This is a genomic window from Micromonospora sp. NPDC005161 (assembly GCF_053599855.1).
Genome location: NZ_JBSFYQ010000027.1, coordinates 57,023 through 101,384, shown reverse-complemented (window position 1 = coordinate 101,384; position 44,362 = coordinate 57,023). Strand labels below are relative to the sequence as shown.

Here is a 44,362-nt window from a genome sequence, read left to right as displayed (position 1 = left end):
CCCACAGCCACCGGCCGGCCCGCGGCCCACAGCCACCGGCCGGCCCGCGGCCCACAGCCACCGGCCGGCCCGCGGCCCACAGCCACCGGCCGACCCGCGGCCCACAGCCACCGGCCGACCCGCGCTCCACAGCCGCTGCGTTCACGCGACGCGCGTCCGCCGCCGGACGCGACCCGCCGCCGGCCGATCCGCACCCGTTCGGACCGCGCCGGCTGCCACAATGCGGACAGCTCCGGTGGACGGTGGCGCCGGGTGAACCCCGATCAGGAGGACGGCACCATGCCGGACAGCGAACGCGAGGCGGAACTGCTCGATGCCGAGCGCACCCTGCAGGCGGCGCAGCGGGCCGGCGACGTGGCGGCCCTCGACCAGTTGCTCGTCGACGAGCTGATCGCCATCGGCCCGGAGGGCGGCAGGCACACCAAACGGGACGACCTGACCGCGCACCGGGACCGGACCTCGGTCATCGAGGAACTCGTCGAGGAGGAGCTGGAGCTGCTCGTCGCCGGGACGACCGGCGTGACGTTCTTCCTCGGCCGGGTGGCTGGAGTGTTCGACGGCACGCCGTTCGCGGCTCGCCTGCGGTACACCCGTACCTGGATCCATGACGACGCGCACGGCTGGCGGGTGCTCGCCGCGCACATCAGCCCGGTCTGACCCGCAGGCCGGGTGACCGCTGGCGCGACCAGCTCAGGTGGTGGACTCCAGCTCGTCGAACGCCAGGGTCCACCAGGACTCCGGCTCGGCGAACGCCGCCGGGTCGACCTCCCGCAGGCCGGCGCGAATCCGTGCGGCACGGGCTGCCCGCTCCCGCCCGCCCGGGTCGGTGGCGATGAGCTGGCCCAGCCGGTACAGGAACTCCACGAACGCGGCGAAGCTGCTGTTGACCGTCTCCAGGTTCGGCGTCTGGAGATCCAGCAGCAGCACCTCGCCGGTCGCCGCGTGCAGGCAGAACAGCAGCATCGGGTCCTCGGGCGAACTGCCCAGCACGATGTACGCCCGCGGCGCCTCGTCGCCCACCTCGATGCGCAGGGTGGAGAAGAGCTCCACGTCGGGCGCCGACACGTCGACCGTGAACAGGATCGGCACCTCGACCGGCAGGGCGCCGTACGGCGGGAACACCTCCGGCCCCAACGGGCCGAGGATCGCCTCGAAGCGCTGGTCCGGGAAGTAGATGACGCCCCGCTCGCCCCACAGCGCGACCAACTCCTCGCGGGTGACGGTCACCGCCCGTCCCTCGCGTCGGCGTCGTCGTCCGGCTCGTCGTCGTCCGGCTCGTCGTCGTCCTCGTCGTCGAGCAGGCCCTGCTGGTCGAGGAAGGCGTGCCACTGGTCGTCGGCGGGGGTCAGGTCGGCGTAGCCCGGGCCGAGCAGGTAGTAGTGCACGAAGGAATCCAGGTCGGGCGCGAGCTCCTCGAAGGCGTCCGCCATGAACCACTCGGTGCCGGTCGGCGGGAAGTACCAGATGGCGCCGGTGCCCCGGTCCATGAAGATCGGCTCGTCGCTGCGGGTGCCGATCACCAGCCAGCCCGCCCGGTCCTCCGGGATGGCGGAGAAGTCCGGCGCGTAGTCCAGGTGGTACTGGATGCCGGTGAGGGTGGACGCGGACGCCAGCTCGATCCGGCCGGCGCGCAGCCCGTCGGCCACCAGCAGGAGATCCCGCAGGTCGGCCGGGAGGTCCGCCGGCACGGCGTCGGTGGCCGCGCCGTCGCCGAACTGGGCGTACCCCAGGCTCGCCGGCTGGTCCTCGGCCAGGTCGGCCCGCAGCTCCTCGATGAGCTGGTGCAGCTCGGGGGTCAATCCACCACCTCTATTCGGATCGGGGTCCCGTCCGGCAAGGTCTGGATCTGCCCCCAGATCTGCGAACCGATGTCCGTGTTGGTTCTACCATGCAGCAACTTGAGGTTGTCGACGGTGTCCGGGCCGCCGAGCTGGAGTTCCCATACGTGGTCCGGGTGGTAGCTGCTGAGGCGTTGGCTGAGCCGGTTGGCCAGATCCTTGTCGTGCGGCCAGTACTTGTCCCAGATCTTCTGGCGGATCCGCTCCTTGTAGCCGTCGGTGAGGCTCTTGTCCCGCTCGACGGGGTTGGTGGCCTTGTAGAGCTTGCCCTCGTCGCTGAGCTTCTTCAGCGCCGCCATCTTGCGCCGGAACTGCGAGGTCGCGTGGAAGTCCTTGCGCTGGACCCGGATCACCTTCGTCGGCAGGCTGTGATCCGGCCCGGTGACCCGGACGATGGGCTTCTCCAGCTTCTCGACCGCCTTGCGGACGATCTTGCCGGCCGCCGGCTTCGCGGCGACGCCGCGCGCCTTCCTCGGCTTGCTAGGCATCGAGCAGCTGCCCGATGACCTGGTCGATCAGCAGACCCACGATCTCCCGGGTGATCATCTGGAAGATCGGGATCTCGGCCAGCGAGGCGCCGAAAGTGGCCACCGCGGTCACGATCGCCTGCGCCACCTGGAACGCGAGGATGGCCAGCTGCACGATCAGCTGGATCTTCAACGCCAGGACGATCACCGCACAGACGATCAGGCCGGCGCCGAGGATCACGGCCGCCTGGGCGCCGTCCCGGAGCACCAGCGGCCCGTGCTGCTCACCGGTCCACCAGCCCTGGAACGCCTGCACCGCCGGGCCGACGTTCTGCGACCACACCTGGGCCGCGCCGGCGTCCGCCTCGCCGGCCGTGGCGCCGATCCGACCGGCGAACTCGATCCAGGCCTGGCCCATCTCGAAGAGCTTCTCCTCGTCGCCCTCCGGCCAGGTGTAGCCGATCCAGCCGAGCGCGGTGACCAGCTCACCAGGCAGCTGCAGACCCATCGCGCTACCCCAGCCCGCCGGCCAGCGAGCGCATCGTGCCCGCGCCGTCCTCGTCGACCCGGTCGTACGCGTCGGCCATGGAGCTCAGGTCGCCACCGGCCGAACCGATCTCCTCCACCGCGAGCCCGAGGCAGTCGAAGACGTACGCGGCGACCTCGGTGTAGGCCACCCCGATCAGCGAGCCGATGTCGTCGGCGCCCCAGGGCTGGCCGTGACCGGCCATCTGCGCCTCGAAGCCGTCCAACTCGTCGAGGAAGCGGCCCGCGAGGTCGGAGACCGTCGTGCCGGCGTCGCGCAGCGTCTGCGGCTCCACCTCGAACCCGTTGCCGCTCATCGCGGGCCACCTCGGGCCAGCCGGTCCTGCGCCTCGGTCAGTGCCGCCAGGAACGACCCGAGCCGCGGCACCGCGGTGTCCCGGACCTCCGCCAACTGCTCCCGCAGCTGCGACAGGTCACCGGCCTGCGGCGGGGTCGTGGCGCCCCGCATGGCGTCGATCGCCGCGTTGACGGCCGTGGTGATGTGCTCGGTCAGCTCCTCCGAACCGAGCCGCATCAGCCGGGGCTCCACCCAGAGCGACCGCAACCGCCCGTCCGGGCCCAGCTCGGCGCGGACCTGACCGTCCGCGGCCTCGCCGGCCGGCGACTCGGCCGGCTCCCCGTCGGCGCCGGCGGCCGGTGCGCTGACCGCCCCCAACGCCTGCATCGTCGCGTCCAACATGCGGGTGAAATCGCCACTGACCGGATCCGCCGCCATCTGCCCTCCCCAAGGCCGAACGGGCCGAGCCTAACGGACGGGTACCACGACTTCACCACGCCCAGCCGGCGTTCGAACACCGTCCCGCGTGGACGGCAGTCGGGCCGCGACCACGAGGTCGTTGAGCTCAACCGACCCGGCGGGCTGATCGGGCAGCCTACTGTCGTGCTGTGCCTGGTCGAGCCGGGCGGCCAACTCGGCCAGGTCGCGGTCGAGGGTCGCGCCCGGGACGAAGTCGTCCAGTGCGCCGTGCTCGGCGGCCCGCTTCTCGGCGATCAGGTCGGGCAGGTAGGCCGGCGCGGGTTCGGTGTCGAGCAAGGCCGGCAGGTTCGCCTGCATCCGGCCGGTACGCAGCAGGTGAACGCCGGTGAGCAGCGACCGGAAGGTGTACAGCAGCGGCTTGAGTTCACCGGTGGCATCGAACAGCCGCCGCTGGCTCGCGGCGAAGCCACGGTAGTGATGACCGTGGTGCCGGGTCACCGTGAGCGGCGCCAGCTCGATCAGCGCCGCGTGCACCGCCGTGGTGTGCACCACCAGGGGTGACAGCAACTGTTCGAGCACGTAGCCGTTCCGACGCAGCATCAGCCGTACGAACTTGCGCAGGTCGTGCGTGACCAGGTCCAGCTCCACCCCGTCGCGGTCGGTCATGACCGTGCGGGTCTCCGCCGGCTCCGCCAGCCCGATCACCTGCTCGACGGGCAGCAGGTGCGCGCCGCGCAGGTCGACGTCGGAGTCGGTGGACGGGAACCCGTACAGGTGGGCGCCGGAGACGGTGGCGAAGACCAGCGGGTACGGCTGCTCGGCGACGATGCCCGCCAGGTCGACGCCGGCCGGCAGGCCAGCGCCCTCCCACGCGGTCACGACGGCCACCGCACGGAGCGGTCGCGGACCGAGATCAGCCACTGCTCGACCCGCGCCTCGTCGGGCCGGTCGGGCAACGGACTGGTGGCCAGGTCCGCCGTCAACCGGGCGACCAGCCGGTCCCGCCAGGCGACGATGTCCTCCCAGGGCACCTCACCGGCCTTCACCGCCAGCAGTCGGTCCCGGTCGGCGCCGACGTCCAGCACCAACCGCCCGGTGCGGACCAGGTGACCGCCGGCGGCCAGCAGCCGGATCAGATGCATCACGTGCCGCCAGGTCGGGGTGCCGGAGCGGGCGATACCGCGCTCGGCCTTGCCGAACTGTGCGGTGGCGTAGCGCTGGTAGGTGTCCGCCACCCGCCGGGACAGGAACGCCGGCGCGAGCGCCCGCAGTTCCTCGCCCACCGGGGTGCACGTCTCGACCAGCGGGGAGTGCAGCACCTCCAGGACGGTGGGGTTCGCCGCCAGCCCGAGCACGCAGACCCGCTCCACCTCCCAGCGCATCTGCTCCGGCAGCGGGCCGTCGTGGTGCCACGCTGGCTTGCGTAGACCCCAGAACGCCGAGGCGGGCAGGGCGTACACCCCGCGTCGGTCGGTGTCCGAGGCGGCGCCGGACAGGCCGAACGCGCGGGAGCCGACGACCACCTGCAGGATCGTCCGGTCGTCGACCAGTTGATCCGTCAGCGCGTGCTCCATCGCCGCCTCCCCCGAGCGTCGGGTCGGCGGCTCCGGCCGGTCGACATCCGGTGCACACCATGCCTGTTTCGCGGCGCGCCGTCGAGCCCGTTTCGTCAACTCACGGTGGCCTCGACCGGGCCGACGCGCAGCACGCCGTCGTTGAGCGGGGTGCAGCGGATGCCTCCGGTGGTGCGCAGCGCCTTCCACGCACCCGGGCCGACCGTGACGTCCATCCAGGCGCAGGGGCGGGCGGCCCGGTTCACCCGCAGGCTGACCGGGCCGTCGCCGGAGTCCAGCACCAGCACCTTGCCGATCAGCTCGTCCACCGCGATGCCGGTGGTGAGGACGTTGCGGCGGACCTCCGCCAACCCGATGCCGGCTGGCAGTGACTCCTGGGCGATCACCGTCACGCTGGCGTCGCGGTGTGCGGGCTGGCCGAAGTACCGGTCGCCGACGATGCCGAGACCGGCCCGGATACGCACCACGTCGACCAGCTCACCGGGCGGGGCCGGAACCGGGCCGTCGGCGGGCCGGCCCAGGAAGCGGTGCACGGGCGAGGCCAGCAACTCGACGATCTGCGGCATGGCACGGATTCTACGAACCGGATGACCCCCTCCGGGCCGGCTCTGCGTTCCCGGCCGGCGGGCGATTCGCGCATCCGGCAGCCGGTGGGGACGGCGATGATCGTGCCGCCGTCCCCACCGGTGCTCAGGCCGGCGTGCCGGTGACGGTCAGGTTGCGCAGTCGGCCCACGTTGTCGAACGAGCCGAAGCCCACCCGCCCGGAGCCGAACGTGCTGTCCTTCGCGGTCATCAGCGGGTCCCGTCGCCCGTCGACGTAGACCGCGATCTCGCCGGTCGCCGGCAGGTGCACGACCCGTACGCGGTGCCAGTCGGCGTCGGTGATCGCCGGGTTGGCGCCGCGCGACCGGCCGTTCCACTGGTGGTCGATGCGTTCCCGGTCGGCGTTGTCGACCTTGAAGATGCCGTTGTGCGGGTAGATCGTGTTGTCGGTGGAGAGGTGGGCGTAGTAGAACTCCGTGTCCGAGCGCCAGCCGAAGACGATGATCACGTCCCGGTTGGTGACCTCCACCGGCGTGTCGAGCCGTACCCGCGCCTCGACCTCGACCGACGACCAGGCCGGTCCGGCGGTCAGGACGGCGTACTCGAACGGCCGGCGCGGGCCCGGCCGGCTGACCCCGGCCTCGGCGAGGATGACCTGGTCGTGGGTGAACTGCCACTTGGCCGGGGTCACCGGCGCCCAGTTCGAAGCTCCCGCGGTGCGGCGCAGGGTGGTGTTCCCGACGTCTCCGCTGGCGAAGACCCGGGTGCCGGTGACCTTCCAGATCTTCCCGTTGGCCTTGGCGAGCACGTAGAGCTCACCGGCGGCGTCGGTCCCGAAGCGCAGGTCGACGCGGTTGGGATCGCCGGGCGCGCCGGGCCCGGAGAGGTCCCGCATACGGACCGGGGTTCCCTCGGCGTCGAAGAGGGCGAGCTGGTGGATCGGGGCCAGGCCCCGCCCGCGGCGCATCTCGTTCGCCTCGGTGTAGAGCACCCGACCGTCGACCAGGTCACCGAACACGTACTTGCCAAGCAGCGCCGGCACCGCGCGTCCCCGGTAGACGAACCCGCCGGCCACCGCGACGCCGACGTCCGCGGTGCAGTTCCAGTCCGCGGCGGGGTCGTGGTCGTACGCGGCGACGGGGTACGTGTATCCGTACCGGTCGTCGTCGGCGGGCAGTGGGAAGAGCCGGACGCAGGGATTGGTGGCCGCCTTGTCGAAGACGAAGGATCCTTCGCGCTCGCTCCAGCCGAAGTTGTCGCCGGCGCGGACCTCGTAGATCGCCTCGATGGCGTGTTCACCGATGTGCCCGAGGTACATGCGGCCGGTCGCGCGGTCCCAGCTGAAGCGGTGCGGGTCGCGGAAGCCCAGGGCGTAGATCTCGCCGAGCGCGCCGGCGCGGCCGACGAACGGGTTCCTGGGTGGGATGCCGTAGCGCCCGTTGGCGGCGTTGGTGCCCCGGGGGTCGATCCGCAGCAGCTTGCCGTGCGGCATGCCCAGGTTCTGCGGGTCGGTGTTGCGCACGCCCAGACCGCCGTCGCCGACCGCCAGGTACAGCAGGCCGTAGTCGGGATCGTGGCGCTTCGCGGTGGGATTGAAGTTGATTTCCTGGATGCCGTGCACCTGGCCGCCGAACCCGATGCGCAGGACCTCCCGGCGGGTGCCGGCGAACGTGTCGGCGCTCGGGTCGGTCGCCGTCCACTCGGTGATGACACCGTGGTAGATCGTGCCGGCCTGGGCGTAGTCCGGCGTGGTGGTCGTCGCCGACGCCTGCTCGGTGTGGATGGTGTAGAACCGGCCGTTGGCGCCGAACTCGGGGTGGAAGGCGACGTACCCGAAGCCCTGGCCCAGGCCGCGGCCGGAGAAGAACTGCGGCGCGAAGGTCGCCGCCACGTCGAGGTAGACGTGCGGCACGCCATCTTCGACCAGGTAGAGGCTGCCGTTCAGGTCGGGCACCGCGCGCCGGCCGGAGCCGTCGGGCACCTCCATGATGGTGTTGATCCGGGCGGTACGCATGAGCCGCTGATCGGTCGGTGCCGGGCTCGGCTGCGACTGCGGGAAGCTGGCGTACTCGCTGAGGACCAGCCCGAGCCGGGACTGGATCGGCATCTCGGGGACCGGGTCGTACACCGCGTCGGCCGCGGCCCGGGCGGGCGTCGCGAGCACGGTGGACAGGATCAGCACCACGGCGGTGAGGCCGGCCGTCAACACGGACCTGCGGATACCGTGGGCGCTGTCGTGGAGGATGAGCACGCGTGTCTCCTTCTCGGTGGGACGGTGCCGAGGGTGGTCAGCGGGCCAGGTGGCGGTACTGCCTCCGCACATCGCTCGCGGAGACCACGCTGTCGAGGAACATCAGGCCGTCCATGCGGCAGTCACACGGGTTCCGCTCCACCGTGTCCTGGGGGAAGCTTCCGCCGATCTTGATGCCCCGGGGGTCGGACGCGGTGGTCACGTGCGGGCCCGGCCCGGACACGAGCCACGGGTCGTCGGTGCGGGTGTAGAAGCCGCTGACCGGTTCGCCGTTGCGGTAGAGGGCAAGGGCGCCGGTACCGAAGTCGAAGGTGGCGGCGAGGTGCACCCACTCCCCCGCCGGCAGCAGGTCACGCCAGTCCTGGCTCGCCGCGAACGTCTGCGAGTTGCCGCCGTCGAGGCGCCGGCCGAGCGCGACGAGGCGCAGCTCACCGTCGACGTCGATCAGCTCGAGCAGGGCCCGGACGCCGTGGCCGTCGGAGTCGCCGGTCAGCACCCCGGCCAGGCCGATGGCGTTGTACCGGTCGTTCGGGTCGGCGGTGGTGGAGTTGGGCAGGGGGTTGTCCATCTCCAGCTTGAACCAGCCCATCACGGTGGTGCCCGCGGTCGCGCTGAAGGCGCGGAGGGTGCGCACCCCGCTGGCTGACCAGGTGCCGGCCTTCCAGTCGTCGTTGCCGGCCACCGCCGGGTCGACCTGCCGGGTCCGCACCGCGTTGCCGCTGCCCCGGTAGGCGTGGTCCCGTACCCGCATGGCGGCGCCGCCGTTGACCAGCTCGATCTCGGTGCCGGAGCGGCCCTGGTCGCGCTCCAGCGCGGCGTCGCCCGGCACCGGGTGGTCGAAGTCGTAGGCGGCGACCAGGTGCGCTCGCAGGGCGGGGTGGACGTCGGACGGGCGATGCCGGTCCGCCTGCGCCGGGGGCGCCCCCGCTCCGGTGAGCGCGCCGATCGCCAGGAGGGAGACGGTGGCGACGGCCGCTCGTCTGGCCCTGGACATCGGTTCACCTCATTTCACGGCACGCCGGTGCCGGGTACGTAAGCGCTTACGTAAGCGCTTACGTACCCTAGGCTTCGATCAGCGTCACTGGCAATAGATCGGGTGACATGGATGTTTCCGGGGAGTCGCGGATGCCCAGGGCTGGCCAGCGGCCGCGCCTCGTCGACGTGGCCGATCGCGCCGACGTCTCGCTGGCGACCGCCTCCCGGGCCCTCGCCGGCCGCGACGGCGTCAGCGCCGAGGTGGCCGACCGGGTCCGTCGGGTCGCCCGCGAGCTGGGGTACGTCGCCAACCCGTACGCCCGCACGCTCGCCGGCGGCGCCAGCTCCACCGTGGGCCTGATCGTCCACCAGGTCGACGACCCCTACTTCTCCGAGATCGCCGGCGGGGTCATCCACCTCGCCGCCGAGCAGGGGCTGCTGGTGCAGATCTGTCAGTCCGGCCGGGACCCCGACTACGAGCTGCAACAACTCCGCCACCTCATCGCCCAGCGGGTCGGCATCATCCTGATCAGCGGTTCGGGGTACGACGACCCCCGGGTGGAGGCCGAGGCCAGGGCCGAGCTGGCGGCGTTCCAGGACCACGGCGGCCGGGTGGCCGCGATCGGGCGGCACGCGCTCGGCGTCGACGCCGTCCTGCCCGACAACGAGGCCGGCGGCAACGCGCTCGCCCACCACCTGATAGATCTCGGCCACCGGCGGATCACGGTCGCCGCGGGCAGCGCCGGTCTCACCACGGTCGCCGACCGGCTCGCCGGCGTCTCGTCGGCACTGCGGCAGCGCGGGCTGACCCCGGCCGACCTCGCCGTCGTGCACGGCGACTTCACCCGGGGCGGCGGGCGGGCGGTCACCGAGCAGATCCTGAACGAACACCCGGAGACGACCGCGATCATCGCGCTCAACGACGCGATGGCGATGGGGGTGCTGTCGGCGCTGCGGTCCCGCCGCGTCCCGGTCCCCGGGCGGATGTCGGTCGTCGGCTTCGACGACGTCTCCGTGGCGGCCGACCTCGCGCCCAGCCTCACCACCATCCGGCTGCCGATGACCGAGATGGGTCGTACCGCGCTCAGCCTGGCGCTCAAGCCCCGCTCGACGCGTCCCCGGCGGCGCTCCACCGGGCACCTGCTGGTCGTCCGCGACTCGACCGGTCCCGCCCCGACGCTGTGAGGCGGCGGGGCACGCTCGGTCGGAGTCTGTTCGAACCGCGCCACCGCAGGGGATGATCTCCGGATGACAGCGACGAGGGGTACACACCCACTGCGCGGGGCTCTGTTCCTGGCGGCGGCCACGGTCGGGGTGTGGTTGCTCTGGCTGGGCTGGGACACCGAGTACGACGTCGACCCGCAGACCGGTTCGCGCAGCGGCCCGTACGAGGCGTGGCAGGTGATCGGCTGCGTGCTGACGCTCGCGCTGCTCGCCGTGCTCGCCGGCACGCGGCTGAGCCCGTGGCTGGTGGCGCCGGTGATGACGGTGGCCTTCACGGCGGCCTGGTCGTGGGGGGCGTTGTCGTCCGACGACAGCGGGTTGTGGGCCGTCGGGGCGGTCCTGGTGCTGGTCGGGATGGCGATCGGCAGCACGGCGGTGAGCCTCGGCGCACGCTGGGCCAGTCGGCGGCTGGCCCGCCGACCCAGCTAGCCGGCGCCGACGTGCGCTGGCCGCGACCGCCTCGCTCGGCCTGCTGGAGAAGGCCGGCGACGGCTACCGCAACTCGGCGCTGGCCGAGCAGTTCCTGGTCAAGGGTGGCCCGTACTACTTCGGAGCCCAGGTCCGCTACTCCGACCTGCGTACCTACCTGCCCTGGCACCGCATCGGGGAGGCGCTGCGCACCGACCGGCCACTGACCTGGGACCCGCAGGCCCAGCAGTCGATGTTCGACACCACCGACCCGGAGATGCTGGCGCAGTTCTGGGACGCCATGTACTCCACGTCCAGCTTCACCGCCGGTGCGCTGGCCGACGCGTACGACTTCTCCGCGCACCGCCGGCTGCTCGACGTCGGCGGCGGTGCCGGAGCGTTCCCGATCGAGTTCTGCCGCCGCCTGCCGGGACTGCGGGCGACCATCCTGGACCTGCCGCACGTCTGCGCGCGGGCCGAGGAGCGGATCGCCGCGGCCGGCCTGACCGGGCGGATCGACACGCTGCCCGGCGACTTCCTCGCCGACCCGGCGCTGCCGGGCGGGCACGACGTCATCCTGCTCAGCATGATCCTGCACGACTGGGACGAACCGACGAATCGCGCGTTGCTGGCCCGGTGCCACGCGGCGCTCCCGCCCGGTGGGACGGTCGTCATCTGCGAGCTGCTGCTCAACGATGAGCGCACCGGGCCGCCGGAAGCCGCTCTGATGGGCATGAACATGCTGGTCGAGACCGAGGGCGGCCGGAACTACTCGGGCGCCGAGTACGTCGCCTGGCTCGCCGACGCCGGCTTCGTGGACGTCCACACGGTGCCGTTCGACGCCCCGGGCGCCAACGGCGCGGTGGTGGCCCGCCGGCCCTGACCGTCGACGCCACCCGGCCCACGCGAGCCCGAGGGCCTGCGTGGGCCGGGTGTGGCGGCGGGACCGCCGCGCTGGCGTCCGATCAGATGCCGGTACGGATCAGGCCCGAGCCTTGGCCGGCTGCTTGATGAAGTTCAACACCGCCTTGTTGATGTCGTCGGCGTGTGTCCACGGGATGCCGTGCGGCGCGCCCTTGAGCGTGATGAGCTGACCGGTCGGCAGCATCGGCCCGAGCCGCTGGCCGGTCACCGGGAAGGGCAGCACGTTGTCCTTGTCGCCCTGGATGATCAGGACCGGCACGTCGATCTTCGGCAGGTCGGGCCGGAAGTCCTCCTGCCAGGCGGTTACGGAGTCGTGGGTGGCCTTGCCGGAGGCCATCGTGCCGATCTGCCAGTGCGCGTGGTACGCCTCCTCGCTGACCAGCTTGCCCTTGTTCTCGCTGTAGTTGAAGAACGCGTCGCAAAACTGGGTCAGGTAGGCGAAGCGGTCCTTGATGATGGCCTGCTGGAAACCCTGGAAGAGGCTCCTCTCGACGCCCTCCGGGTTGTCCTGGGCCTTGGCCAGCATCGGTTGCAGCGGGCTGAGCAGCACCGCCTTGCTCACCCGCTGCGAGCCGTAGTTGCCCAGGTAGCGGACCACCTCACCGGTGCCCATCGAGTGACCCACCAGGATCGCGTCGCGCAGGTCCAGTTCGTTCATCAGGATGTCGAGGTCCGCGGCGAACGTGTTGTAGTCGTACCCGAACGCCGGCTGGGCGGAGTTGCCGTTGCCGCGACGGTCGTAGGTGATCGTCCGGTATCCGGCGTTGAGCAGCGCCGTGGTCTCCTTCTCCCAGGTCGCCCCGTTGAACGGGAAGCCGTGGATCAGGACCACCGGCTGACCGGATCCGTGGTCCTCGTAGTACAGGTCGATGGGCGCGGAGTTCTCCGTACCCACGGTGATGAAAGGCATGTTCTTCTCCTGCTCCGGTTCGGGCTGTCGGACGTCAGCGCTTTCCCGCCGGATCGCCGGATATGCCGGCCCACCTGCCAGCCGCGTCCCCAACCTCTCTGGACAGAACACCTAGTCTCGGGGCGTGAGCCTTCCGCCCCGGCTGCGGGCCGTCAGCGACCTGCACATCGGCTATCCCGAGAACCGCTCGTTCGTGCGGGAGTTGCGCCCGGGCAACGACGGTGACTGGCTGCTCGTCGCCGGCGACGTGGCCGAGCGGTACGCCGACATCGAGTGGGCGCTCGGGCTGCTCAGCAGCCGGTTCGCGCGGGTGGTCTGGGCGCCGGGCAACCACGAACTGTGGACACCGCCCGACGACCCGGTGCGGCTGCGCGGCGAGGAGCGCTACCGCGAGCTGGTGCGGCTGTGTCGGCGGCTGGGGGTCGTCACGCCGGAGGATCCGTACCCGGTGTGGGAAGGCGAGGGTGGTCCGGCCACGATCGCCCCGCTCTTCGTGCTGTACGACTACACGTTCCGGGTGCCCGAGGCGAGCACCAAGCAGCAGTCGCTGGACCTGGCGTACGAGGCCGGGGTGGTGTGCACCGACGAGGCCCTGCTGCACCCCGACCCCTACCCGAGCCGGGAGGCGTGGTGCGAGGCCCGGGTCACCGAGACCGAGCGCCGGCTGGCCGAGCGCGACCCGGACCTGCCGACCGTGCTGGTCAACCACTATCCACTGGTGCGCGCACCCACCGACGTCCTGTGGTATCCGCAGTTCGCCCAGTGGTGTGGCACCGTGCGGACCCGGGACTGGCACCTGCGCTTCGGTGCGGCCACCGTGGTCTACGGGCACCTGCACATTCCTCGTACGACGTTCCACGACGGGGTGCGCTTCGAGGAAGTCTCCCTCGGTTACCCGCGCGAGTGGCGACGGCGCGGGCCGGTGCCGGACCCGGTACGCACCATCCATCCGGCGGACGACCTGCGCCGGATGCAGCAGCCGACGGGCTGACACGGGGGCGGCCACCCGTCCTCTCCGATGGCCGCCCGCTCGCGGTCAGCTCGCGTACACCTCCAGCGCCGCCAGTTGCCCCGCCGGCCAGCCGGTGTTGCCGGTGACGGTGACCCGCAGGTAGCGGGTCTGCGCGGCGGCGAACGTGAGGGTCACCTGGTTGCCGGTGGCCGGGTTGAAGGTGCGCCCGGCGGCCGCGACCAGCGTGCCGAAGCTGGCCCCGTCGGCGCTGCCCTGCACCGCGAGGGTCTGCGTCCGGGTCGCCCAGACCGCCGCCGGCGGCAGTTTGAGCACCACCCGCCCGACGGTGCGCGATGCGCCCAGGTCGACCTGCACCCACTGTGGAAAGGCGCTGTTGACGCTCTCCCAGTAGCTGTTCGGGTCGCCGTCGACCACGTTGCCTGACCCGTAGCTCTGGGTGTGGCTGCTCTCGGCGGTGGGTCGGCCACGGGCGAGGTCCGCGTTGGCCGGCGCGTCCGTGGTGACCGTGACGGCGTTCGACGGCGCGGAGGTGTTGCCCGCGGTGTCCCGCGCCGTGACGGTGAAGCTGTAACCGGTGGTCGGGCTGAGCCCGTTCACGGTCGCCGTGGTGCCCGTGACGGTGGCGACGACCGTGCCGCCCTGGCGCACCTGGTAACCGCTGACCCCGGCGTCGTCGGTGGACGCCGTCCAGGCCAGCGACACGCTGGTCGCCGTCCGGCCGGTCACGGTGAGCCCGGTCGGCGCGGTGGGCGGGGTGTCCGGCGTGCCGGTCGCGGCGTACACCTCGACCTGGGCGAGCTGCCCGGCCGACCAGCCGGTGTTGCCGCCGATGCTGAGCCGGACGTACCGGGCGGCGGTGGCCGGCAGCGTACGGGTGACGCTGTTGCCGGTCGCCGGGTCGAAGGTGAAGCCGGCGGCCGGGGCGATGGTGCCGAAGGAGTTGCCGTCGACACTGCCCAGCACGGTGATGGTCTGGGTACGCGCCCCCCAGCCGGCGGGCAGCCGCACCACGAGCCGTCCGACCTGGTGACTGGCGCCGAGGTCGACCTGCCACCACTGCGGGAAGGCGCCGTTGCCGCTCTCCCAGTAGCTGCCGGCGTCGGAGTCCACCGCGTTCGACGCCGGGTACGGGCCGTTCTGGCTGCTCGCCGAGGTGGGTCGGCCGGCGGCCAGGTTGCCACCGGTCGGCGGCGGTGGCCCACCGACCGTCGGTGGCGTGGGACGCACCGGGGTGAGGGCGAGCTGCCCCTTGAGCATCCGACCGCCGTCGGCGGTGATCCGCAGGTAGTAGTCGGAGGAGCAGGCCACTCCGTCCTCGTCCAGCGCCCGGATGTTCGCGCCGGCCGGGGTGGTGGCCTGGGTCTCGGACGTCTTGGCGATCTGGTTGCCCTCGTTATATTCGTCGAACATGGACACGTAGAGCCCCTGCGAGCCGAGTCGGACCATGTTGTAGATGTGCCGCCAGTAGAAGTCGCCGTGGCGGCGATGCCCTCCGGCGAGGTCACCGGGCATCACGCAGGGCTGGTAGTCGATGCCGCGCGCCGCGCAGTCGGCCAGGTCCGGAATGTTGACGTTGTTGTAGTACGAGTCGAGGCCCTCCAGGGTGGTGGTCCGGTAGACCATCCACGGCGAGATCATGTTGAACGCGTGGTAGACGTCGAGGAAGCCGGGGCGGGAGTCCTCGATCCCCTGTCGCCACCAGGTCGGCACCCCACCGATGACGTAACAGCCCTGCGCCTTGAACCAGTTGACGACCTCGAGGCAGGGCGCCGGCGCGAAGGGCCGGCTGGGTTCGCTGAAGCCGAAGCCCCAGATGCAGACGACCGGCTTGCCGTTCTGCCGGGCGTACGCGCTGGACGCGGTGTGCGCGGACATCTTCGTCGTCCAGTCGGTCTTCAGCTCCGACTGCATGTTCAGCCAGTCGGTGACGTCGTACATGATGTAGAACTTGCGGCCGTGGCGCTCGGCGGCGGAACGCACCTTCTGCGTCATCGCGTCGCGGGTCGGCCCCTCGTCGCCGAACGGGTTGAACCGCTGCAACGCGGCGGTGTCACAGCCGTACTCCTGCATCCAGCGGAAGTGGGTGTCCACGGTCTGCTGGTCGTACGAGGAGAAGAGGGTGGCCGGCGACCCGTTGCCGAGGTTGGGGTAGGCGGTGGGGTATGTGTGCGTGTACTCGCGGGTGTCCGGCCAGGACACGATGGTGGTGTTGCCGGGCGAGGGCGGCTGGAACCGGTCGCGGCTCCAGTGCCACCAGCCGCCGATCGGCGCCGAGTCGCCGGGGCAGCTGAACCAGCCCTGGTAGCCGACCGTCACCTTGCCGACCACGTCCCCGGGGGGACTCGCGGCGCGGGCCGGGCCGGTGCCGGTGGCGAGCAGTTCGGTGGTGGAGGCGGCGGCGAGGGCGGACCCTGCCAGCACCGATGTGACGAACCTGCGGCGGGAGACCGCCATGACGACCACTCCTTCGGGACGGAAGGCATTGACGGTCATCGTGGCAGTAGCGGTCGCCAGCCCGCAAGACTTGGACTGATCGATGAAATTGTTCGCCAAAGAATCGCAAGTAACTGAGTGCCGAGAGTTGCGGAACACCAGGAGACGGCGGGGGCCGGAGCCGCGCTGGCTCCGGCCCCCGTTCGGTACGCCCGGGATACCTACGGAGTCGGGTACTGCGTGACGTAGACCGGTGCGCCGACCTTGGTCATGTCGGCCGCGTCACCGACGCCGTTGACCACGTGGTCGATCGTGCCGGCGCTGAGGTTGACGGTCATGATGTGGTGCAGCCGTACCCCCGGAGTGACCGGGACCTCGAAGCCGTTCTCGGTGTGGATCGACGGATTGTTCTGGTTGAAGACGTAGACCCCGCCGCCGTACAGGGTGTGGTGCCGCACCCGGTCACCGACCTTGTAGCCGGCCCAACCCTCGACGGCACCGTGCATCCAGTCGGCCTGCGTCGGCGGGTCGTACGGCAGCTCGTTCTGGTAGAGGATCGTCGTGCCGTGCTCGCCGTTCCAGACGGTGTTGTACCGCTGGAAGTGCTCGACGAACAGGCCGGTCGCGGTCACGTGGTCGCCGTTGATGACCGCGCCGTAGCGACCGGTGTTGGTCCGCCAGCGGTCCGTGTCGCCGTTGACGCCCTCGGTGAAGCCCTCGACGCCGTGGTCGCCGCGCCACACCCAGGTGTGGTCGATGAGCACGTTGTCGCTGTTGACCTCCAGCGCCGTGTTCGTCCGGCCGATGTGCGGGCCGCCGACCCGGAAGTACACGTCGGACAGCGTGGTCGGGTTGCCCGGCGTGCTGACGTTGCGGCCGTGCTGCTGACCCACCCGTAGCAGGACCGGCGACTCGACCCGGCCGGCGTCGATCGTGACGCCGGCGACGACGACACCGGGGACACCGGCGACGTCCAGCGGGATGGCGCCGTTCACCGCGATGAGCGTGGCGTGCCCGATGCCGAGCACCACCGTGTTGGCGCGCCGGACCTCGATGCTGCGCGCGATGTCGTACGTGCCCGGGGTGAGCAGCAGGTGCTTGCCGCGCGCGAGCTGGCTGTTGATGACGTGCACCGGGTCGGACGGCTTGGCGATGAAGAAGTCACCGATTCCGATGGTCCGCCCCGGCGTCAGGCCGTCGGCCCAGGAGACCCCCCGGCTGTCGTGCTGCGCGGCGGGCACGCGGACGTTGTAGCGGCCCTTGCCGTCGACAAAGAGGTAGGGCTTCTCCCGGCTCAGCGGGGTGGTCTCCAGCGTCGTGTAGGGCGGGTCCGGGAAGGAGGCGTCGTCCGGCGCGCCCTCGACGCCCGCGAAGACCTGGTTCCACACCGCGTTGGACCAGCTGCCGACCTCGCTGTTGCGGGTCAGCCACTGCTGCTGCGAGCCGTTGGTGGTGGCCGGCAGCCGGGAGTCGGCGATGAACCCGCCGCTGGCGTACTGCGGGCCCGCGGTGCAGTAGTCCATCAGGGACAGGCCACCGCCGCTGATGTTCAGGCGGCGCATCGACACCGCCTGGGACACCGCCCAGAAGTTCGCCGAGGACCGGCAGCCGTCCTGGCCGGCCGCGTTGATGGTGAGCGAGAGGTTGGACAGGGTGCGCCAGAAGTTGACCAACGCGAGGCAGTTGCCGGCGCCGCCGTCGGCCAGGCAACGGTTGTACACCTCGATCTTGCCGTTGACGGTGACGTCGGTGGGCGAGGCGCCCAGGCCGGACACCTCGGTGTAGTAGCCGACCTTGGCCTGCAACGGCTGCTCGGCCGTCCCGTACGTGCCCGGTTTGAACAGGTAGGCGTGCCGCGCGGCGCCCATCTCATTGTCGACCTGCCGGGCGTGCGCCGCGTCCAGCGTCTGCTGGATCTCGCTGACCGGCATGCTGGGGTCGAAGATCGTGACGTTGGGCCCGAAGTCCGGGGCGCCGTGCGTCGGCCGGCCGGCGGCAGCGGCGGTGCTGGTCGCCGTGACCGCGGTGATCAGCACGACCGCGAGAAAGAGGGTGCGACCAATTCGCCGGCGCACCCGTCGGGGCTGGGTTGTCATGCGGTTCGTCCTCTCCGTGGCCGGACCGTACCTCCGGCACAGCTGGGGGCGGTGAGAGCGCTCTCTGGGCCCTCCGACCGAAGGTTGAGCCGAGTCGAAGGGATAGGCATGTTTCTACCTGGTAAATCGGCCGCACGCTATGACCACGGACGGCGAACTTCGGTCTGGGCGGGCGAGAATGGACGGTGCAGCGGGGGAGGTGCTGATGCGGATCGACTCATTGCCCTACGTGGACGAGCACGCCACGGTCATCGCGGCGGAGACCGTCGAGGTCTGGCCCCACCTGGCGGACATCGTCGAAGGGTCCTTCTCCCGGCCCGGCATGGCCGGCTACGCGCGCCTGGTGGGTGCCGCCGACCCGGACACATCCGGGCCACGGCCGCTCGCCAAAGGCTCGACGTTCCCCGGCTTCCGGGTGGTCACCGCGATCCCCGGTCGGGAACTGGCTCTGCGCGGCAGCCATCGGTTCTCAACCTACGCGCTGATCTTCCGCCTCGAGCCCATCGGTCGGGGCCGGTCACAGCTGCGGGCCGAGACGCGAGCCGCCTTCCCCGGCCTGGCCGGCGGCCTGTACCGACAACTCCTCCTGAGATCGGGCGGCCATGTGATCGGCATGCGGCGCATGCTCGCGGCGGTCCGCCGCAGAGCCGAATAGGGGGCATCGGCTAGACGTCGTCCAGGAACTCGTCGATCATCGGGGCCAGCCAGCAGGCGCGCTGCGGGATCGACGTGTGGGTGGTGCCGGGCAGGATGGCCAACCGGCAGGCCGGCAGACCGGTCAGGTCGCCGGGCACCGCGCCGCCGAGCAGTCGGAACATCCGCACCGCGTGCTCGGGCTGGACGATGTCCGCGTCGGCCAGCACGATCATGGTCGGCGCGGCCAGCTCGGCGATCCGCTCCGGGGCCCACTGCGGCAGGTTCGCGTCCAGCACCGTCATCTTCGTGACCAGATTGGCCCAGCCCGCCGGGTCCGGCGCAGTCCGCAGGTACTCCTCGTGGAACTCCGAGCCGTGCAGGTGCTCCGGTCGCAGGTCCTGGATCCCGTCGAGCAGCCCGGGATGCAGGCCCGCGTCGTCGAAACTCACCGAGGCGAGCACCAACCGGCCGACCCGGGCCGCGTGGTCGGTGCCCAGGCGCAGGGCCACCGCCGCGCCCATGCTCCAGCCGAACACGTCCGCCCGCGCGATGCCGAGCCGGTCCAGCAACTCGACCACGTCGGCGGCGAAGTGCTCCACGGTCAGCGGACGGTCGACATCCGGCGTGTGACCGTGTGCCTGCAACTCGACCGCGATCACCCGCCGGGTCTTCGCCAGGAGCGGCAGGATCGCGCCGAACGAGGTGCCGATGCCGGAGAGCGCACCGTGGATCAGCACCAGCGGGCGGCCATCGCCGCTGCCGTGCTCTTCGTGGTGGATGTCCATGCCCACACGATGCGCCGGAGCGCTTACGGTCGGCTTCAGGTGGCCTTACCGCGGCTAGGGCCTAGGATGACCGCCGTGCAGTTCGGGGTGCTCGGACCACTCGCCGTCACCACGGACGCCGGCGAGCCGGTGGTGGTGCCCGGCACCAAGGTCCGGGCGCTGCTGGCCGACCTGCTGACCAACCGCAACCAGGTGGTTTCGGCGGACCGCCTCATCGACGACCTGTGGGGCGACGACGCGCCCGCCAATCCCGCTGGCGCCCTCCAGGTGCGGGTGTCGCAGTTGCGCAAGGCGCTCAACGACGCCGAGCCGGGTGCCCGCGAGATGATCGAGTCCCGGCCGCCCGGGTACCTGCTGCGGGCCGGCGCGGTCGACGCCGACCGGTTCGCCGAACTGGCCCGGTGCACCGACGTCGAGCGGCTGACCGAGGCCCTCGCGCTCTGGCGCGGCGAGGCGTACGCCGACATGGCCGACGCCGGGTTCGTCCACGCGGAGGCGACCCGGCTCGCGGAGCAGCGCCTCACCGTGCACGAGCGGCTGGCCGAGGCTCGGGTGCTCCGGGGCGAGCACGACCTCGTCGCGGCCGATCTGGCGGAGCTGGTCGCCCGGCACCCGCTGCGCGAGGGCCTGCGAGCGGTGCAGCTCCGCGCCCTGTACGCGGCCGGCCGCCAGTCCGAAGCGCTGGACAGCTACGCCGAGCTGCGCGACCGGCTCGCCGACGAGCTGGGCCTCGACCCCGGGCCGGAGCTGGTCGCCCTGCACCGCAGGATCCTCGAACAGGACGCCGGTCTCAGCCCGCCACCGAAGGCCGCGATCATCCGCAACAGCCTGCCGGCGCAGCTGGACGAGCTGGTCGGGCGGGCCGAGGCGCTGGCCGAGCTGCGGGCCCTGCTGCCGCGGCAGCGGCTGGTCACGCTGGTCGGCCCGGGCGGCGTCGGCAAGACCCGGCTGGCCACCGAGGCGGCCCGTACACAGGCCCTTCCGGACGGTGTGCACCTGGTCGAGCTGGCGCCGCTGCCCGCCGGTGACCCACGCATCGCCGAGCAGATACTGGGCGCGCTGGACACCCGCGAGACCGCCGGTACGAGCCTGTCCCCCGCCGACCGGCTCACCGCCGCGCTGCGACACCGACACCTGCTGCTGGTGCTGGACAACTGCGAACACGTGATCGAGCCGGTCGCCGACCTGGTGGCCCGGGTCCTGCGCGACGCGCCCGAGGTGAGCGTGCTCGCCACCAGCCGGGAGCCGCTCGGCCTCACCGGGGAACTGCTCTGGGAGGTACCTCCGCTGTCCGTGCCGGAGGACGGCGACCTGGATGCGGTCCGGCGCTCGGCGGCGGCCCGGTTGTTCGCCGCCCGCGCCACCGCGCAGCAGCGCGGCTTCCGCCTCGACGACCGGACCGCTCCCGCGGTGGCCCAGCTCTGCCGCCGCCTTGACGGCCTGCCACTGGCGCTGGAATTGGCGGCGACCCGGGTCCGCGCGCTCGGTGTGCACGGCGTGGTGGACCGGCTGGACGACCGGTTCCGGCTGCTCACCACCCAGCAACGGGACGTGCCGCCGCGACAGCGGACGCTCACCGCGGTGATCGGCTGGAGCTGGGACCTGCTCGACGAGGGCGAACGGGCGGTGCTCGCCGGGCTCGCGGTGTTCAATGACGGCTGCACCCCGGAGGCCGCCGAGCGGGTCTGCCACACCGATCTGGACACGCTGGCCCGGCTGGTGGACCGGTCGCTGGTGGTGCTCGACGACGCCGGCGTCGTGCCGCGCTACCGGCTGCTCGAATCGGTCGCCGCGTTCTGCCTGGACCGCCTGACCGACGCCGACAAGGTACGCGCGCGGCACGCCGCGTACTACACCGAGCTGGCCGAACGCGCCGACCCGCAGCTGCGCGGCGCCGACCAGCAACGGTGGCTGGCGCTGCTCGACGCGGAGGCGGCGAACCTGCGATCGGCGCTGGCCCACGGCGGCGGGCTGCGACTGGCGATCGCGTTGAGCTGGTACTGGTATCTGCGCGGCCGGCTCACCGAGGCGCGGCGGGCGCTGGCGGTGCCGGGTGACCCGACGCAGGAGTCCCGCGCCGCGCCCTGGCGCGTCGGTTTCGCGCTGGTGCAGGGCGACCCGATCGACCCGGCCGGTGTCCGCGCCGCGCTGGCCGGTGACCCGGACGGCCGCGGTGCCTGGTTCGCGGCCCACGCGGTGCTCGGCCACAGCGACCTGGCCCTGGCGTCGGAGCTGCTACCCGCCGCCTCCGCCGATCCGTGGACCGAGGCCGCGGTGCTCAGCTCCCGGGCGATGATCGCGCACGCCAACGGGGACCAGGTCACGCTGGAGTACACCGCAACCCGTAGCGCCGCGCTGTTCGCGGACCTCGGTGACCGGTGGGGCCGGCTCCAGGCGACCGAGTGGGTGGGTGGGCTGGCTGACATGCGCGGTGAGCACGAGCGCGCCGCCACCCTGCACCAGGAGGGGCTGCGCTGGGCCGAGGAGCTGGCGCTGTGGCCGCAGGTGTGCGCCGAGCTGTCGTGGCTGGCCTGGCTCGCGGTGCAGACCCGCGACTACGCGCAGGGCCGGGAGCTGGCCGAGCGCGCGTACCAGCTGGCGGTGGAGCAGGCCATGCCCAGTGCGCTGGTCTTCGCGGAGATGAGCCTCGGGCTGGCCGCCCGCCGCGACGGCAAGCTCGACGTGGCCGTCGCCCACCTCACGCACCTCGCCGAGCAGGGTCGCGCGGAGATCCAGCCCGCGCTCTACCTGCCGATGATCCTGGTCGAGCTGGGCTACGCGGTCGAGCAGGCCGGTGACCCGGATGCGGCGCTGGCCCTGCACATCGAGGCGTTCGAGGCCGCCGAGGCGATAGGGACCTCACGGGACGCGGTCACCCCGCTGGAGGGGATGGCGTCGGCGGTGCGCTCCCCCGAGGTCGCCGCCCGACTCCTGGGCGCGGCGGCGGCCGCCCGGGTCGCCGCGCAGGCCCCGGCCGCCCCGGCGGAACGCGACGACACCGACCGGGTGAGCGTCCGCGTTCTGGCCGCCCTGGGGCGGGAACGCTTCGACGCGCTGGTCGCCGAGGGCGCGAAGCTGAGCCCGGGCCAGGCCCGGGCTCAGCTCTGATCAGTGGTCAGCTGGCCGTCTTCGGCCGGTACGAGGCGATGATCACGCCGTTCTTGTGCACCCGGGTGTCGATCAGCTCGAACGACGCCTTGACGTCCGTCAGCGGCGTCGTCAGGCTCGGGCCGCCCTCCAGCACGGGGTGGATCCAGAACCGGACCTCGTCCACCAGGCCCGCCCGGACCAGCTGCGCGGTGACCGAGCCGTACCCGTACTGGATGATGTCCTTGCCCTCCTGGGCCTTGAGCTTGGTGACCGCCTCGACCAGGTCGCCCTGGAGCACCTCCGTGTTGTTCCAGGTGGGGTTGGTCAGGGTGGTCGAGGCGACGTACTTCTTGACGTTGTTGAAGTACGCCGCGCCGGTGCTCGGGTCGTTCTCGTCCATGCTCGGCCAGGCGACGGACATGCCGTCGTAGGTGGCCCGGCCCATCAGCATCGCGTCCGCGGCGTTGGTCTGTTCGCCGGCGAGGCTGGCGGCCTCCTCTTCGAAGTACGGCGAGGTCCACATGGGGTTCTCGATGACGCCGTCGAGGGTGATGTAGGTCGAGTTGATGAGCTTGCGCATCGGGGGTCTCCTGGTTGTCGGCGGTGCTCTCGGTGACACCCAGAACTCTGTCGGGTCCCGCTTACGATTCGCTTCAGGTGCCCTTACCCGCGTCCGTAACCGTGTCGGTCCAGGAAGCGCGTCGGTCAGATCGGCTGCTCCGGGTCGGTCAGCGGGATGGGCAGCGCCTGCGCGTCCGCCGTGCCGCCACCGATGGAGTGCGCCGGCGGGGGGCGGTCGCCGGTCCGGCTGTGCAGCCGACCCCGCCCCGCCGGCCCGGCGCGCCGGGTCACCTCGCAGGTCACCATCCGCACCGGCGGTGGCGGCGCGGTGAAACGGCCGACGCCCCAGCGCACCCAGATCGGGATGCGGCCGGCGGCCGCCTCCGCCCGCAGCTTCTGCACCGTCCGCGCCCGGTCGGTGTGGTCGACCTCCACGACCACCGGCGGGCCGCCGGGGCGGGCGCACGCCACGTCGAGGACCGAGTGTCGCTGCTCCAGCGGCGGTGGCAACGGCAGGACACTGGGTGCCCGCCGGTAGACCCGCCAGCCCTGAGCCTCGGCCCACCCCACCACCGAGTCGATCACCCGTGCGGTGACCTCGTCGGCGTCCAGGTCGACGAAGGTCAGGTCGTCCAGCCAGCGGCCCAGGTCGGCGGCCAGCCGCTCACCCTCCGCCGTGACCTCCACCGGCGCAGGATAACGCCTTCGCCGCCGCTGGTCGCAGTCGCGGCACTGGCCCGCGCGGGCCCAGCTCCCGGTCGGAGCTGGGCCCGAACGTCGTCATCTCATGTTGGCGACCACGAACGGCGCGTGGCCGTGCAGGTAGTTGTTCCACCCGCCGGTCACCGGCGCGCCGGCGCTGAGCAGGTTGGTGGTGTCGGTGCCGACGTCGAGCTTCCACGCGGTCCAGGAGATGCCGTTCGCCTTCATCCAGTCCACCCAGGTCTGCGCCTCGGGAAGGCAGGCCCGGCCGTCGAGGCCTCCGTCGGCGTGACTGGCACCCCACTCGGTGACGAACAGCGCCAGACCGGCCCGGATCGCCGCGTCGCCCTTCGCGCGCAGCGACGCGCCGTGGGTGCACGAGTAGAAGTGCAGCGTGTACATCAGGTTGGTGCCGGCGACCGGGCTGGCCGCTGCCGCATCCACATCCTGCGACCACGTCGGGGTGCCCAGCACGACGATGTTGTCCGGGTCGGCGGCGCGGATCGCGGCCACCACAGCCTGGTGGTACGGCTTGATGACGCCCGTCCAGCTCACCTGGAGCGGCTCGTTCCACGGCTCCCAGATGACGTTGGGCAGGTTGCCGTAGCGGCGCGCCAGGTCGGCGAAGAACGCGACCGCCTCGGACTGATTGTGCTGCGCCTCGTGCGCGTGCCAGTCGACAATCACGTACACGCCGGCGCTGACGGCGTTGTTGATGATCGTCTCGACCTGCGTACGGGCCTTGACCGGGTCACTCAGGTACGCGCCCGCCGGCTCCACGCCCATCGCCGCGCGGATCACCTGGAGGTTCCAGTTGTCCCGCATCCAGGTCAGCGCGGACAGGTTCTCGGCGTAGGGGGCCGTCTCCCAGTTGAGCCACATGCTGCTGATGCCGCGCAGCTGCACCCGCGCGCCGTTCCTGTCGCACATTCCGGTGCCGCAGACCCGCAGCTGCCCGTACCGCTCGACGGGGGTGCCGGGGGTCGGCGGCGGAACGGTCGGGGTGGGCGTCGGTGTGGGCGTCGGGGTCGTCGGGGTGGGCGTCGGGGCCGGCCCGCCCGCGCAGGACGCGCCGTTCACCGTGCAGTTGACCGGGGTGCCGGAGCCGGCGACGAGGAAGCCGAACGAGGTCGAGGCGCCGGCGGCGAGGGTCCCGTTCCAGGAGAGGTTGATGAACGTGTAGTGGCCACCGGCGGTGGCCTGCTGCGCGTTCCACGACTGGCTGATGCTCGACCCGGACGGCAGGTCGAACTCGACCCGCCAACTGGTGATCTGTGCGGAGGTGTTGTTGGTGACGGTGACCTGGCCCTGATAGCCGCTGCCCCAGTTGTTCGTCACGGAGAACACGGCGGTCGCCGCGCTGGCCGGTGTGGCGGTGATCGCCACCGCACCGGCGAGCAGGCCGGCGACGGCCAGGGCCGTGACAAGTCTCAGTGTGCGCATGCTGAACCCGCTTCGGTCGATCGACTGTGATGGCCTGAGGCGGGGCGGCGCCTGGGCGCACAGTATCGATCAATGACGATGCATGGCAAGGCGGGGCGAGCGGATTCCCGCTGGCCGGGAGGTCAGCGCCGCCGCCATCCCCAGCGGCGCGAGGCGGTCGCGCCCGACGCCGACCTCTCCCGGGCCACCATCTCGGCCGCCACACGCAGGGCCTGGGCGGGCTGCGCGCCGGCCGGCCCCAGCAGCTCCACCAGCCGATTGCCGAGGCCCAGCACCATCGCGGCGCGGTCGAAATCCCGGATCAGCGCCAGGCACTGCGCGTACACCCCGTACGTGTTGGCCATCTCCCACAGGCTCAGCGGGCGGAGCGGATCGAGCAGCCCCTGACGCAGCTCGCAGGCCCGGGACGCGGCCAGCGCCGCCTCCCGGACGGAGTCGTCCGAGGCGGGTCGTGTGACCGACCGGTGCAGCAGGGCGACGGCCTGGTTGTGGTAGGCGGTGCCCATCGCCTCCCTGGTCCGGGGGCCGGCGGCCGGCGGCGATGCGACGGTGCGCAGACCCACGGACACGGCCCGCTCCACCAGCTCCAGCCGGGTGACGGGCTGACCGGCGGCGAACGCGACCTCCGCCAGGTCGACCAGTGCGGTGATCAGCTCCGCGAGCGCCTCGTCCCGCGCCGGAGCGGTCACGTCGCCACCCTCGGCCGTCACCGCGTCATGCACCCGCTCGAAGAGGGCGACCGCCGCACCGCCGGGCGCCATCCCGTCCGCGGCCCTGCCATGAGCGGACAGCAGCATCCCACGCCGCCACAGCGCCCGGGCCAGCTGCTGCTGGTCGCGACGGTCGACCCGGCCCGAGCCCTGCGCGGCCTGCCGGTAGGCGTCGATCACCCGCACCCAGAGTCGGTCCGCCTCCGCCCAGGTGTCCTGCCGCGTCGACGCCTCCCGCGCCCCTTCGAACAGCCGTTCCCGCTCGTCCGGTCCCATCTCCCGCACCGCCCTCCGCGCTGGCCACCAGCGACACCGCCGACAAAGGCAGTGAACACCATCGATTCTATGGTGGTCGCGGCGCGGAGCCGCCGGCACAGCTCACTGGGTCGCGGTGACGATGCAGCGGCGCATCGGCGTCAACGCCTCGACCGGACCCTCGACGGTGACGCCGCCCGGCTCACCGGTCAGGTTCCGGCCCCACGCCCAGCGCAGCATCGCCGCCGGCGGGCCGGTCACCGTCACGTCGGCGGCGTCGGCCACGCCGTCGGTCACGCGGAACAGCCCCGGCTCGGTACGCACCGTCCACGCCGCGCCATCGGTACGGATCGCGCACGTCCAGCTCGGCGAATCGGCCAGGATCTTGTTGAAGTCGTCGGCCCACTCGGCCGCCGAATACTCCACGAACACCTTGAGCAGCTCGTCGACGCCGTCGACGGCGAGGTCGTCCGGGACGGGCGCGACCGGGACACCGACGCCCAACTCGGCGTCGATGCGGTGGATGACGGTCTCCTGCGCCATCCGCCGTATCCAGAAGCCCACGGTCTGGCCCGGCGCGTACCAGGAGCCGGCCGGGTCCTTCGGGTCGTGGGCCGCGAACTCGGCCAGCAACCCGGCGTACGTCCGGTCGAGCAACGCCAGCGGCTCCTCGCTCGCCAGCTCCGCCGGCGGCCAGGGCTCGGGCTCGGCGCCGTCGCGGATGGCCAGGGTCTTGTGGAGATAGACCTCGCCAACGTGGCGGGTCAGGTCGGCGACACTCCAGCCGGGGCAGCTGGGCACCGCTGCCCTGAGGTTGGTCGGTGCGACAGCCCGCAACCGGGCGAAGTCGTCCCCGAGGCAGTCGAGGAATCGGGAGAGCTCCATGCGGACAGTCGACCACAGGTCGACGGTCGCCGGGGGTGCCGCAACGCGTTCGCCGAACGCCGGAGCCCGCCGTAGCGTGGGGCGCATGAGAACCACCACGCTGGGCAGTACGGGTCCCGAGGTCGGCGTCATCGGGCTCGGGTGCATGGGCATGAGCCACGGATACGACATCACCGGCCCCCGCGACGACGAGACGTCGATCTCGGTCATCCATCAGGCGCTCGACCTGGGAGCCACCCTGATCGACACGTCGGACGTGTACGGGCCGTACACCAATGAGGAGCTGGTCGGCCGGGCCCTGGCCGGCGGCCACCGGGAGCAGGCGGTCCTGGCGACCAAGGTGGGGCTGGTGGTCACGTCCCCGACCGGCGGCCCCGGCAACTCGCCGGTCCTCGGCAACAACGGGCGCCCCGAGCACATCCGCGCGGCGATCGACGACAGCCTGCGCCGGCTCGGCACCGACCACGTCGACCTCTACCAGCTGCACCGGGTCGACCCCGAGGTGCCCATCGAGGAGTCCTGGGGCGCGATGGCGGAGGTCATCGCGGCGGGCAAGGCGCGGCAGATCGGTCTGTCCGAGGTGACGGTGGCCCAGATCGTGCGGGCCCAGGCGGTGCACCCGGTGGCGTCGGTGCAGTCCGAGCTGTCACTGTGGACCCGCGACCCGTTGACCGAGGTGCTGCCGTACTGCGCCGAGCAGGGCATCGCCTTCCTGCCGTTCTCCCCGCTGGGCCGGGGCTTCCTCGCCGGCCGGTTCACCTCGTTCGACGATCTGCCCACCGACGACTTCCGGCGTGGCCTGCCGCGCTTCCAGCAGGACGCGCTGCGCGCCAACCTCGCCATCGTCGGCCGGGTCCGCGAGATCGCCGACCGGGCCGCCGTCAGCCCCGCACAGGTCGCGCTCGCGTGGGTGGTCGCCCAGGGTGACCAGGTCATTCCGATCCCCGGCACCAAGACCCCGAAGTACCTGGTGGACAACTGCGCGGCGGGCGACGTGCGGCTCAGCGCCGAGAATCTGGCCGACCTCGACGCCCTGCCCGCGCCCGAGGGCGGTCGCTACTGACGCTCGACGCACCACCGCGACCGGCCCGGCGACCCGTACCAGCGGGTCAGCCGGGCCGGCGCACGGTGACCGGCGGACCGAAGCGCACCCCGACCCCGGGGGAATACAGCACGCTGACCGGCGGCCCGGTCGGCGCCGGCAGCCCCGCGGCGGCGATCAGCTCGTCGTCCAGGTGCAGCAGCTCGGCACGGTGCAGCGGCCAGCGCGGGTGCCAGTTCGGCAGGTGCCGCGTGCGCCCGTACGCCCGGGTGTGCAGCCCCCAGCGGGCGGTGACGAAGTGCTCCAGCGGGGTCGGGTCGGCGATCCGCTCCCCCACCCGGACCACCATGCGGCTCGTCGCGCCGGCCGGGCCCGGCCAACGACGCCGGCACCGGTAGGTGAGCCGGTCGCCGTCGCGGTCCAACCGCATCGACGACCAGAGGTACGGCAGCCGCAGCGTCGCACGGGCGACGAGCACCGGCACCAGCCGGGACGCGTCGAGCGACCGGAACACCACGGCGCGCCGGCCGGTGCCGTCGACCGAGTAGAGCCGGACGTTGGTCTCCCAGAAGGTGCCGAAGTAGGGCACCCCCGGCCCGCGGCCGAGGCCCAGCCCGACCATCCGGAAGCCGATCAGCCCGACGTGACTGACCCCGTCCAGGGTGTCCGGGCGGGTCCCGGCCGGCAGCAGCGGCGCGACGAGGTCCGGTGCGACAGGCCAGTGCAGGAAGGTCAGATCCTGCCAACGCTGCCGCAGCATCGCCCAGGGGAACGCGCGCCGGGGCGCGGCGTCGACGGGCTCGATGTCCACACCCCCATCCTGCCCCGGCTCACGCGTGCGGACCGACCTGCACCGGGCCGATGGTCAGCGATGCTGTTCCTTCCAGGACCTGACCGACCCGCTCGACCTGCTCCTCCAACGCCCGCCGCCGACCGGCGCCGAGTGCCATCAACGGCTCGACCGTCACGTGGATCGTGCGACCGGAGCGACGCTGGTGCCACACCCCGGCGACCGTTCCGTCGACCAGCAGCACCGGGTAGTTGCCGGCCTGCCCACGGGCCAGCGCCCGGTCGGCGGCAGCCCCGGGGAAGAGCAGGTCACGCGGGTGGCAGCCGACCGTATACGCGTCGAAGTAGGGCAGCAGGCGCACCCCCGACGGCCCGTCGTCCGGGAAGTCGGTGTCGCCGGCCGCCACCCACGCCCGCGTGCCCTCCACCGTGACGGGTGCCAGGTCCAGCGACTCGAACAGCGTCGCCGCCCAGGTCGCGGGTACCGACAGCCACCGGGCGAACTGCGCCGGGGTGGCCGGCCCGTACGCGTACAGGTAGCTCCGGACGAGGGCGGCCAGCGCGGCCGTGCCGTCCATCGGCGCGAACCCGGGCAGCCAGCGGGTTGGGCTGGTGTGGGTGGTGGAGCGGCCCCGGTTCGGGCCGAAGCAGATCACGCCGCCCCGGGTGGCGGCCGTCATCGCGGAGATCCAGCGCGGCCATTTGTCCTGGAACGCGTCCATGACCCGCTCGCCGGCCCAGGGGCCGGTGCGGGCGACCACCTGCTCCGTCAGCTCGTCGGTGGTCAGCTCGGCCTCGGCCAGCGCGTCCGCGAGGGCCGCGAGGACCTGCTCGGTCTGCGCCGGGGTCAGCAGGTCGCGGCCCTGCTCCCACGACGGGACCGGCAGCGCGGAGAGCGCGCCCGTCCACATCGGCAGGTCGGCGGTGGCGAGCAGGTGCACGGTGCCGCGCGGCCCGCGGCTCTTGACCAGGATCCGGTCCGTCCACAGCGCCTGGCGCACCAGCGCACGGGTGGCGCCCGGGACCCGCAGCCCGACGGACAGTTCGGCGGCGGAGGCGACCTGGGCGTGCGCGCCGCACATCGCGGACACCACGGCGGCGACGGTGTCGGCCTCCGGGGCGGAACCCGTCGCGGTCGGCGCGGAGAGCCCGTGCCGGTCCATGCGCCGGGCGCACACCTGACCCCAGCTCAGGTTGATCACCGCAGGCTCCCGAAGAACGCGCGGATGTCCGCCGCGTGCGCCAGCGGCTCATCCATCGCCACGAAGTGGCTACCCGGGTTGCCCTCCGGCCAGTGGACGATCGCGTTGTCCCGCTCGGCGAGGCGCCGCATCAGCGCGGACCCTCCGCCGTACACGCCGGACGGCACCCGCCGCTGCCCCTTCGGCCAGGCGAAACCGCCGTCGTCCGCGATCGTGACGCGCTCGTACATCGGCCACGAGGACGATCCCGACGTGCCGGTGAACCAGTACAGGCTCACGTTGGTGAGCAGGTGGTCCCGGTCGATGGCCTGCTCCGGCGTCGGCACCGTCATGGTGAACTCCTTGAACTTGTGCATCATCCAGGCCAGCAGCCCGACCGGCGAGTCGTTCCAGGCGTACGAGAGGGTCATCGGCGCGGCCCGCAGCAGCGCGTGATGGTCCACGCCGCCGCTCATCCACTGCTGCATCTGCTCCCACTCGGCGCGTTCCGCCTCGGTCATGCCCGGCACGTCGGCGGCGGTCGGGAAGCCGAACCCTCCGTCGATGTGTACGCCCACCACCTGCTCGGGCGCCACGGTCGCCACCTCCGGCGCGACGTACGCGCCGAGGTCGCCGCCCTGGGTGCCGTACCGGTCGTAGCCGAGGCGACGCATCAGCTCGGCCCACATCCGGGCGACCCGGTTGACCGTGAACCCGGCCGGTGGCGCCTGCGAGAAGCCGTAGCCGGGCACCGACGGCACGACCACGTGAAGGGCCTGCCCGGGGTCCCCACCGTGGGCGCGCGGATTGGTCAGCGGGCCGATCAACTCGGTGAACTCGACCACCGAGTTCGGCCAGCCGTGCGTCAGCAGCAACGGCAGCGCGTCCGGCTCCGGCGAGCGTACGTGCAGCAGGTGCACCTCCAGCCCGTCGATCTCGGTGACGAACTGCGGGAACTCGTTCAACCGCGCCTCGTGCAGCCGCCAGTCGTAGCCGGTCGCCCAGTGGTCGGCCATCTCGCGCAGGTAGCCCACCGGCACTCCGCGCGTCCAGTCGGCGCCGGGCAACGAGCGGGGCCACCGGGTCCGCGAGAGCCGGTCACGCAGGTCGTCGAGCTCCGATTGCGGGATGTCGATGCGAAATGGCGTCATGTCGGCCACGCTACGACCTATATAGGTCAGGTCCTGTCACACATCGCTGGCATTCTGGAGCCATGTCCGACACCCCCGCCCGGCTGCTGAATCTGCTCTCTCTGCTGCAGACCCCGCGCGAGTGGCCCGGCAACGAGCTGGCCACCCGGCTCGGCGTCAGCCTGCGCACCGTCCGCCGGGACGTGGAACGGCTGCGCGACCTGGGCTATCCGGTGCGGGCGACGATGGGCGCGATCGGCGGATACCGCCTCGTCGCCGGCAAGGCGATGCCGCCGCTGCTGTTGGACGACGAGGAGGCGGTGGCGATCGCGGTCGGTCTTCGTACCGCCGCCGGTCATGCGGTGGCCGGGATCGAGGAGGCATCGGTGCGAGCGCTGGCGAAGCTGGAACAGGTGCTGCCCGCCCGGCTGCGCCACCGGCTCGGCGCGCTGGGTGCCGCCACCGAACCGCTGCTGACCTGGGGCGGGCCGACGGTCGACCCCGAGCAGCTGACCGCGCTGGCCGCCGCCGTCACCAACCGCGAGCAGCTCCGGTTCACCTACCGGCGGCGCGACGGCGCGGCCGGCGAGCGGCTGGTCGAGCCCTACAAGCTGGTGTCGGCGGGCCGCCGGTGGTATCTGGTGGGATACGACAACGACCGGGGCGACTGGCGGATCTTCCGGGTGGACCGGATGGGCGAGCTGCGATCCACCCGGACCCGTGTCGCACCTCGTTCGCTGCCGGCCCCCGACGCAGCGGCGTTCGTGACGGAGAAGCTGCTCGAACTGACCCCGGTCTACCGGGCGGTGGTGACCCTGCACGCACCGGTGGAGCGGATGACCGGCCCGCTCGGTGGCGCCTCGGTCGACCTGGAGCCGATCGACGCCACCTCCTGCCGGTTGCGCAGTCACGCCGACACCCTGGAGTGGCTGGCGTGGCGCCTGCTGACCCTCGGCTGCGATTTCGAGGTGCACGAGCCGCCGGAGCTGATCGCGTACCTCCGCGAGATCGGCGCGCGGGCCACCCGGGCTGCCGGCCCGACAACCGGGTAGGCAGCGCGGGCGGTGGCACGACCGCCCGGCCTAGGCTCGAACGGCCGATGGCGTGGCCGAAACGACTGAAAGGCCACATAGTGGGGGGAAGCGGGCGTGACGCGTGGTGACGCGGAGCTGGTCCTGCTCGCGCAGGCGGGCGACGCGGCGGCGCTCGGTGTGCTGCTGGCCCGGCACGAGGCAGAGATGCGGGCGGTCGCGCTGAGCCTGCTCGGCTACGGTCCGGACGCCGAGGACGCGGTCCAGGACGCGATGGTGGTGGCGTTGCGCCGCATCGGCGAGGTTCGCGACCCGGCCTCGATCGGCCCGTGGCTGCGGGCCATCGTCCGTAACAACAGTCGGACGACCCTGCGCCGGCCCCGGCCCGTCCCGGTCGCCGAACCCGAGTGGTTCGCGCAGCCGGCCACCACCCCCACCCCCGAGGAGGCGCTGGACCGGGGCGCGCTGCGTGACTGGGTGTGGCACGCCATCGGGGCGCTGTCCGAGCCCGACCGGCTGGTGACCCTGCTGCGGTACTTCAGCGACGCCTCCTCGTACGAGCAGATCGCCGCCGTCTGCGGCGTGCCGGTCGGCACCGTCCGCAGCCGGCTCAGCCACGCCCGCCGCGCCCTCGCCGGCGGCCTGCGGGCGTCGGCGGCCGCGGCGCACGTCGACGTCACCGCGTCCAGCGACGCCCGGTGGCGCGAGGGCCGCGACATGATCACGACGGCGATGCGCGGTGACTTCGACCGGGTGGTGCGCGAGAGCTGGTGGCCGGACGCGGAGATGCTCGCGCCGGGTGGCCTGCGCGGCGGCACCGACCTGGCGGTCCAGGGCATGACGAAGGACCTGACGAACGGGGTACGACAGCGGCTGCGCAACGTCGTGGCCAGCGGTGACGTGCTGATCTGGGAAACCGACCTGATCAGCCCGCCCGACGACCCGGAGCACTGCCCGCCCGGGGCGCTGTGGATGCAGGTGCTGCGCGAGGGCCGGGTACGCCAACTCACCCTCTTCCACCCCGTCCCCGCGCTGGTCTGAAAAAACTTTCCCGACCGAGCGAACTTTCCCCTCGGCCCGCGCATCTGGTCCGCGTCATGCACCAGTTGCCGTGTCGGCGGACGCCGCGCGGGTCTCGGATCGGGAGATAGTTCATGGGTTCCACCCGCCACGACGTCAGCGCCCTCACACCCGGTGCCCACACGTTCACCGTCGACGGCGTTCGGCAGGTCTACCACGTCGCCGGCGCCGGCCCGGTGTGCGTGGCGCACTCCGGCGGCCCGGGCATCGAGTGGACGTACCTGCGGACGCCCAGCCTTGAGGCGCACTTCACCATGGTCTACGTCGAGCCGGTGGGCACGGGCGCGTCGGGACAGCTCGACAACCCCGACGATTACCGTCTCGACACGTATGTCCGGTTCCTGCACGCCGTCGTCGAGCACCTCGGCGAACCCAGGGTCTACCTCCTCGGGCACTCGCACGGCGGTTTCGTCGCCCAGCGGTACGCGCTCACCCACCAGGACCGGATCGCCGGCCTCGCACTGTACGACACCTCACCCGTCACCGGCGCCGAGTTCTGGGCCGAGGCCATGGCCAGCCTCGCCGCCTACCCGCAGCGGCACCCGGACCGGCCGGAGGCGACGGCGGTCCCGGCCGCCTTCGCGCAGATCGGCGGCGCGACGGACGACGAGTCGTTGGGGGCCGCGCTGCGCGCCGCCCTGCCGGTGTACTTCGCGGACTTCTGGGGTCGACGGGACGAGTTCGCCCCGTTTCAGGCGGCCGTCCGGATCTGGTCGACGCCGGCCGACGCGCAGGACCCCACGCCCTTCGACGTGCGGGACAACCTCGGTGAGATCACCGTGCCCGTCGTGGTGATCGTCGGGACGTACGACTTCATCTGCGGCCCCCGCTGGGCCGAGCAGCTGCACGCGGGGCTTCCGGACTCGCGGCTGGTGACGCTGGAGCGAAGCGGGCACTTCGCGCACATCGAGCAGCCGGTGGAGTTCACCGACGCCGTGGCGGAGCTGCTGAAGCGGTGACCCACCCCGGCACAGCGCGTCCCGAGGTCGTTCGTCACAGCGGGCAGGCCTCGGCGTACAGGCGCGTTGCACGGTCATAGGCTGAGCACTTTGCTGCACCGTGACAAAGAGGAGACCGCCGTGAGCCAGACCGAACGGATGGATTCCGTCGACGAGTGGAACGTGGCCGAGGACGACGGGGTCCTGGACGCCTCCGACACCCTCGACGACGACCGGGTCGGCGACCCCCTCGACACCGGCATCATCGCCGAGGACCACTGGACGGCGGCGAACCGGTTCGGCACCACGCCGGCCGAGGAGCGGGCGGGCGAGTCTCTGGCGCAGCTCCTCGCCGAGGAGGAACCGGACACCGACCCGTACGCGGAGAGCGTCGACGACGAGGATGAGCTGACCCGGCGGGGATACGAGCGCGAGGCGCGGGCGGGGCGGCTCGTCGCCGACGACGAGGGGCTCAGCGAGGACGACGAGGCCGAGTCGGTGGCGTGGGACGTCGGGATCGATGGAGGCGCCGCCAGCGCCGAGGAGGCTGCGATCCACCTGGTCGAGGACCCGAACGGGCCCGGGGACGGCCCGCTTCGCTGAACGCCGCGCCGCCGCGCTCGGCACCACGAGGGGTGCCGAGCGCGGCGAGCGGGTCGCTCAGTGGATGACGACGGGGGCCTTGGCCAGCTCACCCTGGTCGTCGAGCGGCTGCGCCGGCTTCCGCCGGCGTGGCAGCAGGGCAGCCGGGATGAAGGTGAGCAGCACCAGCGCGAACGCCACCCAGAACGTGGTGGCGAACGACTTGGCGGCGAAGTCGAGCCCGCGCTCGATGAGCGACGGGTCCACCGGCGTCTGCTGGAGCAGCTCCGGCCGCTGCTGGGCGGCGATGGCCAGCCCGGCCTCGGTGACCGGCTTGCCGCTCGGGTCGACCAGGCCGGGGATCGGCCGGGAGCCGTTCAGCTCGTTGGTGAGGATCACCGACATCACCGCGGCGCCGATCGACCCGCCGATCTGCTGGAGGATGTTGACCAGCGTGGAGCCGCGCGCCACGTCGTGGGCCTGCAACGTCCGCAGCGCCGACGTCATGATCGGCATCATCGTGCCGCCCATGCCCAGGCCCATCACGAACAAGGACCCGCCGAGCAGCCAGTACGAGGTCTGCGGGTCGACCTGGGTGAAGCTGAAGAACCCGACGACGATGAGCGCCAGCGCGAACGGGACCGTGCGACCGATGGGCACCCGGTCGGCCAGCGTGCCGGCGATCGGCATGGTGATCATCGCGCCGATGCCCTGCGGCGCCATCAGCAGACCGGCGGCCAGCGTCGACTCGCCGCGCACCTGAAGGAAGTAGCTCGGGAACAGCAGGCCGGCGCCCATGAACGCGATGATGAACACGAACAGCGTCACCGAGGCGATGGTCAGGTTGCGGTTGGTGAACAGCCGCAGGTCGAGCAGCGGGTGCCGAGGCTTGAAGGAGTAGAGCACGAACGCCACCACCAGCGCGGCGCCGACCAGCATTGGCGCCCACACCTTGGTCTCGGCGAAGGTGCCCGTCTCCGGCAGTGACGAGACGCCGTAGAGGAACAGCGCGAGCCCCGGTGAGAGCATCAGCATGCCGATGAAGTCGAACGACTCCGACGGCTCGGGCGCGTCCTTCGGAAGCGCCATCTGCGCGTAGACCAGCGCGACCACGCCGATCGGCAGGTTGATCAGGAAGATCCAGTGCCAGCTCGCGGTGTCGATCAGCCAGCCACCCAGGATCGGGCCGCCGATCGGCCCGAGCAGCATCGGGACGCCGAGGACCGCCATCAACCGGCCGATCCGGTGCGGACCGGCGGCCCGGGTCATGATGGTCATGCCCAGCGGCATGAGCATGCCGCCGCCGAGGCCCTGCAGGACGCGGTAACCGATGAGCTCGCCGATCGTGTCGGCCGTGGCGCAGAGCCCGGACCCGATCGTGAACAGGGCCAGCGCCACCATGTAGAGGCGTTTGGTGCCGAACCGGTCGGCTGCCCACCCGCTCAGCGGGATCACCGTGGCCAGGGCGAGGGTGTAGGCGGTCATCGTCCACGCGACACGGGCGTAGGACGCGTCGAACTCGCTCTGGAACGTCGGCAGCGCGACGCTGACCACCGTCACGTCGAGGATCGACATGATCGCGCCGAGGACGACGACGCCCGCCACCTTGAGCACCGCGGCGTCGAGTTTGTCCGATGTCGCGACAGATTGCTGGGTCACAAACTCTCCTGAAGTCGGTTGAACCGGCGAATGGTGGGCGGTGGCGGCGGTGCCGCGCCTACCAGGCGCAGGACGCGACGTACCGAGGCGACGACGCGCGCAGGCAGACTATCTGTCCCCTGTGACGGTCCGCCGCCGGATTTCGTGACCGCGCGGCGGCGCATCCGTTCGGCCGTCCGATTGCAGCCGGTTGTCGGGGTGTCGATCAGCCAGCCGAAACGGCCGAGCCCGCCGTCGACGCGGTCCGCCCCGGCCGGCGCCGAGCGGGTCCCACAAGGGGCGGCCGGGGAGGTGGACCTTCAGGCGGTGGACACCGGCACCGCGGCGGTCAGCGCCCAGTCGTGCCCGATGTCGGCGGCCGCGCGCAACAACCGCGGCAGGTGGTCGTCGACCAGCGTCTCCAACGACGTCTCCGCGGCGTGCACGGTGACGTTGATCGCGGCGATGACCCGACCGTCGCCGTCGCGGACCCCGGTGGCGACGGACCGGATCCCCGGAGCGAGATCCTGGTCGGCGAGCGCCCAACCCTTCGCACGCACCTCGCGCAGCACGGCGTCCAACTCACCGGGCGAGGGCTGCCAGCGGGGCGTGATCCCGGAGCGGGTCGGCTCGGCGAGCACGGCGGCCAGCGTCTCCGGCGGCAGCCCCGCGAGCAGCACCTTGCCCATCGACGTCGCGGGGGCCGGGAAGCGGGTGCCGATGGTCACGGCGAGCGTGACGATCTTCGGTACGGCGACGCGGGCGACGTAGACGATGTCGCTGCCGTCGAGCTGGGCCATCGAGGTGGACTCGTTCGTCTGCGCGACGAGCTTCTCCATGTGCGGGCGGGCGACGTCCCACATGTTCAGCGCGTTGACGTACGCCATCCCCAGTTCCAGGACGCGCGGGGTGAGGGCGTGGCCACGGCCGACCGCGCGGACGTAGCCCAGCGACTCGAGTGTGATGAGGATGCGCCGGACCGTGGGCCGGGCCAGGCCGGTGGCGGCGGCGATCTCACTGAGCGTCATCGACGGGCAGGCCGGACGGAAGGAGCGCAGGACGTCGAGACCCCGGGCGAGAGCCTCGATGAAGTCGGGCCCGGCGCCCCTTCCGGTGTCACTCATGTCCTAATGCTTCCACTGCGCCGAGCCGGCGTCCCACTCGGTGTACTGGTACGGGTTCTCCAGGATCGCGGTCTCCGGGACGTCCGGGTTCATGCCCCGCAGCCACGCCTCCTCCCCCATGGTCTCGCGGAGGTGGTCGATCGTGGCCGCCACCCTGGCCCGCGCGGCGGCGAGGTCGACGTCGACCAGCCGGGCGTCCCGCTTCACGACCCGGCCGCCCACCAGCACGGTGTGCACGTCGCCGCGCTGGGCCTGGAAGACGACGTGACCGTGCGGGTTGAGGATCGGGAACATCACCGGCGAGGCGTCGTTCTTGATCAGGACGATGTCGGCCTGCCGGCCGGGGGTGAGGGCGCCGATCGTGGAGTCCATGCCGAGGGCGCGGGCGCCGCCCCGGGTGGCCCACTCGACGACCTGCTCGGCCCGCAGGTGGCAGTGGGTGATGGTGTCCTGCTTGGCGTGCGCCTCCAGGTGCTCGCGGGAGCGGTCGGCGCCGAGCGTGGTCCGCATCGCCGAGAAGAGATCGCCGCTCCACCAGACGCTGGTGTCCATGGAAAGCGACACCGGGATGTCGTGGTGGCGCAGTTGCCAGGTGGGCGGGTAACCCTGCCCGGCGCTCTGCTCACTCTCGGTGGAGACGGAGACGGAGCCGCCGGTGGCGGCGATCCGGTTGTACGAGTCGTGGGTGAGCGTCGCCGCGTGCACGTAGACGGTCGAGGGGTTCATGAAGCCGTGCTCGTGCATCAGCCGGATGCCGTCGTCGTTGGTGGCGCCCCAGACGCCGGCGTGGGTGGTCACCGCGGCACCCAGTTCCCGGGCCACCTCGAAGGCGGCGCGCTCGGGGAAGGCGGGATCGCCGGTGACGTCGAACGCCATCTGGAAACCGGCCAGCTTGCCGCCGTCGATCCGGCGCCGGTGGAAGTCGCGGAACTCCGGCGAGGTGGCCCACTCCCACGGGCCCTGCTGGATGTTGCCGTAGGCGAGCACGAACCGTCCGTCGACCGCCTCGAGGGCGTCGACGGCCGCGTCGGCGTGATCAGGTGTCTGGAGGCCGTGCGACCAGTCGACGGTGGTGGTGACGCCCGCGTCGACCGCTTCGATCGCGGCGAGCAGGTTGCCCGCGTACACGTCCTCGGGCCGGAACAGCTTGCCGGATTCCAGGTAGTACCAGACGAAGTACTGCGTCAGGGTCCAGTCGGCGCCGTACCCGCGCATGGCGGTCTGCCACATGTGCCGGTGGGTGTCGACCATTCCCGGCATGAGGATGCCGCCGGCGGCGTCGATCTCCAGGGCGTCGTCGGGAGCGGTGAGGCCGACGCCCACCTCCGCGATCCGGTCGCCGATGACCAGCACGTCGGCGCCCGGCAGCACCGTGTGTGCGTCGTCCATGGTGAGAACCAGGCCGTTGCGGAAGACCACCGGCCGGGAGGTTGCGCTCATCGCCACCCATTCCTTTCCGGGTACGAGGGGTTCCGGACCGTTGTCCGCTGTGCGGCCAGCCCCGAGTGGCGCCAGTGTGGTCCCGGTCACGAAGTCGTGTCAAGGACCCGTTTCGGTACGATGAGCTGACCGTTGACAGCTCCCAGCCGGTGACGCAAGCTATTTCTGCGGACAGGTGTCCGCAGAACGGGCGGAAACATGGTGCAGCATTCGACGGGGCCACTAGCCGGCCTGCTCGTCGCGGACTTCTCCCGGATCCTCGCCGGGCCGTACGCCACGATGCTCCTGGCCGACCTGGGCGCCCAGGTGATCAAGGTGGAGAGCCCCGGTGGCGACGACACCCGCACCTGGATGCCACCCACCCGCGACGGCGTCTCGACGTACTACCTCGGCATCAACCGCAACAAGCGGTCGATCGCCCTCGACCTGAAGAAGCCGGACGACCTGGCGGCCGCGCAGGAACTCGCCCGCCGCGCCGACGTGATGATCGAGAATTTCCGGCCCGGCGGCCTGGCCCGCTTCGGCCTGGACTACGACACCGTCACCGCCGGCAACGAGAAGGTCGTGTACGCGAGCATCAGCGGTTTCGGCACCGGCGCCGGAGCGGACTTCCCCGGCTACGACCTGATGGTGCAGGCGATCTCGGGCCTGATGAGTCTCACCGGCGACCCGGACGGCCCGCCGTACCGGGCCGGCATCTCCGTGTTCGACGTGATGGCCGGGCTGCACGCGAGCATCGGCATCCTCGCCGCGCTGCACCACCGTGGCGCGACCGGCAAGGGGCAGCACGTCGAGGTCAACCTGCTCAGCTCCGCGCTGTCCGGCCTGGTCAACCACTCCAGCGGCTACGTCGCCGGTGGCACCGTCCCGTTCCGGATGGGCAACGCGCACCCGAGCCTCTTCCCGTACGAGCCGTTGCCCACGGCGGACGGCGAGCTGATCGTCATCGCCGGCAACGACGGGCAGTTCCGCAAGCTCTGCCAGGTACTCGACCTGCCCGACCTGCCCGACGACCCGCGCTTCGGGCGCAACCAGGATCGCACCGCCAACCGCGAACAGCTGCGACCCCTGCTCGTCGAACGACTCGCCAAGCGGACCAAGGACGAGTGGTTCCGCGACCTGCTCGCCGCGGGCGTACCGTGCGCACCGATCAACACCATCGACGGCGGCGTGGCGCTCGCCCAGGAGCTGGGGCTCGACCCGGTGGTCGCCGTCGGCGACGTGCCGGGGGTCCGCAACCCCATCACCTTCTCCGACACCCCCGCCCGGTACGAGCTGCCGCCGCCCGGGCTCGACGAACACGGCGAGGAGATCCGCGCGTGGCTGAAGAGCTGAGCTTCCCGACCGGGATCGGCACGTCCGACCCGACCACCATCTCGCTGCTCGGGCAGGACCTGGCCGCCGACCTGATGGGCCAGGTCGGCTTCGGCGAGCTGGCGTACTGGCTGGTCGCCGGCCGCCGGCCCACCCGGGGCGAGGTGCGGGTCTTCGAGGCGGTACTGGTGGCGCTCGCCGACCACGGCTTCACCCCGACGGCGATCGCCGCCCGACTCACCTACCTGTCCGCCCCGGAGTCGCTTCAGGGCGCGCTCGCCGCCGGCCTGCTCGGTGGCGGCTCGCGCTTCCTCGGCGTCACCGAGGACTGTGGACGCTTCCTCGCCGACACGCTCGCGCAGGCAGGAGAGGTGACCGATTACGACGCCGTGGCGCTCGACGCCGTCACCCGTGCCCGGCAGGAGCGCCGGCTGGTCCCGGGGCTCGGGCACCCCGTGCACAAGGAGCAGGACCCGCGCACCCCCGTCCTGATCCGGATCGCCACCGAGGAGGGTCTGCACGGCCCGCACCTGCGACTGTTCGAGGCAATCGGACGGGTCCACCCGCAGGTGCTCGGCCGGACCCTGCCGCTCAACGGCGCCGGGGTCTGCGGCGCGGCGCTCGCCGACCTCGGGCTCCCCGTCGAGATGTTGCGCGGGTTCGCCCTGCTGGCCCGCGCGGCCGGGCTGCTCGGGCACCTCGCTGAGGAACGGCGCCGACCGCTCGGCATGGACATCTACCGCACCGTCGACCGCAACGCCGTGTACGAACCCTGATCCCCCTTTTCAGCCCCCGAGAGGAGTGGGAATGGCCTCCATCGTCGCGGTCATCGCCTCCACCCATCACCCCTTCTACTACCGCGCCAGCACGGCCACGGGCGAGGATCGGCCACCGTTCGCCGACGAGTGGACCAGCAAGATCCTGGCCTTCCGGGAGACGCTGACCCGGGCCCGGCCCGACGTGCTGGTGATGGTCGGCTCCGACCACTTCCACCAGCTCTGGCTGGACAACATGCCGCAGTTCCTGGTCGGCAAGGCGCCCTTCTACGACGCCAACTGGTACAACGAGGAGCGTGAGTTCGGCCTGCCCCGCATGCTGCTGAAGGGTCAGGAGGACCTGTCCGCGCATGTGCTGCGGGCGGGGCTCGACGCCGGCTTCGACCTCGCGTTCAGCAACGAGCTGCGCATCGACCACAGCATCACCTGCCCGATCATCACGCTGCGGCCCGAGGCCGACCTGCCGATCGTGCCGATCTACACGAACATCTTCGCGCCGCCGCTGCCGCAGCCGAAGCGCTTCGTCCAGCTCGGCGAGGCGATCCGGGAGATCGTCGAGTCGTGGCCGTCGCACCTGCGGGTCGCCGTCATCGGCACCGGCCACCTCTCGCTCGAGCTCGGTGGGCCCCGGCAGTTCGGCCCGCACGGCCCGGACCCGGAGTTCGACCAGCGGGCCGTCGAGTGGATCGCCAACGGCGACCTGGACGGGTGCCTGCGCGAGGTCACGCTGGACAGCCTGCACTCACCGGGCAACGCCACCCACGGCTTCATGGACTTCATGCTCATGATGGGCGTGGCCGGTGCCGGCGTGAAGGCCGACTACGTCGACACCCTCGACCTGTTCCACACCATGGAGGCGTACTTCACCTGGTACCCGAACGGAGCGCCGGCGGCATGAGCAAGTACCTGCTGAACAAGTTCCTCTACACCGTCGACCGCGATCCGGAGCTGGTCGAGCGCTACCGGAGCGAGCCGCGCGAGCTGGTCGCCTGGTGGGAGGCTGAACGCGCCAACGCGGTGCTCAACTGCCACGGCGGGGAGGCGAGCACCTGGCTGCGCTTCGACGACGTCGAGCGCGAGGCGCTGGCCGCCCACGACCACGTGAAGCTGTTCGAGCTGGGCGCCCACCCGTTCCTGACGCTGACCCTCTTCATCGCCGTCTTCGAGCGGGACAACACCGAGCCGCTGGAGTACCAGAAGTCCTACGGCGCGCGGCTGGCTCACTTCGCGATGCCCTACCCGGACATCGCGACGTGATCCGCGCGGCCCAGCTCACCGCCTGCGGCACTCCGCCGACGGTCTCCGAGCGGCCGGCCCCCGTGCCGGCCGACGGCGAGGTGGTGGTCACCGTCGAGGCGGTGCCGATCACCCCGCTCGACGTGCTCTGCGCCACCGGCACCAGCTACTTCGGCACGCCGGCGACGCCGTACGTGCCGGGCGTGCAGGGTGTCGGCCGGCTCGCCGACGGCACCCCCGTCTGGTTCGGGACCGCGGCCGGCATGCGGCCCGGAGTCGACGGCAGCATGGCGACCACGGTCGCGGTGCCCACCGCCGACGTGGTGGCGCTGCCGCCCGACGTACCGCTGACCCTGCTCGCCGCCCTGGGCCTCTCCGCGGTCGCCGCGCACGCGGCCCTGACCCGCGCCGGCGGCCTGGTGGCCGGCGAGCAGGTCATCGTGCTCGGCGCCGGCGGCGTGGTCGGCCAGGCGGCCGTGCAGCTGGCCCTGCTCGGCGGGGCGCGGCGTGTGATCGCGGTGGCCCGCTCCGCTTCGGCGCGGGCCCGCGCCGAGGAGCTCGGGGCGGCGGCCGCCCTCCCGCTGCTGCCGGATGACGACGTCGCGTCGATGGCCGACCGACTGCGCGACGCGGCCGACGGTCCGATCGATCTCGTCCTCGATCCGGTCTTCGGCGTTCCGGCCGCGGCGGCGCTGCGGGTGCTGCGCCCGGGTGGCCGCCTGGTCAACCTGGGCAGCGCCGCGGGCGCCACCGCGCCGATCGAGTCCGCCGTGTTGCGCAGTGGCTCCTTGCGCATGATCGGCTACACCAACAACGGGTTGTCGACCGAGCAGCGGGCGGCGTCGCTGGCCGTGGTGGCCGGGCACGCGGCCGCCGGTCGGCTCACCGTCGACCATGAGATCGTGCCGTTCGCCTCGGTCGCGGACGCCTGGTCCCGGCAGGACAACGGCACCGCGGCCGGCCGCGTCGTCCTCGCGCTCTGACCAGGCCCGGCCCCAGCCAGGGATCGCGAAACCCTGGATAGACCGCACCTGGTTGGGGCTCGGCGCCGGTGCCACGGTCGGTGCATGACACCTTCCACCCACACCGTCACCGGCCACTGGATCGGTGGCGAGATCGTCGCCGGCTCGGCCGGCACCCTTCCCGTCGTGAACCCGGCGACCGGTGACATCGTCGCCGAGACGCCGGCCGGCACCGCCGCCGACGTCGACCGGGCCGTCGCCACCGCCCGGGCGGCCTTCCCCGCCTGGGCGGCCACCACCCCGCAGCACCGGGCGGACGTGCTGCGCCGCCTCGGCGCGGGCCTCGCCGCCCGGCAGGAGGAGGTCGCCGGGGCGATCACCGCCGAGATGGGCTCCCCGATCGGCATGTCCCGGACCGCCCAGGTCGCCTTCCCCGCCGCCGTGATCGAATCGGTCGCCGGCCTCGCCGACGACTTCGCCTGGACCGAGGAGGTCGGCAACTCGCTGATCGTCCGCGAGCCGATCGGCGTGGTCGGCGCGATCACGCCGTGGAACTTCCCGCTGCAGCAGATCGTCTCCAAGCTGGCGCCGGCGCTGCTCGCGGGAAACACGATGGTGTTCAAGCCGTCCGAGAACGCCCCGCTGACCGCGCGGATCCTCGCCGAGGCCGCCGCCGAGGCCGGCGTACCGGCGGGCGTGTTCAACGTGGTGTACGGCACCGGCGCGGTCGTCGGCGAGGCCATCTCCGCCCACCCGGACATCGACATGATCTCCTTCACCGGCTCCACCCGGGCTGGGCAGCGGATCGGGGCGGTGGCCGCGGCGACCGTGAAGCGGGTCGCGCTGGAGTTGGGCGGCAAGGGCGCGAACATCATCCTCGACGACGCCGACCTTTCGAAGGCGGTCACCACCGGGGTGATGATGTCCTTCGCCAACGGCGGCCAGGTCTGCGGCGCGTGGCCGCGGATGCTGGTGCCCGCCTCCCGGCAGGACGAGGTCGTGGCGCTCGCCGTCGAGGCGGCGAAGCAGTTCACCGTCGGCGACCCCGCCGACGAGGCGACCCGGATCGGCCCGATGGCCTCGGAGTCCCACCGGCAGAAGGTCGTCGGGTACATCGAGCGGGGGGTCGCCGACGGCGCCCGGCTCGTGTTCGGTGGCCCAGGTCGGCCGG

Annotated in this window: 43 protein-coding genes and 1 pseudogene (1 of these 44 only partly in view); 18 read left to right on the top strand and 26 right to left on the bottom strand. The window is 72.0% G+C overall.

The annotated features are described in order from the left end of the window. Positions 1-252: 252 nt before the first annotated feature. Positions 253-657 (top strand): nuclear transport factor 2 family protein, encoded by a 405-nt coding sequence (locus ACWD5O_RS24215; RefSeq protein WP_354962436.1) that lies wholly within the window; start codon positions 253-255, stop codon positions 655-657. A 33-nt stretch (positions 658-690) separates the two neighbouring features. Here ACWD5O_RS24215 and ACWD5O_RS24210 read toward each other — a convergent pair whose 3' ends face one another. The 11 genes from ACWD5O_RS24210 to ACWD5O_RS24160 form a co-directional block, all read right to left on the bottom strand. Next, a complete protein-coding gene (locus tag ACWD5O_RS24210; RefSeq protein ID WP_450086631.1) occupies positions 691-1,227 on the bottom strand; it encodes an SUKH-4 family immunity protein in 537 nt (178 codons plus the stop codon). Then, on the bottom strand, positions 1,224-1,799 hold the full coding sequence (locus ACWD5O_RS24205; RefSeq protein WP_450086630.1) for an SUKH-4 family immunity protein: 576 nt from the start codon (positions 1,797-1,799) through the stop codon (positions 1,224-1,226). Before ACWD5O_RS24205 ends, ACWD5O_RS24210 begins: the two co-directional genes overlap by 4 nt. Further along, a complete protein-coding gene (locus tag ACWD5O_RS24200) occupies positions 1,796-2,326 on the bottom strand; it encodes an endonuclease (protein ID WP_354962439.1) in 531 nt (176 codons plus the stop codon). Before ACWD5O_RS24200 ends, ACWD5O_RS24205 begins: the two co-directional genes overlap by 4 nt. Next, the gene (locus tag ACWD5O_RS24195) at positions 2,319-2,813 is read right to left on the bottom strand and encodes a WXG100-like domain-containing protein (RefSeq protein WP_354962440.1); all 495 of its coding nucleotides are present in this window, start codon (positions 2,811-2,813) and stop codon (positions 2,319-2,321) included. Before ACWD5O_RS24195 ends, ACWD5O_RS24200 begins: the two co-directional genes overlap by 8 nt. 4 nt (positions 2,814-2,817) lie before the next feature. Beyond that, positions 2,818-3,147, bottom strand: coding sequence for a hypothetical protein (locus ACWD5O_RS24190; RefSeq protein WP_354962441.1), 330 nt, complete (start codon positions 3,145-3,147; stop codon positions 2,818-2,820). Continuing rightward, positions 3,144-3,566 (bottom strand): YbaB/EbfC family nucleoid-associated protein, encoded by a 423-nt coding sequence (locus ACWD5O_RS24185; RefSeq protein ID WP_450086629.1) that lies wholly within the window; start codon positions 3,564-3,566, stop codon positions 3,144-3,146. Before ACWD5O_RS24185 ends, ACWD5O_RS24190 begins: the two co-directional genes overlap by 4 nt. Before the next feature lie 30 nt (positions 3,567-3,596). Then, positions 3,597-4,403 carry a nucleotidyltransferase domain-containing protein gene (locus ACWD5O_RS24180; protein ID WP_450086636.1) on the bottom strand — a complete coding sequence of 269 codons (807 nt, stop codon included), beginning with the start codon at positions 4,401-4,403 and terminating at the stop codon, positions 3,597-3,599. A gap of 20 nt (positions 4,404-4,423) precedes the next feature. Continuing rightward, positions 4,424-5,122 (bottom strand): nucleotidyltransferase domain-containing protein, encoded by a 699-nt coding sequence (locus ACWD5O_RS24175; protein WP_450086628.1) that lies wholly within the window; start codon positions 5,120-5,122, stop codon positions 4,424-4,426. 95 nt (positions 5,123-5,217) lie between these two features. After that, positions 5,218-5,688 (bottom strand): molybdenum cofactor biosysynthesis protein, encoded by a 471-nt coding sequence (locus tag ACWD5O_RS24170; RefSeq protein WP_450086627.1) that lies wholly within the window; start codon positions 5,686-5,688, stop codon positions 5,218-5,220. A 124-nt stretch (positions 5,689-5,812) separates the two neighbouring features. Continuing rightward, on the bottom strand, positions 5,813-7,918 hold the full coding sequence (locus ACWD5O_RS24165; protein ID WP_450086626.1) for a PQQ-dependent sugar dehydrogenase: 2,106 nt from the start codon (positions 7,916-7,918) through the stop codon (positions 5,813-5,815). A gap of 37 nt (positions 7,919-7,955) precedes the next feature. Continuing rightward, positions 7,956-8,912 carry a LamG-like jellyroll fold domain-containing protein gene (locus tag ACWD5O_RS24160; protein WP_354962446.1) on the bottom strand — a complete coding sequence of 319 codons (957 nt, stop codon included), beginning with the start codon at positions 8,910-8,912 and terminating at the stop codon, positions 7,956-7,958. Positions 8,913-9,043: 131 nt separating this feature from the next. Here ACWD5O_RS24160 and ACWD5O_RS24155 point away from each other — a divergent pair, with 131 nt between their 5' ends. From ACWD5O_RS24155 to ACWD5O_RS24145, 3 genes and pseudogenes are all read left to right on the top strand, one after another. Then, a complete protein-coding gene (locus tag ACWD5O_RS24155; protein ID WP_450086625.1) occupies positions 9,044-10,078 on the top strand; it encodes a LacI family DNA-binding transcriptional regulator in 1,035 nt (344 codons plus the stop codon). A gap of 63 nt (positions 10,079-10,141) precedes the next feature. Further along, positions 10,142-10,546, top strand: a complete 405-nt coding sequence (locus ACWD5O_RS24150; RefSeq protein ID WP_450086624.1) for a hypothetical protein — start codon at positions 10,142-10,144, stop codon at positions 10,544-10,546. A 16-nt stretch (positions 10,547-10,562) separates the two neighbouring features. After that, a pseudogene (locus tag ACWD5O_RS24145) lies at positions 10,563-11,408 on the top strand (methyltransferase); the annotation flags it as partial. Positions 11,409-11,507: 99 nt separating this feature from the next. Here the strand turns inward: ACWD5O_RS24145 and ACWD5O_RS24140 are convergent. Beyond that, positions 11,508-12,359 carry an alpha/beta fold hydrolase gene (locus ACWD5O_RS24140; protein ID WP_354962449.1) on the bottom strand — a complete coding sequence of 284 codons (852 nt, stop codon included), beginning with the start codon at positions 12,357-12,359 and terminating at the stop codon, positions 11,508-11,510. Positions 12,360-12,483: 124 nt separating this feature from the next. On the opposite strand from ACWD5O_RS24140, the gene ACWD5O_RS24135 reads away from it, so the two are divergent. Continuing rightward, positions 12,484-13,350 carry a metallophosphoesterase family protein gene (locus ACWD5O_RS24135; protein ID WP_450086623.1) on the top strand — a complete coding sequence of 289 codons (867 nt, stop codon included), beginning with the start codon at positions 12,484-12,486 and terminating at the stop codon, positions 13,348-13,350. A gap of 45 nt (positions 13,351-13,395) precedes the next feature. On the opposite strand, the gene ACWD5O_RS24130 is transcribed toward ACWD5O_RS24135, so the two are convergent. Together ACWD5O_RS24130 and ACWD5O_RS24125 are read right to left on the bottom strand one after the other, a co-directional pair. Then, positions 13,396-15,786, bottom strand: a complete 2,391-nt coding sequence (locus ACWD5O_RS24130; protein WP_450086622.1) for a discoidin domain-containing protein — start codon at positions 15,784-15,786, stop codon at positions 13,396-13,398. 200 nt (positions 15,787-15,986) lie between these two features. Next, the gene (locus tag ACWD5O_RS24125; protein ID WP_450086621.1) at positions 15,987-17,861 is read right to left on the bottom strand and encodes an adenylyl cyclase; all 1,875 of its coding nucleotides are present in this window, start codon (positions 17,859-17,861) and stop codon (positions 15,987-15,989) included. Between the two features lie 229 nt (positions 17,862-18,090). Here ACWD5O_RS24125 and ACWD5O_RS24120 point away from each other — a divergent pair, with 229 nt between their 5' ends. Continuing rightward, positions 18,091-18,516, top strand: a complete 426-nt coding sequence (locus ACWD5O_RS24120) for a hypothetical protein (RefSeq protein WP_450086620.1) — start codon at positions 18,091-18,093, stop codon at positions 18,514-18,516. A gap of 10 nt (positions 18,517-18,526) precedes the next feature. Here the strand turns inward: ACWD5O_RS24120 and ACWD5O_RS24115 are convergent, their stop codons facing one another. Further along, on the bottom strand, positions 18,527-19,282 hold the full coding sequence (locus tag ACWD5O_RS24115) for an alpha/beta fold hydrolase (protein WP_354962454.1): 756 nt from the start codon (positions 19,280-19,282) through the stop codon (positions 18,527-18,529). 66 nt (positions 19,283-19,348) lie between these two features. Between ACWD5O_RS24115 and ACWD5O_RS24110 the strand changes: the two genes are divergently transcribed. Next, positions 19,349-22,390, top strand: coding sequence for a BTAD domain-containing putative transcriptional regulator (locus ACWD5O_RS24110; RefSeq protein ID WP_450086619.1), 3,042 nt, complete (start codon positions 19,349-19,351; stop codon positions 22,388-22,390). Positions 22,391-22,397: 7 nt separating this feature from the next. On the opposite strand, the gene ACWD5O_RS24105 is transcribed toward ACWD5O_RS24110, so the two are convergent. The 5 genes from ACWD5O_RS24105 to ACWD5O_RS24085 form a co-directional block, all read right to left on the bottom strand. Next, positions 22,398-22,952 (bottom strand): dihydrofolate reductase family protein, encoded by a 555-nt coding sequence (locus ACWD5O_RS24105; RefSeq protein WP_354962456.1) that lies wholly within the window; start codon positions 22,950-22,952, stop codon positions 22,398-22,400. 125 nt (positions 22,953-23,077) lie between these two features. Then, positions 23,078-23,620 (bottom strand): hypothetical protein, encoded by a 543-nt coding sequence (locus ACWD5O_RS24100; protein ID WP_354962457.1) that lies wholly within the window; start codon positions 23,618-23,620, stop codon positions 23,078-23,080. A 93-nt stretch (positions 23,621-23,713) separates the two neighbouring features. Continuing rightward, positions 23,714-25,078 (bottom strand): cellulase family glycosylhydrolase, encoded by a 1,365-nt coding sequence (locus tag ACWD5O_RS24095; protein WP_354962458.1) that lies wholly within the window; start codon positions 25,076-25,078, stop codon positions 23,714-23,716. A 122-nt stretch (positions 25,079-25,200) separates the two neighbouring features. Beyond that, positions 25,201-26,073, bottom strand: coding sequence for a hypothetical protein (locus tag ACWD5O_RS24090; protein ID WP_450086618.1), 873 nt, complete (start codon positions 26,071-26,073; stop codon positions 25,201-25,203). A gap of 93 nt (positions 26,074-26,166) precedes the next feature. Continuing rightward, positions 26,167-26,928 carry a maleylpyruvate isomerase family mycothiol-dependent enzyme gene (locus tag ACWD5O_RS24085; protein WP_354962460.1) on the bottom strand — a complete coding sequence of 254 codons (762 nt, stop codon included), beginning with the start codon at positions 26,926-26,928 and terminating at the stop codon, positions 26,167-26,169. An 85-nt stretch (positions 26,929-27,013) separates the two neighbouring features. Between ACWD5O_RS24085 and ACWD5O_RS24080 the strand changes: the two genes are divergently transcribed. Continuing rightward, positions 27,014-27,991: an aldo/keto reductase gene (locus ACWD5O_RS24080; protein WP_354962461.1), complete on the top strand. Its 978-nt coding sequence runs from the start codon at positions 27,014-27,016 to the stop codon at positions 27,989-27,991. Between the two features lie 46 nt (positions 27,992-28,037). Here the strand turns inward: ACWD5O_RS24080 and ACWD5O_RS24075 are convergent, their stop codons facing one another. From ACWD5O_RS24075 to ACWD5O_RS24065, 3 genes are read right to left on the bottom strand one after another with little or no spacing between them, the layout of a single operon-like run. Further along, positions 28,038-28,781 carry a YqjF family protein gene (locus ACWD5O_RS24075; RefSeq protein WP_354962462.1) on the bottom strand — a complete coding sequence of 248 codons (744 nt, stop codon included), beginning with the start codon at positions 28,779-28,781 and terminating at the stop codon, positions 28,038-28,040. A gap of 19 nt (positions 28,782-28,800) precedes the next feature. Further along, a complete protein-coding gene (locus tag ACWD5O_RS24070) occupies positions 28,801-29,961 on the bottom strand; it encodes a winged helix DNA-binding domain-containing protein (protein WP_450086617.1) in 1,161 nt (386 codons plus the stop codon). Beyond that, positions 29,958-31,091, bottom strand: a complete 1,134-nt coding sequence (locus tag ACWD5O_RS24065) for an epoxide hydrolase family protein (protein WP_450086616.1) — start codon at positions 31,089-31,091, stop codon at positions 29,958-29,960. The genes ACWD5O_RS24070 and ACWD5O_RS24065 overlap by 4 nt, the downstream gene beginning before the upstream one ends. Before the next feature lie 62 nt (positions 31,092-31,153). On the opposite strand from ACWD5O_RS24065, the gene ACWD5O_RS24060 reads away from it, so the two are divergent. The 4 genes from ACWD5O_RS24060 to ACWD5O_RS24045 all read left to right on the top strand — a co-directional run bounded on the left by ACWD5O_RS24060 (position 31,154) and on the right by ACWD5O_RS24045 (position 34,722). After that, complete coding sequence (locus ACWD5O_RS24060; RefSeq protein ID WP_354962465.1) at positions 31,154-32,122, top strand: helix-turn-helix transcriptional regulator; 969 nt, start codon at positions 31,154-31,156, stop codon at positions 32,120-32,122. A gap of 96 nt (positions 32,123-32,218) precedes the next feature. Beyond that, positions 32,219-33,142 (top strand): RNA polymerase sigma factor, encoded by a 924-nt coding sequence (locus ACWD5O_RS24055; RefSeq protein ID WP_354962466.1) that lies wholly within the window; start codon positions 32,219-32,221, stop codon positions 33,140-33,142. 113 nt (positions 33,143-33,255) lie between these two features. Beyond that, positions 33,256-34,140 (top strand): alpha/beta fold hydrolase, encoded by an 885-nt coding sequence (locus ACWD5O_RS24050; protein ID WP_387322217.1) that lies wholly within the window; start codon positions 33,256-33,258, stop codon positions 34,138-34,140. A gap of 120 nt (positions 34,141-34,260) precedes the next feature. Then, positions 34,261-34,722, top strand: a complete 462-nt coding sequence (locus ACWD5O_RS24045) for a DUF5709 domain-containing protein (RefSeq protein ID WP_354962468.1) — start codon at positions 34,261-34,263, stop codon at positions 34,720-34,722. 57 nt (positions 34,723-34,779) lie between these two features. On the opposite strand, the gene ACWD5O_RS24040 is transcribed toward ACWD5O_RS24045, so the two are convergent. The 3 genes from ACWD5O_RS24040 to ACWD5O_RS24030 form a co-directional block, all read right to left on the bottom strand. Continuing rightward, entirely contained in the window at positions 34,780-36,360 is a 1,581-nt protein-coding gene (locus ACWD5O_RS24040; protein ID WP_354962469.1) for a DHA2 family efflux MFS transporter permease subunit, read from the bottom strand. A 299-nt stretch (positions 36,361-36,659) separates the two neighbouring features. Continuing rightward, entirely contained in the window at positions 36,660-37,463 is an 804-nt protein-coding gene (locus ACWD5O_RS24035; RefSeq protein WP_354962470.1) for an IclR family transcriptional regulator domain-containing protein, read from the bottom strand. A 3-nt stretch (positions 37,464-37,466) separates the two neighbouring features. After that, entirely contained in the window at positions 37,467-38,903 is a 1,437-nt protein-coding gene (locus ACWD5O_RS24030; protein ID WP_354962471.1) for an amidohydrolase family protein, read from the bottom strand. 198 nt (positions 38,904-39,101) lie between these two features. Between ACWD5O_RS24030 and ACWD5O_RS24025 the strand changes: the two genes are divergently transcribed. From ACWD5O_RS24025 to ACWD5O_RS24000, 6 genes are all read left to right on the top strand, one after another. Continuing rightward, entirely contained in the window at positions 39,102-40,238 is a 1,137-nt protein-coding gene (locus ACWD5O_RS24025) for a CaiB/BaiF CoA transferase family protein (protein WP_450086615.1), read from the top strand. Continuing rightward, a complete protein-coding gene (locus ACWD5O_RS24020; RefSeq protein ID WP_354962473.1) occupies positions 40,223-40,993 on the top strand; it encodes a citryl-CoA lyase in 771 nt (256 codons plus the stop codon). Before ACWD5O_RS24025 ends, ACWD5O_RS24020 begins: the two co-directional genes overlap by 16 nt. A 31-nt stretch (positions 40,994-41,024) precedes the next feature. After that, the gene (locus ACWD5O_RS24015) at positions 41,025-41,891 is read left to right on the top strand and encodes a DODA-type extradiol aromatic ring-opening family dioxygenase (RefSeq protein WP_354962474.1); all 867 of its coding nucleotides are present in this window, start codon (positions 41,025-41,027) and stop codon (positions 41,889-41,891) included. Continuing rightward, positions 41,888-42,250, top strand: a complete 363-nt coding sequence (locus ACWD5O_RS24010) for a hypothetical protein (RefSeq protein ID WP_354962475.1) — start codon at positions 41,888-41,890, stop codon at positions 42,248-42,250. The genes ACWD5O_RS24015 and ACWD5O_RS24010 overlap by 4 nt, the downstream gene beginning before the upstream one ends. Continuing rightward, a complete protein-coding gene (locus ACWD5O_RS24005; protein WP_450086614.1) occupies positions 42,247-43,212 on the top strand; it encodes a quinone oxidoreductase family protein in 966 nt (321 codons plus the stop codon). The genes ACWD5O_RS24010 and ACWD5O_RS24005 overlap by 4 nt, the downstream gene beginning before the upstream one ends. Positions 43,213-43,296: 84 nt before the next feature. After that, positions 43,297-44,362 carry the 5' portion of an aldehyde dehydrogenase family protein gene (locus tag ACWD5O_RS24000; RefSeq protein WP_450086613.1) on the top strand. 359 nt of this gene lie beyond the right edge of the window, so the window shows 1,066 of its 1,425 coding nt (coding positions 1-1,066); the start codon lies at positions 43,297-43,299; its stop codon lies off the right edge, out of view.

Excerpts from the sequence above, each read along its gene's own strand:
- ACWD5O_RS24200 (WP_354962439.1), bottom strand. The coding sequence starts at position 2,326 with ATGCCTAGCAAGCCGAGGAAGGCGCGCGGCGTCGCCGCGAAGCCGGCG.
- ACWD5O_RS24195 (WP_354962440.1), bottom strand. The coding sequence starts at position 2,813 with ATGGGTCTGCAGCTGCCTGGTGAGCTGGTCACCGCGCTCGGCTGGATC.
- ACWD5O_RS24190 (WP_354962441.1), bottom strand. The coding sequence starts at position 3,147 with ATGAGCGGCAACGGGTTCGAGGTGGAGCCGCAGACGCTGCGCGACGCC.
- ACWD5O_RS24185 (WP_450086629.1), bottom strand. The coding sequence starts at position 3,566 with ATGGCGGCGGATCCGGTCAGTGGCGATTTCACCCGCATGTTGGACGCG.
- ACWD5O_RS24175 (WP_450086628.1), bottom strand. The coding sequence starts at position 5,122 with ATGGAGCACGCGCTGACGGATCAACTGGTCGACGACCGGACGATCCTG.
- ACWD5O_RS24170 (WP_450086627.1), bottom strand. The coding sequence starts at position 5,688 with ATGCCGCAGATCGTCGAGTTGCTGGCCTCGCCCGTGCACCGCTTCCTG.
- ACWD5O_RS24160 (WP_354962446.1), bottom strand. The coding sequence starts at position 8,912 with ATGTCCAGGGCCAGACGAGCGGCCGTCGCCACCGTCTCCCTCCTGGCG.
- ACWD5O_RS24155 (WP_450086625.1), top strand. The coding sequence starts at position 9,044 with ATGCCCAGGGCTGGCCAGCGGCCGCGCCTCGTCGACGTGGCCGATCGC.
- ACWD5O_RS24150 (WP_450086624.1), top strand. The coding sequence starts at position 10,142 with ATGACAGCGACGAGGGGTACACACCCACTGCGCGGGGCTCTGTTCCTG.
- ACWD5O_RS24140 (WP_354962449.1), bottom strand. The coding sequence starts at position 12,359 with ATGCCTTTCATCACCGTGGGTACGGAGAACTCCGCGCCCATCGACCTG.
- ACWD5O_RS24130 (WP_450086622.1), bottom strand. The coding sequence starts at position 15,786 with ATGGCGGTCTCCCGCCGCAGGTTCGTCACATCGGTGCTGGCAGGGTCC.
- ACWD5O_RS24125 (WP_450086621.1), bottom strand. The coding sequence starts at position 17,861 with ATGACAACCCAGCCCCGACGGGTGCGCCGGCGAATTGGTCGCACCCTC.
- ACWD5O_RS24115 (WP_354962454.1), bottom strand. The coding sequence starts at position 19,282 with ATGGACATCCACCACGAAGAGCACGGCAGCGGCGATGGCCGCCCGCTG.
- ACWD5O_RS24110 (WP_450086619.1), top strand. The coding sequence starts at position 19,349 with ATGACCGCCGTGCAGTTCGGGGTGCTCGGACCACTCGCCGTCACCACG.
- ACWD5O_RS24105 (WP_354962456.1), bottom strand. The coding sequence starts at position 22,952 with ATGCGCAAGCTCATCAACTCGACCTACATCACCCTCGACGGCGTCATC.
- ACWD5O_RS24095 (WP_354962458.1), bottom strand. The coding sequence starts at position 25,078 with ATGCGCACACTGAGACTTGTCACGGCCCTGGCCGTCGCCGGCCTGCTC.
- ACWD5O_RS24085 (WP_354962460.1), bottom strand. The coding sequence starts at position 26,928 with ATGGAGCTCTCCCGATTCCTCGACTGCCTCGGGGACGACTTCGCCCGG.
- ACWD5O_RS24080 (WP_354962461.1), top strand. The coding sequence starts at position 27,014 with ATGAGAACCACCACGCTGGGCAGTACGGGTCCCGAGGTCGGCGTCATC.
- ACWD5O_RS24065 (WP_450086616.1), bottom strand. The coding sequence starts at position 31,091 with ATGACGCCATTTCGCATCGACATCCCGCAATCGGAGCTCGACGACCTG.
- ACWD5O_RS24060 (WP_354962465.1), top strand. The coding sequence starts at position 31,154 with ATGTCCGACACCCCCGCCCGGCTGCTGAATCTGCTCTCTCTGCTGCAG.
- ACWD5O_RS24050 (WP_387322217.1), top strand. The coding sequence starts at position 33,256 with ATGGGTTCCACCCGCCACGACGTCAGCGCCCTCACACCCGGTGCCCAC.
- ACWD5O_RS24035 (WP_354962470.1), bottom strand. The coding sequence starts at position 37,463 with ATGAGTGACACCGGAAGGGGCGCCGGGCCCGACTTCATCGAGGCTCTC.
- ACWD5O_RS24030 (WP_354962471.1), bottom strand. The coding sequence starts at position 38,903 with ATGAGCGCAACCTCCCGGCCGGTGGTCTTCCGCAACGGCCTGGTTCTC.
- ACWD5O_RS24025 (WP_450086615.1), top strand. The coding sequence starts at position 39,102 with ATGGTGCAGCATTCGACGGGGCCACTAGCCGGCCTGCTCGTCGCGGAC.
- ACWD5O_RS24015 (WP_354962474.1), top strand. The coding sequence starts at position 41,025 with ATGGCCTCCATCGTCGCGGTCATCGCCTCCACCCATCACCCCTTCTAC.
- ACWD5O_RS24010 (WP_354962475.1), top strand. The coding sequence starts at position 41,888 with ATGAGCAAGTACCTGCTGAACAAGTTCCTCTACACCGTCGACCGCGAT.